The sequence below is a fragment of the Photobacterium leiognathi genome (assembly GCF_030685535.1).
GTDB classification, from domain to species: domain Bacteria; phylum Pseudomonadota; class Gammaproteobacteria; order Enterobacterales; family Vibrionaceae; genus Photobacterium; species Photobacterium leiognathi.
Window position 1 is genome coordinate 1,038,086 of the sequence record NZ_CP131599.1, and the last position, 57,671, is coordinate 1,095,756.

The following is a 57,671-nucleotide window of genomic DNA, read 5'->3' on the forward strand; positions in this document are numbered from 1 at the left end:
TCAAAACTACTCAATTGGAGCGATACCCGTACATCAAAAGACATTATTGTGCCTTTGCGTTAATCTTTTATACCGCTTGTAAAATATGCACACAGCATCACAGTTATATTTTTATTCTATAAAGGTATTTAACTATAATGTAACTCTAACAAGGAGATATACGCTTTTCTGCAATTACTTGAAAAGTTTGTGATTATATAAATGAGAATATTATGAAAAAGATTTTACCTTTAGTTAGTCTTGTTTTATTGACTTCAGCTTGTGCTACACAAACACCACCACCTGAACCTCAGGTGATCACTAAAGTAGTTAAACAAAATACAGCCCCAGTAGAGAAAAAAGGCTACGATGACGGCTGTAAAGATGCGATGAAAGCGCAGTTCTTACCAACGAAAGAAGTCGTTGATAGCTACGATAAAGTAAGCCAAGCCGCTTACCTAAAAGGTTGGGAAATGGGTTACCGTCGTTGTGTTATTGGTCTTGGCCCAGTAAAAATTAATAGCACAATGCCGACAGGTCAAAATCATTAATCCCTGCTTTAGGGGCGTTACCAATACGCCCCTTTTAGCCACTGTAGAAATACATTTTCTGCTGTTCAGCTTTTACCAAAGCCTGTATCTCTGAGAATTAATTATGATCCTTTGAACGTATTTTAATCGTTAACCAATCCGATTAGATGCTTCAAAAAATTCTCACTTTTGAGATTCGATAAAGATAAAAACTCATATTAATATACTAATTTGCTTTTTATCACTTACAAACAATACTTTAATTATTAATTTGACCAATAATCAGGGAGGGATCATGACTTCTCGGCAGGTACAACTGATTGATATTCTTTGCCTTCCAACTCTATTATTGACGCTCGATCATAAATCTCTATATCAAATCATCACAGAGGCAAGACATCTATCCTTGTTAGGGCAATTAAAGACAGCCTGCGAGCTTGATGGTATTTGGGATGAACTACCACTGTTTATGCAACAGCAATTACTCTCAGGGTTCCATAGCTTCGAGAAGCAAAAAAAAGCTTTAGTATTTGAACATGAAGAACTTAAAGCACAGTTTAAAGATGTACTGCCATCATGGCGTTATATTCGTGGTAGTGCTTTACAATTTTCTGAAGTAGAAATGTTTAAAGGTAGGATCAAGAATAATATTGATATTTTGATTTCAGAAAACCATGTTGATGCCGTACTAAATCAGTTACTCAATCATGGCTGGCGCTATAAAAACATCACCGATTACGAAGAAACTTTTTATTGTCGCTGGTCAAATCAAACAACCCCGTTAATACATAAAGAAAGGCGAACAGAGCTTGCTATTCATTTCCATTTATTGCCAAAAACGTTAAGACATAAGTTGGATGAAACACCGTTACTTCATCACCATACCTCACCTATTACAGCTCATCCTGCCACACTTCTTTCCCCCGAAGCTATGGTGACTCATCAAGCTATCATGTTTTTTAACCAAGTGAATTTTAAGTATGGGCTACGTGACCTGTATGACTTACACCTACAATTCAGCCATTTTGGCAAACAGCGTCTGTTCTGGCACAACCTGATCCAACTCCATCAGCAAATAGGTAAAGATAATAGCCTGTTTATGGCGCTTGGGTTTTGCCATGAACTATTTGCATTAAAGATCCCTGACAATATGATGCAGTTTTTAAATCAACATGCCTCACACCGTTTTATCTTCTGGTTATACAAAGAACGTTTTAGTGAAGTCATAAGAAACGCTTTTCCAAATTATCAAAATTCAGATTATCGTTTCGCTGTGAAATCGTTGCGTTTTCGAGGGCGACTAAAACGTATGCCGCTTTATGCTATTTTGCCTCATATCATTAAAAAAGAGATCATCAATTTAATGCCTCATGAAGAAGATGAAGAGATCATCTATTAGCCTTAGTACAGATATAAAAAACTCTTAAACACCTCATGCTATAACTAGCAAAAAGTATTTAAGAGGTTGAGTTCCCTACTGTTCAAATTAGAACTTTAGGTATTTCTTCATTGAACTAACGCTTTTCTCGCCAAGACCTGTTACTTTTTCTAGATCTTTCGCTGATTTGAATTTGACGTGTTTTTTACGGTAATCCACGATAGCTTTTGCTTTAGTTTCACCAATACCTGGTAATGATGCCGCAAGATCTGAAGCAGATGCGGTATTTACGTTAACTGCTTTTAATTGTTTCTTTACTGCAGTCTTGGTTTTGGTTGATGACTTTTTAACGTCTGCTTTTTTGCTATCAAGTTTTGAAGATGTTGCTTTTACATCTTTCTTCGCGTCTTTCTTTACATCGGCAACTTTAGTTGATGATGTCTTCTTCGCTTTCTCTACTTCTTTCTTTGTAGACTTGCTTGCTGATTTCTTCACCTTAGCAATACAGTCCATTTTCTTTTGCTTATCAGCTTTGTATTTAGTTTCACATTGCTTGATCAGTTTAGTGGGATCTGTTGTTGCAGCTTGAGATGCGAAAGGCAGAATAAACGCCAGTGTTAGTAACACCTTTTTAAACATTGGAAAAAACTCCTTCATAGATAATCCTTTGTAAATTAAAGACTATCTGACGCGAAAGATAAAATAAAACATCATAAAGTGTTTAAATCAGTGTTTTTTATTTTTCTTTCATTACGAAAAAACACTGAAAAGAGAGCTAGTAGCACTTTTTTAAACTTACTATCCTTCTGTTTTTCATATATAAATTAGCATCATCTAGAAGATCACATAAGACTGAACTCGCTTTACGCCAACACTTACAGGTTTTGCGACATTGTTGGAATAATTTCAAATATTCACGATGAAAATCCGACTTTACGACATAAGATGCACGTTTAGTGGTCAGGTGAGTCAGTTCATTTTGCCATGATATGATTACTGTACTGCGCGTAAACAAGGACGATAAATGCAAGACAACATGCTTTTTTACAAAACTTACCCCCATCCCAGTAGTAAAGAATGGGTGGTATTTGTCCATGGTGCAGGTGGTAGCTCAGCTATTTGGTTCAAACAGATTAAAGCCTATAAGCAGCACTTTAATTTGTTGTTATTAGATCTCCGTGGTCACGGTAAATCTAACAATATGTTTAAAGACATGATGGCGAACCCTTATACGTTTAAGAGCGTCACCAAAGACATCGTTCATGTACTCAATCACTTAAAGATCCAATCAGCGCACTTCGTGGGAGTTTCATTAGGCACTATCATTATTCGTAATTTAGCGGAAATTGCGCCTGATCGTGTCAAAAGCATGGTACTCGGTGGTGCTGTAACACGCTTAAATACTCGCTCTCAGATTCTGGTTAAACTCGGCAATTTGTGTAAGCACATCATTCCTTATATGTGGTTATATCGTTTGTTTGCCTATGTGGTTATGCCTCAAAAAAGTCAGCGTGAGTCTCGCCATTTATTTGTTCGTGAAGCTAAAAAACTATGTCAGAAAGAGTTTAAACGTTGGTTCAAACTAGCAACCGATGTAAACCCTGTCATGAAGTATTTCAAAGAAAAAGAGCTATCTATCCCTACACTTTACCTCATGGGTGCCAATGACTATATGTTCATAAAACCAGTGAAAGAGATGGTAGAGCGTCATCGATTAAGCTTTTTAACTGAATTAAAAGACTACGGACATGTATGTAATGTTGAAAAACCCGATGATTTTAACCAACACTCCATAGCGTTTATTCATCAACACAAAACTTACTACAGCGCATAAAAAACGGCATAACCTACTCAGTTTATTGAGTAAACGTTATGCCGTTTTTGTCTCTACCGTATTATTAATTAAGTGATACGGTTATTGACTCATTGAGCGCTTACTTCGCAATATGCTTGTCTAAAAAAGCCATCAATTGCTGAGTAACAAATTCAGGTTGCTCCAGATTACTAATATGACCAGCATCTGGGATCAATACGTACTCGCTACCATCAATCGCATCATGCATTAACTGGGCTTCTAATGGTGGTCGAGGTGAATCTTCCATACCAACCATGATCAATGTCGGCACAGTAAGTAATTCGATATCATCAAAGGTATCGCGTCGACCAAATACCATTTTACCAATTTGACCTACCGCTACAGCGTCTTCGCCCTTAATGCTCGCTAAATAGGTTTTAAAGTTATTCACTAACTCTGGCGTATGCTGCTCCGCTTGACGACGGAAAAACAATGGCGTAATTGCATCAATGATTTCTGTTGGGATCATTTTCTGCTCAATAATGGTATTGAGCATGGCAAAGTATTTAGCATGAAGCACTTCAGGTTCATAACCGATGAACGTATCCATCAATACTAATGCATTAACACGTTGCGGCACTTTTAACGCCAGCTCTGCGCCCCACATACCACCAACAGACAAACCAATCATCGAGAAGGTATCAACTTCAAGGTGATCAAGCAGTGCTATCACATCATCTGCATAATCACGTAAAGTACGTGTTTTTGTAGGAGCAGCATCCGCGTCACCATGCGCCCATAGCTCAGGCACGATGCAACGATAATGTTGGCTTAATACTTCGATTTGAGGCTGCCACATTTTGCTATCCCATAAATAGCTGTGACCAAATACCAATACAGGACCAGTACCTTGATCTAAGTAGGTTAACTTACGATCTTCAATTACATAACTTTGCATGAATATCCTTGTCATACGTGTTTTTACACGCTTATTTTACGTTATCAGTTTCACTTTGATATTTGCTATCAATGATTTTCAATCCTTGACGATAGAAAACCCACGCACAAATACCTGCTGCAATGTTACCTACCATCGCGCCAGTAAATAAGCCCGGCAGTCCAGCTAAATGCGAACCTAGCCATAAAATAGGTAGGAAGCAAATAAACAAACGCCATGCTGAAATAAACAGCGCACGCATCGGCATCGCCAAGGCATTACATATCGATACCATGATCATACACACACCTAACGCACCTAAACTAATAGGAACTCGAGTTAAGTGTAAGCTCAACACTTCTTGTACTTTTACATCAGTTGTTAATAACGTACTCAATGGCGTAGAAAGTAAGAATATAACGATAGCAATCACCAATTGCCATACTAGGACAAAACATACCGCGATATTGATGAGTGTCTTGATCCCTTGAAGATCACGACTTCCTATCCGCTTGCCCACCATAGGTGGCATCGACATGGTTAAAGCTAAAACCACAACAATAGAGAAAAACTCTATTCGAGAGCCTAATGCCCATGCAGCAACAGTGGCAGCACCAAAACCCGCAACTAATTTAGTGGCAAGCATGGAAGAAACAGGTGGTAACAATTGGCTCATCATTGCTGGCGCCATAATATGCCCCAACTCTTTGACCGATTTGACAATATCAAGCCCTTGCCATTGAAAGCTTAACCAACCTCTTTTTAATACCAATGGAAATACCACCAGCATACCTATAGTAAAAGAAGCAATGGTCGCCCATGCTGCACCATTAATGCCTAAGCCAAACTTAAAGATAAACAATGGATCAAACACGATGTTTAATAAGCTTGTTGCCATCATCATGATGCCGGGAAGCATAGTATTACCGTTAGCACGACATAAACTATAGGCAAAATACAGCATCGAGCCACACCATGCGCTGGCTAACCATACAGGCCAATATGTATCAATGATGGGTAATACGGTTTCAGGTGCATCTAACAAATGCATAATGACGTCACGGAGTAACCAGATCACGCCACAAAGCGCCGCAACACCGATACCACCAACCAATACCACGAGCCCACCAAGTTGTTGCGCTCGAACGTTATTATTTGAACCTAATACACGAGAAATTAATGCCGTTGTGGCGATCCCTAGTCCTACTTGCAAGCCGATGACAACCATTTGCATTGGAAGTGTAAAGCCCTGTGCGGCAAGAGGAAGCACACCCAACTGACCGATGAAAGCACTGTCTACAAGCTGAAAGCTCATTAAAGACAGCACGCCAAATAACATTGACCATGTCATTTTAAAAAGCTGTTGAGCTAACGCTCGGGTATAAGGAGATATTTTCATGGAACACTTTATATATGTGAAAAACAAAAAATCCCCGCATTTGCGAGGATAATTTAGCTAACAAGAGGCTTAGCGTATAACAAGTTTCACTAGATCAGCAGGACGATAGTATACGGATTTAAGTACTTTACCTTTACGGATAACTTTACCGTCAAGGTCAACATCTTGTGCACATTTCGCAATAATGTAATCCCCTTTCGTACTGGCTGTTAAAGCCACGCCTTGTTTTGCGTAAAACGCTTCAGTATCAGCGTATTCATCAGCGTTGCGGCATACTTTACTCATGTTGCTTGAATGGACTTCATTCCAACATGCCATAAAGTCGATACCTAAACGCGCTGACATTTGCAGCAGAATATCAATCAGGTAACTAATACCAATATTGTCTTCTACTTTCTTATCACCAAGGTGCACCAAACGCCCCATTAAAACATACACAGAATCGACAATTGCATCCGCTTGTTCAACCAGTGAATCTGCTTCTGCTAATTCCGTCATCTCTTCTACAGCAAGAGAGGTATGCAATGCGTCGGCTTGTTCGCCTAGTGTTTGTGGTGATTCAATATCAAGATCAAACGTGGAACGAAACTCTCGAATATCGCGGTAAAGATGATCGAAAAGAGGTTGGTCTAGCGCTGACAGTTTCATTCGTTTTTCCTTGTCTCAAATTGTAAAAGCCCGAAAATCAAAAACGCTCAATCAATGAGTTCGATAAAGGTTTTTAATCAGACAACGGCACAGAATACTAATCTAATCAGCCTTTAGATACAAAACCAATTGTCATTTCATTTTTTGATTGTTGGTAAATCCATCACTCACTGTGCGTACAAGTATACTAGAATAAGTTAATTTCAACGCCGCTACATAAACGAAACAAATCAACATCATGATATTGCGATATTAATACTTGATTGTTTGCTTAATTAGTCGAAAATCAACGTAAAATTTTACAACGTTAATGACTTTGGATACTTATATGATTGCAGGTCACCGCGGTGCAAGAGCCGTTGCACCAGAAAATACTTTGGTTTCTATGAAAGCTGCCGCTAATGCTGGCGCAAAATGGATTGAAACCGATACCCAACTGTGTGCCGATTTAATTCCTGTCATTATCCACGACAAAACAGTTCGTCGTTGTACCAATGGTTCTGGTAGCGTTCGCCATAAAACCTTAGATGAAATCAAACAACTTGATGCCGGAAGCTGGTTTTCACCTGAATTTGCTGGTGAAACTATCCCAACTTTACATGAACTATTAGCTGCTTGTGACGAATATGGGCTTAACTTAAACCTTGAGATCAAGGTGCACTACGAAGAAGAAGCAGCATTACAAGTACAGAAAACTATCGAAACCATTAAAGACTATGGCTTTGATCCAGATCGCCTCATCTTATCGAGTTTCTCTTATAATGCTGTTCAACAGTGTTTAGAACAGTGGCCTGAAGTGCGTCGTGGTTTGATCATTGAGGATTGGGTGCCTGATATCGACCGCTTAGATGAAAACCTCAAGCTTTACAGTATTCATCTTGATCATCATCTATTGAATGAAAAGCTTGCTAAAGAAATTACTGACGCAGGAAAAGTGCTGCAAATTTGGACAATGAATGATCCAAAGAAAATAGAAAAATTCTCAAATTGGGGCGTTTCGACCATTATTACCGATGATCCTGCTCTTTTAATTGCAGCAACCCATAAATAACAACTTATAAATAAAGCACTTATATAGGTGCTTTATTTTTCTTTGTTATTCACATCATCTTTTCCCCTCCTTGTATTAGACTAATAATACAAGTTATATTTGTGATTTTTTATATTCCAAAATAATACAAATAATTCGCAATACATCTGTATAGAATGTTTAAGATATTTATTAATCATTAATATTTTATGAACAAGATATATTCAGACCACAGGTTATTTAACCGTATCACTTGCATATATTCGCCATCGATATTGAATGATTAATGTATATTATTATTAAATGATAAACAGTATGGTTTAAATCCATCCTGATCTGGAGCGATGTTTTCATGTCAGTATATGACACTATATGTATTATGGCTGCAATTGCGGTCTTTATTTCCATCATTAACCATAAGATTGGTCGTTTTCAAACAACGATCGCTATCAATGGTTGGTCTATTGCTATCTCTTTAATTTTATTAGCATTAACACACTTAGGTTATATTCCTGTAAATAAAGAAAATGCCCTAATTGAGCTAATTCAGCATGTCAAATTTGAAGACTTCCTATTAAAAGGTGTCTTAGGCTTCTTATTATTTGCTGGCGCATTAAACATCGATCTTAACCATTTAAAAGATCAGAAGTTTGAAATTGCTTTTCTTGCATTAGCTAGCACCTTATTCTCGACCTTTTTTATCGGCACCGTACTTTGGTTAATTCTTAACCTTATTGGTATTGATTTAAGTTTTATTTATTGCTGTTTATTTGGTGCACTTATTTCGCCTACCGATCCAATCGCTGTACTTGCGATTGTGAAAAAGTTAAATGCACCACAACGTATTTCTACGCAAATCGAAGGTGAATCTCTATTTAACGATGGTGTTGGTCTGGTTATTTTCGTCACCATTTTTGAAGTCGCTTTTGGTAAAACAGCCCCTACCGTTTCTGGTACAGCAATGCTGTTTATCCGTGAAGCGCTTGGTGGTATTGCCTTTGGTGCGGTACTGGGCGGCATTTTCCATTACATGATCAAAAACTCACATGACAACATGTTACGCCTGATCTTAACCATGTTGATCCCAACCGCTGGCTATGTAATTGGTGAACATTTAGAAGTATCAGCACCACTCGCTATGGTGGTATCCGGTATTATCATTGGTAATATCACGCGTCAGTACATTTCAGAGCAATCTTCTGAGCAAATGGCACACCTTTGGGAATTGGTGGATGAAATTTTAAATGCCGTACTATTCCTACTGATTGGCTTTGTGATCATTACCTTTAGTTTCCACAGTATTGATATTATTGCGGTAGTTATTGCTATTCCATTAGTGCTTTTAAGTCGTTATCTCAGTGTACGACTATCATATGTTGGCTTCACGCGTTACCGCCAATACAACCCTGAATCAATTAAGATCTTAACTTGGGGTGGTTTACGTGGTGGTTTAGCCCTTGCAATGGCGATGGCGATCCCGACAGGTATTGTTATACCGTCACACCCAGATGTAGACGTGAAAGAAATTATCGTATTAATGACTTATGCCATTGTGATTTTCTCGATCCTTGTACAAGGCTCGACCATTACCCCTATGATTTTAAAAGCGAAAGAAGCGGACAATAAACCGTTCTAAGGAGAGACAATGTATTGGATCCATCATCATCACCTTTTAATTGCCTTTATTGGGTTAATTGCTGCATTTGGTGCTGGTTTGTTTGGGCTATATAAACAAAAATAGTGCCAAATACTGGTTAAAACATTTCCGCTCACTTTAACTAAAGAGATAAACAACATGGCTTGTTTATCTCTTTCTTTATCTAACATCAAACTACGCATAACAAGAATTTACGCCAACATTACATTAGATCATTTGTTTATTGAGCACGGTAATTTATGCTCTTATTCCCCTATCAGATTGTAGATACCATTAATGACCCACGATAAAGAGAGTTTAATTCCCTTGGGCGCGCGCTTTATGCTGCTATCAGCATTAGGCTTTGCCCTTATGTCATCAACCGTAAAATACGTCAGTCAGCTCGGTATTCCTGTATTTGAAATCGTTGCCGCCCGCGCTTTTGTTTCACTGATCATTAGTTATCTCGACATTAAGCGTAAGGGGATCTCTGTCTGGGGCAACAACAAACCTTTGCTGGTTGTACGTGGACTTGTCGGAACGATTGGGCTTTCTTGTGTCTACTACGCTGTCACTACACTGCCGTTAGCTGAAGCAACCATTTTGCAGTATATCAACCCAGTGTTTACTGCCATTCTCGCGGTGATATTCTTAAAAGAGCGAGTACAGTTCTCTACCCTAATATGTATTGTACTTAGTATCTTAGGCTTATTCTTTATCGTTAATCCAACCACGATAAATTCTGGTGGTTCTCATCTGCCAATGTTTAGTGTGATGATTGCGGTGATTGGTGCTTTTGTTAGTGCTATTTCTTACATTATCGTTAAGAAACTCAGCAACACTGAAGACAGCTCGGTGATCATTTTTTACTTTCCTTTGATCACACTGCCTCTCTCTATTTTGGTCGTCAGCCAAGATTTTGTGATGCCAGATCTCACAACAACATTCTTGCTTATCCTTGTTGGTATCTTTACTCAGGTAGGTCAACTTGGTTTAACCAAAGCCATGCAAACGCAAAGCGCAGGTAAAGCGACTGCTTATTCTTATGTGCAAATCGTGTTATCTGTCATTTTTGGCTTTATTGTATTTAATGAAGTGCCTTCAATATGGACCTATATTGGTGGTGGGCTAATCATCGCATATGCTTTAGTCAATCTGTTTGGTCATAACATTATGCAAAGCATCAAACGCAAAACATCTTAGAGCTACCACATAGTTTGAAACACAATAAATCATAGCCATTAACAATCCCTTAATGATAATCTCATTGAGGGATTTTTATGATCAAGGAAGGATCGTAATCAAATAAGTCATCTCACATCAGCAGGAAGTAATGATGATTGAATGCCATAAAAATCGGCTCTGGTATCAAGAGCAAGCCATCAAACAAGCTGGCATAACAAATAACCATAAAATGACGCTCATCAAACTGAGTGATGAGCGATTGTTCATTCATAGTCCTATTGAGCTAACAGCATCACTTAAATCAGAATTAGAACAATTAGGTACTATTGCCGCTATTGTGACACCGAATAAAAACCACCATCACTTTTTATCTGAATGGTGGCTTGCCTACCCTGATGCCTATTTTTTTGCTGCACCGGGATTACAGCAAACCCGTGGGGATCTCACCTTTGATGATGTACTACGTCAATACACTCCAACACTATGGCAAGGACAATTACTGCAAACCTTGATCAGAGGAAGCGATCATTTTGAAGAGATTGCCTTTTGTGATCCTGAATCTCAAACACTTATCCTTGGTGATACACTTGCTTGGATGATCGAACAAAAACATCCACTTAATTTAGGTTACGCGCTATTTAATGGCTGTTACTTCAGCCCCGCTATGCCCCTTTTATTACGCCTAAGTTATACCGAGAAAAAATACCTAAGACAATCAATTCAGGAGATCTTAACTTGGCCTTTTGAACGCATTATTTTTTCAAAAGGAAAGATAGTTGAGAACAACGGCAAGACGATATTTGCAGATGCATTTCGCTGGTTATTTCAGCAGTAATTAGTCACAAGCATAACTTAACGCGCGATATTCACAGCAAGCACAACGATTTGTCATAGCTATGAATTGTATTTATATAATCGCTCAACGTGATTAAAAATTCATCCACGAAAGATAAAGTGTGAGCTAGATCAATACAGATTCGCATTCTAAAGCGCATAGTATTCGGATAAAGATAATAAAACTTATCGAACTCATTCGATAGTAACTTTTGGAACCATACTATGAGCCCAGCTAAAATTTATTTGCGTGATCTTATCGGGCTAGCTGTTGTTGGTATGTTTATATTAACAGCGCTTGGCGTTATTTTTTCAATTGTTGGTGTTGTACACTACTTAACCAATGCCAATCATTTAGTTGCACAAGATATTCAACTTGCTATTACTCATCTTGTGTTTATTGTACCTGCCTTGCTATTAGGCTATGCCATTAGTCGTCCTCAATGGATTGCTGCAACGAAACAATACCGCATCGAAAAAGCGCGTAAAGAATCCGCATAAACATGCATTAGAGAAAAGAGCCTGACACTTAAGTGTCAACATTCATTGGTACTGTATCTTTCTTTACCTGTGTTTGTGAGGCTCTTTTGCTTAATGCTCAACGATACTCCATTACCAAACATCTACCTGAGTTTACTCAACTCGAAGCGTTAATTGATCGCTTACATCAATATCCATTCGCTACACCATTTAGCTATAAAGTTATAGCCAATATTCCCTCTCCGCTGCATTTCTCAGACTACACAGCAAAACACTTTCCACTTTATGCAATTCACTTAGGTACACGTTCACCCACTGCGCCGTTAATGCTTTTTGTTGGTGGTGTACACGGGCTAGAGCGTATTGGTAGCCAAGTATTGCTTTCGTACCTACATGCCATCACAGAGCGTTTAGTATGGGATCGCAGCTTACAACACACGTTACAACACATTCACCTCGTGTTTATTCCCCTCGTTAATCCTGTCGGCATGGCTAAGTGTTATCGCTCGAATGGCAATCATATTGATCTTATGCGCAATGCTCCTGTTGAATGCAGTGAAAAAGCAGCTTTGCTAGTGGGTGGACATCGTTTGTCGCCGCATATTCCTTGGTATCGTGGGCAAGAGGGACAACCGATGGAAATTGAAGCGGCGGCAGTTGCAAGTTATGTTATTGCGCAGACCCAGCATCGACCAGTGACGCTGTCACTCGACTGCCATTCGGGTTTTGGTGTAAAAGATAGGCTCTGGTTTCCCTATGCACATAGCGCCATTAGACCCTTTCCTTATATTGGTGACATCTACCATTTGAGAGATAAGTTTTTGTCCACTTACCCCAACCATAATTATGTATTTGAACCACAAGCACTACACTACTTATGCCATGGCGATTTGTGGGATCACATCAGTGAGCAATGTTTGATACAACAACAATCCATATTACCGCTAACATTAGAAATGGGATCATGGCGCTGGATAAAAAAGAATCCACTACAACTCAGACAATCACTTGGGATCTTCAACCCTATGCGCCCACAGCGTGTTCAACGAGTCTTACAAAAACATATCGTACTGATGGATTTTTTGATCAATGCCACTGCTAATTATGATGCGTGGTTTAAACATAAAGATAACCATCACTATCAACAACAAGCAATCATGCGTTGGTATTCATAGCCATATAAAACATTAGTGACGAATGACATGACAGAAAGACGTACAATCATCTTATTAAGAGGATTATTCCGTGATCAATTTCACTGGGGCGCGTTTGTTCATCGTTTAAAAGAAAACTTCCCCCACCATGATATTTTATGTCTTGATATTGCGGGGAATGGTATCCGTCATAGAGAAATGACGCCTGAGACTTTAGATGAGATAGCCAAAGATCTTCATCATCAATTTGTTGAATTACGACACACAGGTGATCATAGTGCTGATATTATTGCAATTTCTATGGGAGGTATGATCGCTCTAAGATGGATGGCGCTGTATCCTAACGATATAAATAAAGCTTTATTGATCAATACCAGTACCCAATCATTGTCCCCTTTTTACCAACGCTTACGCTGGCAACGTTATTTCGATTTACTTCATATCCTCGTACTACCCAATTACAAGCAAGAGGAAAAAGTCATCCGTCTAACATCAAACCGTTCATGGAGTATTGAAGAGCTAGCGGCTATCACACATCAATGGGCAAATTGGAAAGCTGAACACCCTATTTCATGTACTAATATGTACCGCCAAATCAATGCTTGTCGCCAATTTAGCCTGTGCAAACAACCGCAACACGCAATACATATACTCGCAAGCCGTTGCGATAAATTGGTTAACTATCAATGTAGCCTAAAACTTGCCAAACACTGGTCACTACCGATCACCATTCACCCGAGTGCGGGGCACGATATTCCTCTCGATGATCCTGAATGGGTCAGCTTACAAGCTAAGTATTTTTTCTAACCTTTTCTGATAGTTAAAACTTAACTAAATTTATAACGGTTAGAGAAATTATTGCGCAGTAATTCAATCATGGCGCGTGTTTTTTCAGGTATAAAATGCCGTGATGGATAAACCAAAGTCATCACAATATCTAGCTCAAATATATCATGCATAACAGGGATCAACTCACCACGTTCAACTTGCTCTTTAAACAGGACAATCGGAAGCAGCGCAATACCCCGCCCCGTTTCAGTTAGCAATTTGATTAAGCCAAAATCTTCTGACACTAAACGTAAATTCATACCATCAGGTAACAAGGCTGATGTGTATCTGCTTGATAATATTGGATGCTGATACAGCTCTTCCATTGTGGTCGGTAACGATGATGATTCAAGATACTTAGGTGAACAATACAAGCGATTGGACGATGAGAGTAATGTTTGTTGTACGTAGTCATCATTGATCACATCAACAACATTTGGCAGCAGTTGCAGATCGATATTTTCTCGCTTGAGATCCACACTCTCATGACGATGAACAATATCTAATGTCACATCAGGAAACTGTGCCGAGTAACTGTCTAATAAGTCAAGAAACACCGGAGATGCAACGACTGCTGCTGGTATCGCGATTTTCAGACGACCACTAAATGCATGCTGTTGATTCTCAAGTAAGCTGACCGCTTGCGTAACATCATTCAATGGTTGATTAATGTACTGATAAAACAAACGACCATTTTCCGTTAATTCAATTTGTCGCGTAGTACGAATTAACAACTGACAGCCTAAAGCTTGCTCTAATTCTTGAATCCGCCGACTGATTTTTGAACGCTGCATTGAGTGTGCTTTAGCCGCAGCACTTATCCCCCCATGCCTTACGGTTAACATGAATAGATAAATATCATCGAGTGACGCTTTCATAACTTACCATTGTCCTAAAAATGAATCACAAGTGTAATGTTTATCAATCTTTTTAATCAAATCTGTACTCAATATAATAATGTGATAAAGATCACTATAATGAGAAAAGTATGGCTAATACAGACACAACATTTCGCCGCTGGATGAAAAGCCTCATCATTTTATTCCTTATTTTCCTAGGCTATATCATTGTTGCAGATAGACACATTCCCCTTACAACGGAAAGCCGCGTTCGTGGCTATGTGGTGCAAATTGCACCAGAAGTATCAGGTAATATCACATCCGTTGAAATTAAAAATAATCAAAAAGTCACTAAAGGTGAGGTGCTGTTTACCATTGATCCAAGTAAATATGAATTAGCTGTTGATCGGGCAAAATTGGCATTACAACAAGCGAAAGAGCAAGAAACATCATTAGTTGCACAATCTAAAGCAGCGCAAGCGAATGTTGCTACAAGCAAAGCGAACTATGACAACGCCCATAGTGAATATAATCGTATTAACCAATTGGCGGCTAAGAAGTTAGTATCTATTTCTATGCGAGATAGCGCACTTACTAAAGATCGTAGCTCACTTTCAACATTACACGCCGCACAGCAACAATTGCTGAGTATTCAAGCAAAATTAGGTAAAAAGCCAGATGAAAGCACCATGGTGATGTCTGCTAAAAATGCGTTAGAGCAAGCAGAGCTAGATCTTGCCCATACCAAAATTACTGCACCTAGTGATGGCGTTATCACAAACTTACAGCTCGATGTTGGTACGATGGCAAGCGCTAACCACCCAATGCTGACTTTTATTCCAACCAACTCTATGTGGGTTTCTGCAGATTTTCGCGAAAAGTCTACTGCATTAATCAACAAAGACTCAGTTGCCTATGTTGCTTACGATGCATTACCGGGACAAGTGTTCAACTTCCACATTGCTAACCGTGATTTTGGTGTTGCTGCCGCACAGGAAACTCCGAATGGTCAGTTAAGTGCTGTTGAAGTGAATAACCGTTGGGTACGTGATGCACAGCGTGTTCGCGTTAACCTTAATAGTGATACACCACTGCCAAAGCAACTCTTTATTGGCTCTCGTGCCACAGTGGTCATTTACCCAGATAACAATCCTATATGGCAAACGCTAGCAAGTCTTCAAATTCATCTAGCAAGCTGGCTACACTACATCTACTAACCGCTACGCGATCACTTACGGAGTGATCGCCCTTTCTCATCTCTTTATTTAGGAGAATTACATGAAAACAATGCGGATTTGGTTCGGATGCGTATTAGGACTTGCGATCAGTATGATCTTTGGTTGGTCGTACGGTTTTTTCACCGCTTTACTTCCTATTATGGTGTTGATGAATACTAACCGATGGACACCTTCTATCATCATCCAGTTGATTGTTGGTATTGTCTGGACAACGTTACAAGTCACCGTAATTTCAGGATTTTTACAACCTTATCCATTACTCATGACAGTAGCTGTTGGGCTCATGCTGCTAGGTAAATGTATTGCGATGACCAATCCTAAAACCTATTTATTTGGTTTTTCAGGCTTATTAATTGGCTCAATCATGTTTAACTTTGGCAGTTACACCGGGTTTAATATTGAAGATTTTAGCATCACGTTATGGATGTGTGGATTAGTCACCGCCCCTATTACTGCACTGGCTTATTTTTTATTTCCAGAGCCAATATCAGAGCAACCTGCGCCACCAGCAGCGAGCAATACTCAGCGTGTTGATCGCATTGGTATGCTACGCCAAACCGCGTTAGGTTGGATTGTCGCCATGATTGCTTTCTTATTGTTCCAATTTGGTGACCTACAAGATTCACTATCAGCTCAAGCATCAATCTTTATAGTGCTCGCTCCAATGACGCTCATCGGCTCAATGGCAGTAGCGAAAATCCGTATTACGGGTACATTTCTTGGCTGTTTAGCAGGTATGATCATTCAGCTTGGCCTTTATACTTGGATCAATAATGGCCTCTTGTTTTTAATGGCATACGCCATTGCAGCTGGCTTTTTCTGTCGTTGGATTGCACAAGGTTCAATTAAATCAAGTATTGCATTTTCAGCAATGTCAGCCTTAACCGTACCGCTAACAACCGCTTTAGTCCCTGAAAAGAAAGATGCGTTCTTTTCAATTTTATATCGTTTTAGCTCGATCTTTGTTGCGGTTGTACTCACTTCTTTAGTGATTTGGATAACCCATCATTTCTTAGTACGTGTCATTAAAGCGCCTAACGAGCAATTTTGATTTTCCACAGTGATATCAAACCGCAATAACATATAAAATAATAAAAGAAACGAGTAAGGTGAGGTATTCTCGCCTCATCTCTTACAAACTTGAACACGTTGAGATTGAATAATCAAATATGGTTTTACATCACTTTAAGAGTTCATAAACATTTAAAAAGTCCAGATATAAACAAACGAAAATTATATAAAAAACGTTATCAGTGGCTTGAAGGCCTAGAAGTGGAATTTAATGATAACTTATCAAAAATAACCACAGCGAGTATTTAACTCCTTCGCTATACAATATATTAACCTCATAAATTACGTACAGTTAAACATAGGTAATTTATGAGGTTAGCTCCAACGATAAATTCCATAACAGAATTTCTCTTGTATTCTCTTTATCCATCTCAATAGATACCGTAACCCTGTAACATACGGTAGAATAAACAAATTACAGATGTAGACGTATAGAGATCAGCACAACATGAAACGTATTCCAACCAACATTATTACTGGCTTTTTAGGTGCTGGTAAAACGACTGCAATTCTTTCTCTTCTTGCTCGTAAACCTGAAAATGAAAAATGGGCAATTCTTATCAATGAGTTTGGTAATGTTGGCGTAGACGGCGCAATTCTCGAACAACAAGGTGCCATTATTAAAGAAGTCCCTGGCGGTTGTATGTGCTGTGTAGCCGGGTTACCTATGTCAGTGGGCATCAATGCCCTACTTGCACAAAAACCTGATCGCCTACTATTAGAGCCAACAGGTTTAGGTCACCCAAAAGAAGTGATCAAAAAACTGACGTCAGGTGTTTACGAAGATTATGTTGATTTACGTGCAACGATCACGCTTGTCGATCCTCGCCATTTTGCAGATAGCTTCTATACCAACAATGAAAACTTCCAAGATCAGCTTGCACTTGCTGATGTCGTAGTCGCTAATAAAATTGACCAATGTGACGATTATGATCTTTTCACTTTCCAATCTGCAGTTGAGCAAGCCGATCCAAAGAAAGCCTTAATTGGTGAAGTAGAACTGGGTAAATTAGAGCTAGAATGGCTCGATATTCCACGCATTGAGCGCCAAGCACAACATAGTCACCATCATCATCACGATGATCACCACCACGATATTGCCCCAGAGCCAGAAATTGAGCTTTTACCGGGCCAACAATTCATTCGCAAAGAAAACCACGGTCAAGGATTTCACAGTTGTGGTTGGTTCTTTGCAGCCGATCAACGCTTTGAGTTTTCCAAGCTGTTCAGCCTATTCTCAAGCCTGAATGCAAACCGTGTGAAAGCAGTGGTGAATACTGAAAATGGTTGTTTTGCCTTTAATGTTGTAAATCAAGTTGTTTCGGTTAACGAGCTATCACTAGACGGTTTTGAATCACGCATTGAAGTGATTGATAGTGAAGTTTTACCTTGGGATGAACTGGAACAAATTCTTCGCTCTATTATTTTGTCTTCAGAGGACAACAAGTAACGCAAGACAGTTACTCACTGATAACTCAGTATTTAATCGTTTATACCTATTACACCAATATAGGAAAAAACAATAAAAAACTGCTAGTTTATTAAATAGAGCTCATAAAAATATAAGGGAGCAAACATGCTAAACCCTAGCACTGCCAAAGCAGTCATCGATCATGCGCTATTTTTAGGTGCCGATTTTGCTGAACTCTTTGTTGAACATCACCAATCTAACTCTGTTCAGTTAATTTCAGGTGAGATCGATAAAATCAACTCAGGGATCGATTTCGGAATCGGTATTCGTTTATTTTTCGGATTTAAAGTCTTATACGGCTACACCAATAGTACCGATGAAGAAGAATTAAAACGTGTAACTAGCCTACTGGCAGCAAAAGACAAACGCGATCAAATCGTTAATGCTGGTAGCTTGAACTTAAATCGTTTTACCAATAAACACAGTTGCCAATTACCGTTAAGCCAAGATGCTAACATGGCAGCTAAAATTGCGTTTTTACGCCAAGCGGATGAAGCTGCACGTGCTGAAAATGAAAAGATCAGCCAGTTCATCGGTAATATTGGTCAGCGTGAACAACAAATAGAGATCTTCAACTCTGAAGGTTTACACATTGGCGATACCCGACACTACACTCGTATTTCTGCAAATGCCGTGGCACAAAACGGCAGTGAGCAATCAACAGGCTATGAAGCTCCGGGCGCATTTACTGGCTGGGAATTTAATAGCAAAGTCGATCCAAAACAATTAGGTCAAGATGTGGCAAAACAAGCCATGGTTAAACTGTTTGCAGATGCCTGCCCTTCAGGTGAAATGCCGGTGATCATTGGTAACGGTTTCGGTGGTGTTATTTTCCACGAAGCCTGTGGTCACTTGCTTGAAACGACATCGGTAGCGAAAAAAGCCTCTGTTTTCTACGATAAAATGGGGGAAACCATTGCCAATTCAGTCGTCAATGCTGTGGATGATGGCACCATGGTCAACGAATGGGGCTCTATCAATATTGATGATGAAGGCATGGAAACCCAGCGTACTCAGCTGATCAAAGACGGTAAACTGACTAGCTTTATGGTTGATCGCATGGGCGGGATGAAAACAGGCTTTGCCCCTACCGGCTCTGGTCGTCGTCAATCTTACAAGTTCGCCCCTACATCGCGTATGCGTAATACCTTTATTGAACCCGGTGATAGCAGCTTAGACGATATGCTAGCTGGTGTTGAGCGCGGTATTTATGCTAAGAAAATGGGTGGCGGCTCTGTTCAACCGGGAACAGGTGAATTCAACTTTGCAGTACAAGAAGCCTACCTTGTTGAAAACGGTAAAATCACTAAGCCATTAAAATCTGCAACTCTAATTAGTACTGGTCCTAAAGTATTAAAAGAAATCAGTATGGTTGGTAATGATTTTGCGCTTGCGGCAGGTATGTGTGGCTCTGTCAGTGGTTCAGTACCAACAACTGTGGGTCAAGCAGCATTGAAAGTTGATAATATTCTTGTGGGAGGTGGTAACTAATGGCTGATCAAAATAAATTACAGCAAGCCATCGACCATGTGCTTGAGCGTGTCACTCAAAAAGGCGCATCTGCCGATGTTATCGCTAATCGCAGCAATAACTTCTCACTAAAAGCCAATAACGGCGAGCTCGATGAATACAAGGTAACGTCAGGTCAAGTAATTGGCGTACGTGTGGTAAAAGATCAACGTGTCGCCACCAGCTATTCTGAGTCATTAGATCCAACTAGCCTTAATTTGATGGTTGATAACGCGCTGTTAAATGCTGAATATTCGCAACAAGATCCACATCAAACCATTAGCTGTATTGATAGCAAAATCAGCACTGATTTAAGCGAGATCTACCAAGATGATGACGGCGATGTTGATCAAAAAATCGCTCTTGCCCTATCGCTAGAGCAAGGTGTGGTAAGCAAACCTGACGCTAAAAGTGCGCCATATAATGGCTTTGCTGAATCAGATGCCCATGTGATTCTAGCCAATACTCAAGGTACACTTTGCCAGCATAGTGAACGTTCAACTTATTGTTATGCTTATAGCTTAATTGAAAAAGACGGTAAGCAAGCAATGCACGGTGGTATGTCATCGGGTCGTAAGTTCAGTGAGTTAGATGCTAACTACTGTATTAACTATGGCTATGATATGGCATCAGCATTACTTGATGGCTCACCCATTGCTACCAAGCAATACTCTGTTATTTTCACCCTAAGTTCACTTAGCAGTTTGTTTGGTGCCTTTGGTATGTTTACCTCAGGGCAAGCAGCCATGAAAGGTATTAACCCTTGGCGTGATGCGATTGGTAGTCAAGTGGCGAGCCCACTTATCACCATTACTGACAAAGCTTATATTGAAGGCGGTTTTTCTATTAAAGCCTTTGATAGCGAAGGTTTTGCTACCCGAGATACAATTCTGGTTGGTGAAGGTCAATTAAATAGCTTGCTACACAATAGCCACACTGCGAGTTACTTCGGTATCGAAAACACAGCCAATGCATCACGTTCAGCAAAAGGTGGATTAGGTGTTGGCTCTCGTCACACGGTTATTTCTGAAGGTGTGAACAGCATTGCTGATACCACTGCTGGTGAATATTTAGAGCTTGTTGAACTGCAAGGTGTTCACTCTGGCGCAGATGCTATCAGCGGTGATTTCTCATTTGGCGCAAGTGGTTTCTTATGTCGTGATGGTCAACGTATTCAAGCGGTACGTGGTATTACGGTCGCAGGTAACTTCTACCAAATGATCAAAGAAATTGATGCGGTAAGTAATGTGTTAGAACACGATTATAATCGCAGTTTCTATGCACCGAAAATTCGTTTTGCTCGCCTCAACATTGCAGGTAAGTAATCGTTTTAACTAGATAAAGCCTTACGTTTAGTCGCTAACAGTTAAGTTACTAGGCGTGAGGCTTTTGTTTATCCCCCCACTTCACCTTCTTTTGGAATTTATAAAACCAAACTCATCAAATAATCTTAACCTTCTGTTTATCAACTCTTTTTTTATTCCATTTTTCATATATTAGAAATACTAAATACAGAATTCATAATCAATTAATTTGCTCTATGTTAGTAAGCAGCTATCACAGAGAGATGACGAAAATGAAGGATTATTTTAATACCAATTATCCAGACGTTGAGTACCTACGTCGTAAAGCGAAATTTAACCTACCTAAGTTTGCCTTTGAATATGTTGATGGTGGCTGCAATATCGAGCTGGCGTTAAAGCGTAATACTCATGATATTCGCCAAATTGATCTTATTCCCTATTACCTACGTGACTACAACTCGATTTCTTTAAAAACCACTCTATTTGGTGAAACCTATGATGCCCCATTCGGGATCAGTCCGGTGGGTTTACAAGGGCTTATCTGGCCTAATGCGCCAGAGATCTTAGCCAAAGCCGCTTTTGAACAAAATATTCCATTTGTATTAAGTACGGTATCGACTTCTCCAATAGAAAAAATCGCAGAAATCACTGAAGGTAAAGCATGGTTCCAGCTCTACCATCCTGTTGATGAAGCCATTACTGACGATTTGCTTAAACGCTGTAAAGCAGCAGGCATCAAAACCTTGGTCTTGCTATCTGACGTACCTACTTTTGCCTATCGCCCTAAAGAAATACGTAATGGTTTAGCCATGCCGCCTAAAATGACATGGCGCAATATGGTAGAAATCATGCTCTCACCACACTGGGCATTAGCAACTTTGAAGAAAGGTCAACCACAATTTGAAACCTTAACCAAATACATGTCGGGTTCAATGGACATGCATCACCTTGCCCTGTTTATGGATAAAACCTTTAATGGGCGTTTAAGCGAAGATAAAGTCGCTCGCTTGCGTGATAAATGGAAAGGTAATTTAGTGCTTAAAGGGCTTTCTACCGTTGAAGATAGCCAAAAAGCGATTTCCCTTGGGCTTGATGGGATCATCATCTCTAACCATGGTGGTCGTCAGTTAGATGCGGGTCCTTCTACCATCAGTAAATCCATTGAGATCATGGAGAAATGCAAAGGTCAAATTACTATTATGATGGACAGTGGTATTCGTGACGGAGCTGATATTGCCCGTACTTTATCGACAGGTATTGAGTTTGCTTTCTTAGGTCGTAGCTTTATGTATGGCGTTGGTGCTTTAGGTGATCATGGCGGTCATCACACCATTAATATGTTGAAAAAACAGCTGCAACAAGTGATGGAACAATGTTGTTGTGAATCGGTTTATAGCCTTACTGATCATATCGCCAAACGTAATCCCTTCTGCATGAAATAAACAATGTTCTGCACTCATGGTAAATGAGTGCAGATTACTCACGATTTATACTCACGTCGTTGTAATCTATTGAACACTCTCTAAATTAACGTTTATGTAATCTATAAGAACATAATAAATACAAAAGGTTACTTCGCTTTTGCATTATGCCTTGCCAATAAACTGCGCTAAAATAGAGAAAACTATAATTTAAAATATTGCTATGAACCTGACAGCTATCTCAACTCTTCTTATTGAAAATAAAACCTTTGCTAATCCTCGTCGTATTGCATTACTCAATGCCATTGATAATACAGGATCGATCAGTCAGGGCGCTAAAGAAGCGGGGATCAGTTATAAAGCGGCTTTTGATGCTGTAAAAGATATGAACCATTTAGCAGGCGAGCCTTTAGTTTCAAGCGAAAAAGGCGGTAAAGGCGGCGGTGGCGCTGAACTTACTCGTTTTGGTAAACGACTAGTACAGATGTATCAATTGCTTAATCAAATCCAAGACATGGGATTGAAAGCTTTAAATGATGATAGTGCGCCACTGGATAGCCTATTAAGCGTTATGTCACGTTTTTCGCTACAAACCAGTGCGCGTAATCAGTTCTTTGGTCATATCAGTCATATTGAACGTCATGATTTGCATGATGTTGTAACCATTGCAATCACGCCTACTCATGCCATTCAAGCTAAAATCACTCACGGCAGTACAATAAAGCTTCAGCTAGAAGAGAATAAAGATGTGGTGGCACTGATCAAAGGCCCAGCAGTCACTGTGTGTAGTGAAGGTAATTTGATCCACGGTAAACGTGATCGTTTTGATAATCAGCTATTAGGAACAATCACAACGCTGGTACAAGATATGAAATCAACAGAAGTAACGATCTCATTAACAGAAAATATCGCTATTTGTGCACTTGTTGATAATCATGACTTAATAGAAGAGAACTTACGTGTAGGAATGGAAATTTATGCCCTATTTCATTCAAACCGCGTCACTATTGCGACCATGTGTTAATAAGACTCTTTATTCATTATTAGCTTATTGAATATCAGCAAAGCCGCTATGCTCATGGCGGTTATCTAAATGCTCTGAAAAGAAAAGATAATCTTGATATTGCTTAGCTATTAACATGCCACCGCTCAGTACCATTAGTAGCAATGCTGCGCGACTTAACCATATTTTTTCTTTTTGCATTGAGCGATAAAGTAATGCAATAGCGAAAATGAGCAGTATTAAGCACATGATCCCTATATGGAAAGTGAAGAAGTTGGACAATCTGTAATTCCTAGCAACATAAGTCAATGCAGTTTAATGCTTTTTATTTAGAAATCATTGAAATAATGCATACTCACCGCATATTTTACATTTCTCTGACAAAACACCGGATATGGCGTTAAAAAACTCGCAACCATTAAAGCTATATTCAGATTCGACATAATACTTCTCCCCTAGCTCTTGCTAAGGGAGAAAGTATGAATAATCGCTAAATTACAAGACCACCATCAATTTTCAGTGTTTGCCCAGTAATAAAGCTTGAGTTATCGCTGGCAAGGAATAGCACACCATTAGCAATATCTTTTGCTACTCCCATTCGTTTTAACGGTGTCTTCGTAACCATGTGGTCAATCACTTTTTCAGGAAGATCAACCGTCATCGGTGTTTCAATAAATCCTGGTGCTACACAGTTTGCACGTACTTTGGCACCTTTACGTGAGAACTCTTTCGACCATGACTTGGTCATCGCAATCACACCAGCTTTGGTCGCTGCATAATTGGTTTGACCAATGTTTCCGTCAGTCCCCACTACCGATGACATGGTAATGATTGAGCCTGAACCTGCTGCCATCATTAAAGGCGCAATGGCTTGTGTCATGTTAAACACGCCTTTTAAGTTCACATCAATAACCAGATCCCAATCGTTCTCTGTCATGTTCTCAATTAAGTTATCACGCGTGATACCCGCATTATTAACTAAGACATCAATCGTTCCGTACTTTTCTGCAATTTTGGTAATAGTTTCAGAAACATGCTTTCTATCGCAAACATTTAATTCAAGTGCTGTCACATTAGGAAATTGTTGTTCTAAATCTGCCATCGCACCTAAATTCATATCACAAACAAAAATATGCTTTGCATTCTGATTAGCGAAGGTTTCAACAATACAGCGACCAATTCCTTGAGCTCCATAGGTTACTAGACAAACCTTATCAGTTAGCATTTTACTACCCCTCTTAAAAACACATACTTGCTATATGTACTTATCGTTATCCCCAAATAAATAAGCGCTAATGTTTACGGCTTACTATAAGCGTAGATAACGCATTTAAACTCGTAGTTGCATAAAAGCAATTCACTCTTGCAGATATAATCAAATACCGTTCCAGAATTAAGAAAACGTCTAAATTTCCATATTTGCTATCTTTAAAACATGAGTCATCCCGTTATGATAAGTCGTAATATCAATAGGATGTTCTTTTAACTAAGCAAGGAATGCGAATGTTAGATAAAATCGTTTTTTTTCTTCATGTCGTACGCTGCCACTCTCTCACCGATGCTGCAAAGCAATATGGCATTTCTCCTTCGGCAGGCAGTCGTTGGATAACTGAGCTTGAAGAATGCATGGGGGTCAGTTTAGTTAAACGTACAACGCGTAAGATCACACCAACACAAGCAGGTGATTTACTGTTTAGGCAATTTAGTCACATTAACACTCAAATCACTGATGTAGTAAATGAAATCCAGAATCTCGGCAATGAAGATATTGGCACCATTAAAATTGCCAGTACCCCACTCTTTGCCAAGCACTTTCTCAGTCAAATCATTGGTGAATATCTCAGTGATAATCCCAACATTAGCTTTGTTGTTATTGAAACGGCGTTTGAAGTCGATAACGTCCATGAAGTTGATTTCGCTATACGAGCAAATGCGACTTATCGTGGTTTTCAAGATAAAGATAGCTTGTTGGTAAAGCGTTCTTTATTCAGTGAGCCCCTTAAAGCGTGTTGTTCGCCTCGCTATATTCAACGTTATGGTGAACCCATCGTTCCTAATGATCTTAAACAACATTTATGTTTATTTGCCACGACGTTAGTTGGCGGTAATAAGTGGATTTTTGAGCAAAACGGTGAATACAATTCGGTACAGATACCAAGAACGGTTGAAGCCGATGACAGTGAAATACTCAAAAATATCGCTTTGGCAGGCGGCGGTATTGCGTACCTTCCCTTAAGTTTGATCCATCAAGAATTAAAAGAAAATCGTTTGATATCGGTACTTAACAACTATGTTAGCAGCGACTTTGAATTAAGCCTCTATTATAAACCTCGCAAATACATGCCTGCTCGATGTGCCAATTTCAAAGATTATCTATTAATGCGTGTCGAAGAAATCAACAAAGAGCGTATAGTCAAGCAGGTACCTCTTTCAGTCTATTAACAAACAACAGCCTTGGAATTATCATTCATTATCTTCCATCACCGCTCGATATTTTGATATTGGTGCAACAAGGCGTAAGGAAATGCCGCTATACATTAAAAATAAAGATTGCGTCTTTGACTAAATCACTGCGATGAATCCTAAACAATCTCAGATGATATGAGATTTGTAAGTGATGAGTAATAATCCTTTTACGTATAGTCGTGTAAAATGTATTTCGTATTATTCCTTCGCATCACCCCCACTAAGGGTATGTTGATTTTATGTTTTTGCCAGTCGAGGTTTTCCTTAACAATAATCAACATCCAGAAATAAAAAAAACACCTATCCCAAGGAAAGATAGGCGCCAATGCCGAACATCTATAGTGAAAGTGCATTAATACTAATGCAGTCACTATGCCAAAATAGTAAATATCAAATAAAGCTTAACAAACAAATAGTTAATAAAAAAACATGAAATATTTAATTATCCCATGAGTACCAAAGCACCAAGAATAAGCTTACTTGCACAAAAATGAGTCAATTACACTTCAGGCCAAGTCATGTTATTTACCCGTTCATCAGCGATATAAAACAAACGCGTATCAGGAGAAATCGGTAGTGATAATGGCGGATTCACCTGAATACCGTGCCCACTATCACAAGCAATCAATATTGCATCATGTCGGTGTTTAAAATGCTCAAATAATGCTGAAAATGTCGTTTGTTGTTGTGTATATGGATAATCAATCGCATACTGCGTCATCCCTTTATCGGTACTCAATAATTCCTGATGCAAAAGACTTGAACCCGGATCAACAGCTGATTTGGCTAACATTTCAATAGCAACAGAGGGAATACATTCTGCATTAGGACAGTGTAATTTTAGTAATTGGCTTAGTCCTTCATCATCAAAATATGCCAGTAAATGGGCATTAGGGTTTTGCCCTGCAGCAAATAACGCAGCTGTTAGTGTGACATCATCATGTAATGCATCAACGATAATACAACTCGCCTTGTTAATATTCGCTCTCGCCATTTCTTCTACGTTGGTGTAACTGCTCACTCGTACAAACTCAATCTTATCTGGCATCGGGTTTTCAATTTCCGATCGTGAACACAACACAATGGAACGGCGTCCATGTTCTTCATGAAGCAACATACGTAACATGCTTAAAGTTCTGTTTCCATTCCAACCCAACAATAAGATGTGTTGTTCCATTTTAATACTCCTTTTACCGAGTAAACCTTTACGCCACACAGTGACAAACACTGTGGCAACTCTGCCAACAACAATAGCAAATAATCCTAATCCACCGGGGATAATAAACAGTGCTGCGACCCATTTTCCTAGTGTCGACTCAGGGGAATGATCGCCATACCCAACCGTTGAAGCCGTAACAACGATGTAATAGAAAAACGTCGAAAATGAATCACTGAGTTGATGCTCTCCTGAGACAAATAAGAGTAACCAACTTAAAGATATATATATTCCACTCAATACCACAATATTTTGACCTGTTAAACGTGAAAAATATTTAACAGTAAATCGCTGAAGAAATAACCACACTCCCAAAATGCACCTACACATTCTTCCATAGAACCATTGATTTAAGATTAGTTCACTGAGACAAAAGCATTTATATCATTCTCAATAATTGTTGATTTCACTCAACCACTCTTTAAACAGCGAAAGAAACATTTATGAATCATATGGTAAGCGTAAGAAGATGGTATTCATCGACACGAGTTTGTCATTTCTTTGTCAGACTAATAGCCAAATTGTTTAATGCTATTTACACTCCACCTTTCCTGCTTTAACTTTTCAATAAAACACCGATCAATTATGGTATTTATGAAAAAACATAAGATTATTATTACACTTTCGCTAGGGCTAGGAATGATTGGCGTAACCTATTTCACACCAACGATGGAGCCAACGCTCAATGTGGCGCAACTATCTAAAGCAGAGAAAAAACAGTTGTCAGAATTAGAATTGGACATCAACCAATCTATTCTGGAGCAAGCAATAAAATGTATAAATAAAACGCCGACAAGAAAGCACTTTCAGTGCTCTATCAATGTGAACACAAATACCACCCGCATTGATGGGAAATTGGTGATTGTTCGCACTGGGAATACCTACGACATAGAAACCGTTAATTTTGATTACTTTGATAAACCATCAGCTCAACACACTTATGTCAGCACTGAAGATAAGGGTTACTATCATATAAATGACAACCTACAAACCTTCAATTATCGAGTAGCATTACAGCAATCCAATGAAGATTGGCATAGCGTTTCCACTCAGCCATTTACTTTTAATTAATCGTCAAACAATAAAATTAATATTGTAAATGGCGCAGCAAGAAACTATGGTTGTAAAGATACATATTTTGATTGGCATTCAAATCTTAAAGGCATCATAGCCTAGAATAAAACAGCTCAAGTTTTCCCCTTCCTGAGTTTTTTCTTTATTCTCCTCCACACACTTTAAAGTGATTTAGGGGCGTGACTCAAATAAGTGGTTTTGTGTTAATATTGTTACCTTATTTCTGATTACTTTAACTCATGGCTACTATCCAAGTTCAATGTCGTTTCTGCAATCAAACTGACACTTCCGTTAACATGGGAATGAGAATTTAAGCTTTCCTCGCTTTATATATCTCTATTTAGAACAAGCTTAAACTCTATTACGTTTATGAAGCACGCAAGCAAAATGTAAGAGAAAAAATTGCAAATATTGCAATGAATCACTTGGGCGTTAGGGAGACTGCCTGAGTATTGGATTTGGTGTACAACACCATCTTGAACACTTTAAGAAATCTTACCAAAGCAACATTACGCTCACGAATAACGCGACTTGTTCTTGGAACGATAAGCTTTTCAATAAGAATATATGCTTGATGAAGCTATAGGGGCATTCATAGAGCGAGATTTTTATTGGTAATTCAGCTGATTTGAGTCACGACACAATTTGGGCCCCAATCAGTAATAAAGTAGGTCCATGGCGTATGACATTAGAAATGAATGGCAACATTATTGCAGATAAAACCTTCAATGTTTTTAATCATGATGAAGGGCAATTCTGGAAACGTCGCGGCTGTTAACTCACTTTTGAAACATAATAATTCCATTATTGAAATCTAACCTTGATTAACAGCGTCTATTTTTGAAACAAATTTGTCACATAGTCACATTAGTTTAGTGAGCAAATTACTAAGCAGCCTAAAGGACGCAACATGACTAAGTCACTTCTTACACTTTCATTAATTCTAAGCACTGTCGCAGTTTCAACCTCAGCGATAGCTGCAGAGCACATTGCTGTATCAGGTTCTACATCGGTAACGGATGTGATGGAAGTGCTAGGTGAAACTTATCACAAGAGTCACCCTGACGTATTTATCGATATCAATGGTACGGGCTCAAGTGCTGGTATTAAATCTTCAATTGAAGGTGTGAACGATCTAGGTATGGCATCACGTAACCTATCTGCAGAAGAGAAAAAAGCAGGTCTAATTGAAACTGAAATTGCACGTGATGGTATCGCTGTTGTTGTAAACCCGAAAAACCCGGTAAACAATTTATCAAAAGCACAAATTGAAAAACTATTTAAAGGCGAAATTACGCAGTGGTCAGCTGTGGGCGGTAACAGTGATCCTGTAGTAGTAACGACTCGTGAAAATGGTTCAGGTACGCGCGGTGCATTTGAAGAGTTAATGGAGCTAACCACCAAGATTAACGGCGTGAAAGTATCGACAATTAGCCAAAAAGCACAAGTGGCTAGCGGTAATGGTATTGAAAAGACCGTTGTTGCTAACAACAAAGATGCAATTGGCTTCGTTTCACTAGGCTCTATTGATGATACTTTAAAAGCTGTCAATGTTGATGGTCATAAAGCATCGGTTGAAGATGTAGTTAACAAGACTTACCCACTATCGCGTCCATTCTTAGTACTGAACCAACCAGGTAAACTAAAACCTGCTGCTAAAGAGTTTTTAGCATGGATCATGTCGCCTGAAGGACAAAAAATCATTAAAGATAAAGGCTATATTTCAATGTCTTAATCTTTAAGATTGCATCGCCACATGCCTTTCTGTGGCACGAATGAACTTTCACCCAAAGTATCTCGGTACTTTGGGTTGAAACATTTCTCTTCTCATGTTTTGTAACTGCTTTTCTCTATCACATCTCACTTTTTACCTAATGTTTACCTTAAGCTCTATCTCTTGATGTAATCTTGCATCTAGTGTAAAAAACACAATTCGATTAAAATCAAAAGCTACACGTAAATGAACTAATGTTTTAGTTATCAAGGATAAAAGGAATAACAAATGGGTCTTTTTAACGCGCTGTTAGGCAACGCAGGTGAAATGAGCATCGCTGACGCTACTGAGGAACTATCAACTATCCTTGGTCCAAACGAACAGATTGAATTAGCTTACAAGCTGGTTCGTGACATGATTGTTTTAACGGACTACCGTTTGATCCTTATTGATAAACAAGGTCTGACTGGTAAGAAAGTGGAATACCGTTCTATCCCTTACAAAGCAATCACTATGTATGCGGTGGAAACGAAAGGCCATTTCGATTTAGATGCAGAGCTAAAACTGTGGATTTCAGGTCAGCATGAACCAATGACACTGGAATTCAACGGCAAAACCAACGTTTACGCAATGCAAGGACTACTAGCTGCAAAAGTTGCAGGTAAATTACGCTTTATAGAGTAAACATTAAAAAAGCCTGTTTCTTCCTGCTTTCACTAGAAACGCACAGAAGAGACAGGCTTTGTTGTATTTAAAAGCGTTAGCGCGTCACACTTATCAACGCACCTGCTAAATGATCAATATGTTGTTCCTGAAGCCCTGCAATATTGATACGTCCGTCCCCTACTGCATAAATCCCATATTGTTCACGAAGTGCTAAGATCTGCTTAGGCGTTAACCCTGTTACCGAAAACATACCTTTGTGTTGTTCAATAAAATCAAACTGATCTGAACCACGCTGACGAATAGCTTGAGTTAGCCCTTTTCGCAAACGTAAAATACGACCATGCATTTGATCTAATTCATCTTTCCACGTTTGGGTTAACTGTTGGTCATTTAAAATTTCAGCCACTAAAGCTGCACCGTGATCAGGTGGCATAGTGTAGCTTGAACGTGCTAAAGTAAGAATACGACCTTTGGCTTTTTGCGCTTCTTGCTGGCTATCACTAATAATAATTGCAGCTCCTGTACGCTCACGATACAAACCAAAGTTCTTTGAACAAGAGGTAGCAACAACCATCTCTTCAACATTATCAGCCATGAACTTAAGACCTGCACCGTCTTGCTCTAAGCCATCACCAAAACCTAAATAAGCAATATCAACAAAAGGCATAAAACCGTTTTTATTCGCTAATGCTGTTATGGCTTGCCAATCTTCAAAGCTAATATCAGCGTCGGTCGGGTTATGACAACAGCCGTGCAGCAATACCACATCCTTAGGGCCTGCTTTCGCCAGTTCTGCTAACATTGCTTGGCTGTTAACTTGTTTAGTATCAGGATCAAAATACGGATAGAACTTTACTTTTAACCCAGACGCTTCCATCACTGGTTTATGGTTTACGTAACTTGGGTTTGTTAACCATACCGTTGTATCAGGCTGCGCGATATGAATAAGATCAGCCAACATACGAAGTGCGCCGCTAGCACCTGGGGTTTGTACTACCGCAGAGCGCGCATGTGCAGAGGAACCTGAAAGCAGTAAGTCCATCATCGATTGGTTAAATACTTCACTTCCAGCAAGTCCGACGTAAGATTTCGTCGTTTGTGTTTGCAACAGACGTTGCTCTGCTTGATAAATAGCTTGCATTATCGGAGTTTCGCCTTGGCTATTGCGATAAACACCAATACCTAAATCCATTTTGTTTTCACGAGGATCTTCTCGATATGCTATCGATAGGGAAAGAATAGGATCTAATTGAGCAGGAGAAAGCGATTTAAACATCAAATTAATTCCATTTATATAACAATAGAATTAAGTTATCACTTCATTTAATTAACGTCATCAGAAAAGCGACAGATAGTGCTCATTTAACAATAAATCACAAAACGAGCCTGTCATTCTGATAAATCATAGGAAATCGGCAAGCCACCACTTTTTGACTCAACAAAACGGAGAAGAACCTTATTTAATAAAACTCTATTAAAGTGGTAAGGTTAATCCAGAATTCATAAATTCAGTCTTCTGAATAACACATGCAAATAGTAAAGATAGAGTGATAACTTTATTCTCATCTGATATCAAAATTAGAAATTTAACTCGGTAAATACTCTTTTCCCCAATTAAGCCCAATAATTTTCCTTTCAATCATGTCAGTAATGGCATCATCGTTATACCCCAACATTTTGAGCACCTCTCGGGTTGAAGAGCCAAACCGTTCGGTCGGCGTTACTTTTTTAATGCTTGCTTCACTGGGGCGAATAGCATAATTGTCAATTTGAGTAACTGAGTGAGTACTTGGGTGATTTGGATCAAAAGAAAATGAGAAACTGCCTCGATCAATACCAGTGTTTCTATCAATAGGACGAGTGTATTTGGAGCGCAACTCTTCTATCGACCAAGGCGCAGCGGCGGCGATATTAACTATTTGGAAAGCTTTAGTCCAGTATTCACTCGATTGCTGTTTAAAAGCCTTCGTCAAAAACGTCGCTATTGATGTTTCGCTCTCAATGTTCTCTAAACCTTTTATATTAGACATCTTCGTCAATTCATCGGCTGTACTGTCGAGAAAAATCCAACCATCTTGAGTTTGATAAAATCGCGACAGTTCGTTACGACCTAAAAGATTTCGACCTGAGGGTTCGTCAATTGAAACGCGATCGTGATAATCAAGTGAAAAAGGCGTTTGAGCTAAATTGGTGATGGCAGAAAGAGAAGTACGGCAGCGGGATACTTTGCCCGTTTTGTGTTTGTGCAATAACGCTAAAGCGATTGAAAGCCCTGCTGCAAAGCCACAGTTCACGTCCAATGTGCCGATGTGAGCGTGCTCTTCAGGAGTTTTTGCACCGCCAAAACGCGTCATTATCCCGCTAGCAGCCTGAATAATATCATCGTACCCAATATAATCACTTTTCGGCCCAGAGTGAGGGCCACCGAAGCAATCTAAACGACAAAACAAAACATCAGGGTTGATGGTTTGTAAGCTTTTCTGATCTAACCCGAGAGGTTTTATTTGACGTTCAGGGGCGTTAATAACGATCAAATCCACTGAGCGTATCAGAGCATGCAAAATTGAACGGCCTTCATCCGTTATAATATCAACCAAGGTACTTTTTTTGCCGTTGCCCGCTAGAATAGCATAAACGATGCCAATCAAAGGGTCGTACATCGGCGTAACAGGATCCAGCTTGATCACTTCAGCACCAAACCGACTCAAGAACGCACAAGAGTGAGGGCCAGCAATGACATTGGTAAGGTCAAGCACACGCAATCCGTCAAGCCAGGCTTTATGGCTCGCCGTTTTGATCTCACTTCCACGTGGACGATGAGTAATTTCTTGTTCGGCGACCTGCTTTAAAAGGATAAGCGCATTGTCATATTCGATTGTTTGACGCGGTTTCGGTTGTAATAGAGATTCTGGGACATATTCAAACCACACCAGTGGGCCGGGTTGTAACATCTCTCCGTATTCAGGGTCATTAACCTTGACCATCAAACCTGATTGCGTCGTGTGCTCGTCATGGATCCATTCAAGGATATTTCGATGTGGAGCTCCGGGGATCCCACATTGGTAAAACAGTACCCCCCACTCTGCTGAAGTTCTAGTTAAAAACGCTTTTTTCATCCGTTCTGAAATGATGTGTGCCCATTTTTTAGGTAGAGGATAAACCCCAATGGACGTTTCCCCATCCCAATCAGCGATGGGTTGATAGAGATCTTCCACATCAGGTAACCCCATTTCGACTAGCTGATCATAGATCCCTAAAACTCTAAGACAGCGTTTAGCGTGATTACGATGTGAGGGACAAACGCAATAGAAGAAGCGAGCATCGGCACATTGATAGGTACGAAAAAACGGGTCTAGATACTCCTGCAGATCATCGTAACTGAGATCCATTGGTAATTGTTCTTGTTTTCGGCGTGCAATTTCAGCCTCGCGCATATTGATGTAGCGCAACGGCATGTTTTCAATGAGATAAGAGTTATAACTTAAACCTTCCATCAAAGCAGCGGCAATAGGCACCTCAATATGGTCGCCTCGACCAGTTTTTTCACGTTCCAATAATGCGAGCACAACCGAAGCTGCAGCCAATGAGGTAGCATAAGAAGAACCTAAAGGCAATGGAGAAAAGCTGGGGTTGATTCCCATTAATACACGGTTAAAGCCCATGTCATTGAACCCTCCACACGTTGCCGTGACAATCGCTTCTGTCGCTTTCCAACCTCGGCGAAGCGAGTCGCTACTGGCAAAGCCAGGGATAGATATGGTGATTAACTCTGGACGTTTGGCACGCAACTGCTCAAAGTCAATACCTAAATTAGCTAAAGTTCCGGGACGAAAGTTTTCTATCACCACATCAGCCCAATCAATCAATGCCTTGGCTTTCTCAAGACCGTCTGCTGTTTTAAGATTCAATTTTAAGCTTAATTTATTTCGATTTAGTACTGCATTAGCCGGATGTTTCCATTGAGGGCCTGATGGTGGATCGATATGGATAACAGTTGCTCCTTGATCTGCTAAAACCATCGCGACAGCAGGTCCCGCAATTTGTTGACCAAAATCAATGACTCGCACATGTCGAAGCGGCAATTCAGTGTTTTTATCCATTTAAACTTTCCTCACAGGTTGATTTGACCCAAGTCAATGCCGTAAGTAGGAAGCTTATGAAGAGAAAGACGAGCTCACTAGCAAAAAAAAATAGTACTGGTTAGCGATTAAATTTATGCCATCACCGATGAAGGGGATATTCTCAAATTTTAAACCTTTTAAAAACAACATCTAAACTTATTTGATGATATCAAAGCATCTCAAGCTATAAAAAATACCACCCCTTGCTCATGTTTTTTGTTTCTTTTATTGCACTTGCTATGCGCTAAAAATATTAAGTACTGAAATAGTGAAATCATTTGCCTACTGTGCCTATGAGCTCTGTCTGCTTGTCATGAAAGTGACCAATCAACTCAAGGAAAAGTAAAACCAGTAAAACTTCACTGGTTCAACCTAGCCGTTGTAGCTTGGCTGTGTCATTCATTAACACTGAAAAGGCGTTTTTATGAACAATCAGAGCGATATAAATAAATCAGCACTGTTTGCGGGTGCAAACCCAGTAATGATAATAGGGTCCGCCTTTTTGGTGGTGATATTTGTTTTGTTTACAGTACTGGCTCCAGAGTTAGCCAATAAATGGTACTCCGCAGCGAAAGATTACATAGCTTCTGATTGGGCTTGGTTCTACGTTGCCATCATGAGTGGCTTCTTGTTTTTTTCATTTTGGCTAATCATCAGTCGTTATGGAAATATCAAACTTGGTAAAGATAATGAGTCACCGGAGTTTAGTTTATTTGCCTGGTTTTCAATGCTGTTTGGCGCAGGTATTGGCATTGGTATATTGTTTTGGAGTATTGCCGAACCCATTTATCATTTCCAAAGCAATCCTTTTATAGAGGAAGGAAAGGCGCAAACGGTTGAGGCGGCTCAAGTCGCTATGAGGGTATCTATTTTTCATTGGGGCTTGCATGGTTGGGGGCTATTTGCTGTCATTGGTCTTGCCCTAGCGTATTTCTCTTACCGAAAAGGACTCCCACTTTCTATTCGTTCCAGTCTGTACCCCATTTTTGGTGATCGAATTTACGGACCAATCGGTCATGCTGCAGATTTGTTAGCGGTATTTGGTACTGTGTTTGGTATTGCTACCTCACTCGGGCTTGGAGCCCAGCAAATGAATGCTGGACTTAATCATCTTCTTGGCGTGGATATTTCGACAACCAATCAAATCATTTTGATAGTGGTGATATCTATTTTAGCAACCTTATCTGTATTATCTGGTGTTAATAAAGGTATTCGGATTTTGAGTGAATGGAACATGCGATTAACCATACTCATACTCGGCCTTTTTGTAATTTTCGGTCCAACCGCTTATGTATTGGGCGCAATTGTCACTAATACTGGTGATTACTTTGTAAATGCGATTGAACTTGGAATGTGGGTTAATCCAGACCCAGAAAATCAATGGCAAGGTTGGTGGACGGTCTTCTATTGGGGCTGGTGGATTGCATGGGCACCATTTTGTGGCGTATTCATAGCTCGTATCTCAAAAGGTCGAACAATCCGTGAATTTATCTTAGGTGTTCTCATTGCACCGACTATGCTAGCTATCATTTGGATTTCTATCTTTGGTAACACGGCAATGTACCTTGAACTTTATGGTTCAGGTGGAGTGGTCGAAGCTGTAAATAATGATTTGACTATGGCCTTGTTTAAAACAATTGAATTAATGAATGAAAACATATTTGTGACAAAAAGCATGACCATCATCTGTACATTCATGCTGGTAACCTATTTCATCACTTCAGCAGACTCTGCAACCTTAGTAGTGTGTACTCTTATTTCAATGGGTGATGAACACCCGCCGTCACGTTATCGAGTTTTCTGGGGAGCAGCAGTCGGTGCAGTGGCTGCAGTATTGTTATTTGCAGGCGGATTAAAAGCCTTGCAAACCGCTTCGATTGTTGCCGCGTTACCTTTTTCGTTTGTGGTGATCTTAGCTGCAATTGGTCTTTATAAATCGTTACGTTTAGAACCTTTACCAGCAGGTTCACAACATAAGGTTCAATCAAAACCCTTTAACCCAGAAGCAACTAAACAAGACTCATGAGGACAACTACACTTTTAATATGAGTAAAGATAAGTGTAATAGCTGCGGTAAGGTAAAGTAAAAAGTTAGGTGAACTGAATAAGTGAGTTGTCGTCATCAACTGTTCGCCCACTACACTGCAAATCTACTCTGAAAAAGAGGGAAATATGTCGACTTCAATCATTCTACCTAGGATTATGCAAATAGGAGAAGGTGCCAGTGATGACATCTCCAGTGTCGTACTAAGCCTTGGCTGTTATCATCCGTTGATTGTCACTGACAAGGTTATGGTGCAATTAGGCTACATTGCGACCATACAATCGAATCTGCGTGATAATGGGATTGAGTCTCAGGTATATGACGAAACCATTCCTGAGCCAACGACAGCATCTTTATTAGCTGGTGTTGACTTAGTTCGTCATGGTCATTTTGACAGCATTATTGCTGTAGGTGGCGGTAGCCCAATCGATAGCGCAAAAGCAATCAGCATTTTGGGTATACACGGCGGACAAATGCGAGACTACAAAGTACCGCGCATAGTGAATAAACAAGGTCTACCTGTGATTGCTATCCCCACAACAGCTGGCACAGGCTCAGAAGCGACCCGCTTTACGGTGATAACCGATGAGAAAACCGATGAGAAGATGCTTTGCATGGGAAATGGCTTTATGCCCACAGCTACGCTGTTGGATTTCAATCTCACTTTAAGCGCTCCCCCCCGTGTGACAGCAGATACCGGCATTGATGCCCTCACTCATGCGATCGAAGCATATGTAAGTCGAAAGGCTAATCAATACAGTGACTTTCAAGCGCTCACAGCCATGCGCCTTCTGACTGCCAACCTCAGGGCGGTGTTCCACGATGGATACAATAAGCCAGCTCGGAAATCTATGATGTTAGGAGCTCACCTTGCGGGTGTCGCGTTTTCCAATGCCTCAGTGGCCTTAGTTCACGGTATGAGCCGCCCAATTGGTGCTGCATTTCATGTGCCGCACGGTCTATCTAATGCCATGCTACTGCCAGCGGTAACAAGATTTTCCATTCCAGCTGCAACTGAACGCTATGCCGACTGTGCACGTGCCATGGGAATCGCCGAAGCGAGTGAAAGTGATAAAATAGCTAATGAAAAGCTAATTACAGAGTTAGAGTCACTCAACGAGGAATTAAAAGTGCCTTCGCTGGCAGAGTTTGGTGTTGAACGTAAGAAATTCTTTGAACTGATGCCGCTAATGGCAGAGCAAGCGTTAGCTTCAGGTTCACCTGATAATAACCCTGTGATACCAACTTCAGAGCAAATAATCGCGATCTATCAATCGCTTTGGGACGCCGTGTAAGCCTTAAATTATATTGAAACTCTTACCTCGGTAGGTAAGTTGGAAAATATCAATTACTTTAAAGGATAAAGCTATGAAAACCGTAGGTCACCTCATTAATGGTCAGCTTGTTGAACACGAAAGCTGTGTTCAAGATGTTTTCAATCCAGCAACGGGTGAGCCTTCTAAACAGGTTTCGCTTGCCACTAAGAGCACCGTTGAAGAGGCGATTTCTTGTGCGCAAGCGGCTTATCCAGCTTGGCGTAATACTCCCCCTATTAAGCGTGCGCGTATTATGTTCCGATTTAAATCTTTACTCGAAGAGCACGCAGAAAGAATCTGTAAACTGGTTGGAGAAGAGCATGGAAAAGTAAGACATGACGCCGCAGGTGAGTTGCAACGTGCGATAGAAAACGTTGAATTCGCTTGTGGAATTCCTGAACTCTTAAAAGGTGAACACACCAAAAACGTAGCTGAACAGATCGACTCATGGAGTGAATTTCATCCGCTGGGCGTGGTTGCGGGTATTACTCCTTTTAACTTTCCTGTAATGGTGCCTATGTGGATGTTTCCGCTGGCTATAGCCTGTGGTAACACGTTTATATTAAAACCGTCCGAACGCGTTCCTAGCGCAACGTTATACGTGGCTAACCTGCTTCATGAGGCAGGCTTACCGGACGGGGTATTAAATGTAGTAAATGGCGATAAAGAAACGGTCGATGTATTACTGAGCGACAAGCGTATAAAAGCAATCAGTTTTGTCGGTTCAACGCCTATAGCACAATCTATCTACACTGCTGCATGCTTGCACGGAAAACGTTGCCAAGCACTGGGCGGAGCAAAAAATCATGCGGTATTAATGCCTGATGCAGATATCGACAACGCCGTTAATCAATTGCTAGGCGCGGCATTTGGCTCATCGGGTGAACGATGCATGGCATTATCAGTTGTAGTAGCTGTTGGAGATAGCGTGGCCGATTCGCTAGTAAAAAAAATGTGCAATGAGATGCAAAAGCTCAAAGTAGGGGCCTATGACGATAATGGTAATGATTTTGGCCCGGTGATCTCCCAAGCGCATAAACAAAAAGTTCTCGGTTACATTGACAGTGCAGAAGCTGATGGGGCTACAGTGGTAGTAGATGGGCGAAACGTTTCAGTATCCGGTTATGAAAAAGGCTTCTTTGTTGGTGCTACTTTGCTGGATCATGTAACAACAGATATGCAAAGCTATCAAAAGGAGATTTTTGGGCCAGTAATGCAAGTCGTGCGTGTGCAAAGCATGGAAGACGCCATAACTTTGATTGATAATCACGAATACGGCAATGGGACTTGCGTTTTCACACGTGATGGTGAAGCAGCACGCTATTTTTCCGATAATATTGAAGTTGGCATGGTTGGAATTAATGTTCCGTTACCTGTGCCAGTGGCCTATCACAGTTTTGGCGGATGGAAGCACTCATTATTCGGTGACCTGCACGCCTATGGCCCCGATGGAGTAAAGTTTTACACTAAACGTAAAACTATTACTCAGCGCTTACCATCGAGTGGCGTCCGTGAAGGAGTGAGTTTTTCTTTCCCAAGTTAATTTGTTATCAATGATAACAGTCATTAATGTTGTACTAACTAAAATTAGGTCACATCACAGAAACTCTCCCCTGAATGTTACTTAGCTATACTAAAGATGGTAAACGGTTTATTGCTCAGAGCATGCTTAATATCATCTTTAATCTTTATAGAGGTGACTAGAGTTTAAGGGGGAGACTATGACTAGAAAAAGACTACCGCCACTCAATTGGCTGCGAGCGTTTGAAGTGTCAGCCAAACATTTGAACTTTACTCAAGCCTCTTACGAATTAAGCTTGACTCAAGCTGCCGTAAGTCATCAAGTAAAAGGGTTAGAAGCATATCTTGGCGTCCTTTTATTCAAAAGATTGCCGCGCGGTTTAGAGTTAACGCAAGAAGGTAAAGCCTATATTCCAGTAGTAAGTCAAGCTATAAATAAGCTTATTGGAGCTACAGATGAATTATTTGGCTCTAATAACTCTAAGCCTCTTATCATTAAAGTTAATCTTGTCTACTTTTTGAATTATTTAGCCCCGCGGTTGAACGATTTTATAACACAATACCCAGAGATAAATCTTAATATTGTCAGCAATATTTGGTCGGAGGATGGTGAAAAAGACTTCCACTTTGATATTCGCCATGGTGAAGGGTGTTGGACAGATGTGTATTTTGATAGGATTACTTGGGACAAACTACTCCCAGTATGCCATCCGATTTGCGTAAACGGTAAAGAACCTCCCTCATCCCCTAATCAATTGAACAACTATCAGCTATTGCATGTGATTGGCTATCGTTCTGGTTGGCAGCATTGGCTAGATCAAAGTGGGTTTCATCATATTGACGTTTCAGGCGGAATTAGATTAGATACGCTCGCTTCAGCAATGCGTTTGGCAGAGGTCGGAGTGGGAATAGCTTTAGGGAGGAGTTCATTGATCCATGAAGCGGTTAAAGAAGGCAGACTACTTATACCTTTCAAGCAAGAGATCGCAACAAATGAAGCATTCTACTTAATTAGCCGTCCTACGACTTTTGAGAATCCTGACGCGATTACTTTTCGTAATTGGATACTATCACAAGTCACTAATTCTGATTTGAAAGACCTGCAATGCTAATTATTGATGTGAGTGTCTGCGTATAATTATCGTCAATACTCAGCTGTGAAATAATTGCTAAACTGCTTTTTAGTACTGTGATGGGCGACTATTTAAACGAGAAAATATCCCCACTTTTCATATGGTTAGATAACAACATCTTCACAAGGTTTATTTATGAAATGAAGCGTGTCTGCACGGAACTAATGAAAATCAACAGTACCTGATCAATAGAGATATATTGACACTCAATCAAATCTATAAACATATCGAAAACAACCGAAGAAACGAATAGTGCTAATTTTGCTCTCTTGTGAAGTCTTAATTCATCTAGAAATACATCAATAACCCAAATCCTTCTTTTGACTTCATTACCAAGTACTTTGTCATGCTAACTGTAACATTGCTTTACGTAGTGGTGAGTCCCCTACTTTATAATACACCAGGTTTTATATAATAAGTGCAACGCTCATAGAAAGGCGGAGACGAGAAGGCAAACTGCTGAAAGTGGTACGCTCTTCTCGCCAATGAAACAAGCAGTACTACCATGAGTTATCAGCAATTCACCGAGGGGAGAAAATACAGATTTCTACCCTTTATAACTTGGAATTTCAATCTCTGACATTGCCCAAAAAGTGAAGTGCCACCGTACGAAGTTTTATAGTGAGTTGAAAAGAAACCGAGCAAGCGGCCAATATTGTCCCAAACACGTTCACGCATCTTCTGATAGCATGCTCATAAGTATCGAATACCCGTTGAGCGTATTAAATTTGTCCATCTATTGCTTAGCGTAGATTGGAGTCCTGAGGAGGTTGCGAATGTTCAGACAAAAGCAAGAGCATCAATCAGCCACGAATGGATTTATCACCATATCGGCCAAGACAAACGTCAGGGTGGTAAGCTCTATCGCCATTTAAGGCAATATGTGAAGAAAGGAAGGGACTTGAGAACGGTGACTGATGACGATATTCAGTTTGCTCAATCAAGGATTAACAACCATCCTAAAAAGTGTTTAGGGTTCAAGCAACCAGCCGTTATTTTCAAAGAAATGGCAATGGCCGCTTGATATTAGATAGTGTCGCACTTCGAAGCTGAATTCGGGTCTTAGTATCGTAAGTTACCTGAAATTGAGCTTAGGCATGTTGCTTGTTCAATACTGGTATATAAACGCTCTACATGCGCATACAGTAATTTACTTGCAAGATCAGCATCTCGTCGTAAAACAGCATTCATCACCGCTTCATGTTCACCATGATCATGATAACGATTCACAGGCGCGATATCTTTCCCCAATAAGAAATGACGATAACGATCTTGTTGATCGTAAATATGAGAAAGGATGTCTAACAGAAATTCAGATCCTTTACATTCAACAATGGCAAGGTGAAACTCTTTATGGCGTTTATCCCACTCATCCACATCAAAGTCTTCAGAGTCAGGATCTAAACGACTAAGTTTATGAAAAGCAGTAAGGATATTTAACTCCCATTGCTCATCGCCGACAGCCACTGCTTCTTTCAACGCTAAACGACCAATAGCAAAACGACTCTGAATAATATGCCTTAATTCATCAAGCGATACATCAGCAACCCAAAAACCTTTTTGTGGCTTCATCACCAAGTATTTTTGCCACGCTAATTGCACCATTGCTTCACGTAGTGGTGAGCCCCCTACTTTATAATGTGCTTTTAAATCATTAAGTACTAACTTCTGCCCAGGCTGATAAGTCCCATTGAGAATGTCTTTCTTAATAACAGAAATTAAACGATCACTGATCGTCGTAAATTCAACTTTCTCCATTACTATTTACTATTACCTATTTAAAACTGACTAAATTGTTATTCTTATTATTTGATGATATTCCAGTTTTCACTGACTGTGAAATGATGAAAGCGCTAACACCTTAATTTCACTTACAATTAACACATTTCAATCACAAACCTAGCAATGATAATATTAAGCTATTATGCAATTAAATACATTTGTATCGCTATAGCTGATTATTAATTTTTCAATTATCACTGTTAAAAGACAACGATAAGTTAATGATAAAAAACAAAGGTACAATTATTGTTAATAGTTTTCGCTATCAATGATAGTTAATTGTTTTAAATAAATCCATTACTCAAAACAATTAAGTTAAATTTATAATTAAATTGTTATTATATATAGACATTAACCTAACAAAATCCCCCCAAATAAATTAAGGTCATTTTATAATTAGTCCGAAGTAATAATATAATCCCATTTTATTCATATTTGAAAAATCGATTACTCAATATTGGAATATTATTCAACAACCAGCAAATGTAAGACCCGTTAAAACTCAGAAGTTCATAATATCACGGCAATAGTATACTACTGATTCTTCAACCAAACTAAGTTCGTTCAAACTCAACTATAGTTACGAGGCTTTTAGAATTAACTTTTAAAAACTTTGCTCTTAGACAAATAACGGCAATACTTTGGTCTTACAAGCTCGCTTTGCAGGATAAAAAAACAGCTTGTACCTAAATGACTTCAAATTAACGGATTCAGAACGTTGTCACACATCGAGTTTAAGGAAAGCAACGAAGTGTAATAATTGTCTATTTCCAAGTTGCGTGACACTGGAATCAGGGCTGTAACATGTTTCCAAAGGGTGAGTTTCTTTCCTTGACTTGGGTATAATTCTTTAACTATCGTCATATTAAGTATGGCTAAGCTAAATCATCTTTAGTGACATTCACACCCTTAATTTGGGCATAAACCTGCTCACCAATTTTCAAATCCAACTCATCTGCTGCCCATGCGGTAATATTTGCCCATAAGTGTGTTTCACCAACACGAAGTTTCACTTCAACACGCTCATCTTCAGCATAATGAATTTTATCGACTCTCGCCGCCAAAATATTACGGATACTGGTTTGTAATGGCATTTCGCGGGCAATAGAGACATCGTTAGAGAAAATACGTACTCTGACCCACTCACCACGTTGTTGATGTAAACGACTCACCCATAGGAAAGAGTTATGACTTAACATCACCTGCGTTAACGCATATTTAGGATGGTTGTAATTCACTCGAGCACTAAGCAGTGAGCTTTGTTCTTTTGCAGGTAACCATGGGCGCATTTCTGGTGAACTCCACACCGAGTTAACATGACCAGAAATCACTACTTTGCCTTGGTTTAGCATCACCATAGAATCAGCAAGACGCAAGATCTCATCAAGGCTATGAGTGACATAAATAATTGGGGTATTTACACTTTTTGCTAATCGCTCTAGATATGGCATTAATTCCTGTTTACGCGGCATATCCAGAGATGCTAATGGCTCATCCATTAACAACATATCAGGCTTTGTCAGTAATGCTCGACCAATGGCAACACGCTGTTTCTCGCCTCCAGAAAGTGACGAGGGGTAACGGTGTAATAAAGGCTCGATACCAAGCAGTTTTACGACATCATTAAAATGCGCTTCATCAGGCACTTTTACGCCGTAGTTTAAATTACCTTGTACGCTGTAATGAGGAAACAAACGCGCATCTTGGAATACATAGCCAATCTTTCGCTTATCCGGTGATAAGAAGATCTTCTTTGCGCTGTTATATAAGGTGTGATCACCAAGTTTGATCTCACCCTGATCGGGTTTAGTCAGCCCTGATAACACATTTACTAATGAGGTTTTACCTGCTCCAGAGCGTCCAAAAATCGCAGTGATCCCTTTCATCGGTACGTTTAAATCAACATCTAAAGCCAAATCACCAAGCTGTTGCTTAAACTGGATCTTTAATCGTTTACTTTCCGACATTACATCACTTCCAAGCGTTTTCTTGCCATACGAGTTAACCACTCAGAAGCAAACAATGAAGAAAGCGCAATCACAATCGCTACCACACATAAACGGGCTGCTTCACTTTCTGCACCCGGTGTTTCAATAAAGGAATACATGGCTAATGGGATCGTTTGGGTTTGTCCTGGAATATTCGACACAAAAGTAATAGTGGCACCAAACTCACCTAAGGCACGCGCAAAGGCTAAAATGGTCCCTGTCAGAATACCGGGGATCGTTAAAGGCAAGGTAATGGTCATGAATACCCGTAATGGTGATGCACCTAATGTACGCGCCGCTTGTTCTAGCTTTTTATCGACTCCTTCTAACGCTAAGCGGATCGAACGAACCATCAGCGGAAATGACACCACTGCAACAGCCAACGCCGCTCCACGCCAGCTAAAACTAAAGCTAAAACCAAACCAGTCATACAGCCACTTACCTATTACCCCTTGGCGTCCCATGGAGATCAATAGCAAATAACCAATAACGACAGGAGGTAACACTAATGGCAGGTGGATCATCCCATCAAGTAAGGATTTACCCCAAAAATTACGGCGTGCTAATAACCAAGCACAAGCAATGCCGAAAGGAAGGCTACATAGCACTGCCACACTTGAAATTTTTAAACTGAGCAGTAGCGCTTGTAATTCATAATCTGTTAGCAAAGCAAACAATCCTGTGTTTCAAACCACAAACCTATGCACTTTCAAGCACAGGGGTTTTAATCATAGCGGTAGCATAAGTAATCAGCTAACTAGAGTCAGTAACGATTTCCATAAAACATCGTAATTGCTCTTAAAATAAACAAAAAAGCACCGAAATATCTTATTCAGTGCTCTTCATTGCGTATTATTTTCGTCTTAAATGACATTAAGACAAATGTGATTATTTAACAGTACCAAAACCATACTGTTTGAAAATAGCTTTGGCTTCATCATGCTGTAAATATTGATAAAACGCCTTTGCCGCTGGCGTGTCATTGCCTTTTACTAATGCCATAGGGTAAGTGATTGGCTTATGAGAATCTTCTGGGAATGTCGCCACAATTTTTACTTTCTTGGAAATTTCCGCATCGGTTTTATATACGATACCCAATTTGGCTTCGCCACGCTCAACTAACACTAACGCAGAACGTACATTATTAGCACGTGCCAATAGTGGCTCCGCTTGCTTCCACAAATGCATAAATTCTAATGACTGTTTAGCATAGCGCCCTGCTGGTACATTGTCAGGATTGCCCACAGCCAAACGTGTACCATCTAATGCTTTGCTTAAATCCCAGCTAGCAGAAATTGAAATATTATTTTGAGGATAGTCCGTTGGTGCCACCATCACTAAGCTATTTTTCAACACATCAACACGACTGTTATCAATCACAGCGCCCTGCTGCTCGACATAGTCCATCCACTTTTCGTTAGCGGAAAGGTAAATATTCGCAGGTGCACCTAATGCCACTTGACGTGCTAACGCAGAAGAGGATGCGAAAGATAGCGTCGTTTTTACGCCTGTTTCTTGTTGGTATTTGGCGGCTATATCATTTAACGCATTGGTTAATGACGAAGCAGCAAAAACGGTAATATTGTTATCAGCAGCAGAAGCTGAAATTGAAAAAAGCGAGAAAACAGCTGCGGTAGCTAAAACCAATTTGCGTGACATAAAGTGCTCCTAGAAATTTCGATATATACTAAACCACATATCGAAAATAAAAAAGTATTATCTCTTTCAACGTGCGTTCATAAAATTAGGATCTTTACCAAGCCTCACATCACTTTTTTCTTGTTACTACAAAAGTTATTTATCATTAAATAGACCAAACGCAAACGATTACATTGTAATTTTATTCTAAAATAGTATTTTTATAATCAACAATAGCGATAAAGATCACAAATAATAGCAATAAATAAAATTCTTATTTTCAACAAAAAATTACTCGGTATTATCTGCGAAAAACCCCATCTCTTCGGTGATATTTGATGTTAAAGAAAACGTTATTAGCTGCCTCATTAGCTACTTTATCTCTTGCTAGCAGTTCTGCTTTTGCGATCGAAAATGTTGATATTTTGATCAAAAATGGGCAAATCCTAACCATGGATCGTGATCGCACTATTTTCGACCGTGGCTTAGTAGTAATTAAAGATAATAAAATCGTCGCTGTGACAGATGGTTCAAACATTGGTGAATATAAGCCTGCAAAAACCATTGATGTTGATGGTGATATTGTGATGCCAGGTTTGATCAATACCCATACTCACGCTTCTATGACGGTATTTCGCTCATTAGCTGATGATGTGCCAGATCGCCTTCACCGCTACATTTTCCCATTAGAGAAAAAGCTAGTATCTCGTGAAATGGTGCGTATTGGTGCACAACTAGGTAACGTTGAAATGGTGAAAGGTGGTGTGACTACTTACGCCGACATGCATCAACACTCTTTTTATAATAAATGTTAAAAAATAACTTTAAAACATGAGAATTTAACCTATAGTGTATATCTAATGGATTGCCTTATAGGATAAATTTTCACATGGTTAGATACGTTATCGAAACCTCCACACTTAAAAATTATCTGTATAGAAGACCTGTATTAGAAATTGATGCAAATGGCGAGGTCGTTTCTAGATATAGAGAAAATGATAAAGGTATTGTTATTAGACAAATAGCATTGCTTAACAAAGTTGGTTATGACGATAACGAAAAGTTGGTTTCTTTTGAGCCGATGAATTATGTAAATGAATTTCTACTCGCCCATCATATCGACAACGAAAAACTAAACAGTAACCAGTTATCAAACGCACTCGTACACTATTTTTCATTTATCATTCAGCACCAAGAAGCTTGGGATGAGGCTTATGATGAAGATTTGTATGATGAGCTATACGACAATCCACGCCCTGACTGGAATCACTTTCCTAAACGAAAATCTGACAAGTTAACTTATCTTTACCGTGACGCATTAAAAGATCTAGTTCTGAATCAAGAAAATCCAGCAGATGCAATGGCAAGAACAACAGCCAAAGCCTATATAAATGCAGTTGTTGCCTTTTACAAGCATCACTTGATATTAGGTTATCAATTTAATAATCCTCCATTTTTGCATGAAATTGTAAACATCAACTATCAAGCCAGTGGTACAAACATGCGGGCGTATATGACAAAAGCCATTCATACCACTGATTTACGCCTCAGTTTTCCAAAACCATCACGCAGCAGCGGAAGCCCGATAGAAAATTTTCGGCGTGACCTAAGACCATTTACCAACAAAGAGTGGCAATTGGCGCAGAACATCATAACTAAAACTAAAAGAGTTGTTCGTCACGGCAAGTCTGCAACAAAAATGGCTTCCTTACCTTATGAATTCAGTCTTCATTTTATGATTTGCCGCTTTGCAGGCTTGCGTCGAGAAGAAGCTGCAAGCCTGCATCTAGGTCAAATTGTTAAACCTGTGAAATTCGTGAACGAGGCAGGCAAAGAGGTTTACAAAAACGAAGTTCTAAAATTCGGTGTTGGCGACAAATACGGCTCTTTAACGAAAACAAAGGAAACTGGCAATAAAAATCGCGAAACTATTATGCCAGCCCGACTCATGGAAGAACTTTACGACTACACCCAATCCGAGCGTTATAAAAAGCGGCTAGCTAAGTTTAAGTCTTATTGCAAAGAGCAGGAAGAAAAAGGCAATACAGCAATATTCAGTGGTGATGATGCGATTGATAAAAACAAAGAATACTTGTTCATCACACAAACTGGTATGCCTATGTTTACTCGCCTACAAGACTTCACAAATCGATGGGTGGAGGTGCGCAATACTGTTAATCATAATCTTGATATACATCGGAAAATGGTTGGCTCACTCCATAATTTACGATCCACGTTTGCGGTCGATATTTTTAGGCGGTTATTGCGAAAAATCGACCCCGATAAGGCGCTGGATATTGTATCAAGCCTGTTAGGTCACGAAGATTACAACACAACACAACAGTATTTAAAAATTGCACAAGAACTACCTAGTGCAGATGAAATTTATGAAGATGTGCTTATTTACACGGGTGTTCTGGATGGTTTTTCAGATCAGCTAGAGGAAATATAATGGCTGGAAAACGCAAGGCAATTAAAGTCGTCACCAAACCTAAAACAGCCAGTGTTGAGCCGTTATCTATTGACGATATGTGTATCGACAATGGTAGAGGTCAAAAATATTGGCTTAAGCGACTTCGTTATCGCGGAGTGCCTACCTTAGCTAGGGGTGGCTGTAATCAAGGTGAATTCAAAACCCCTGACGAACTGGTGTTTGCCAATCGAGATGAATTCATCCGTGAGGTATATCGTCTAAAGCCAACAGGCTCTACCCTAACTCATCATAATAATATTTCGGTAGGACTGGCTGGCTATCTAAAATACCTTGATGAGTTTGAGCCTCAAGCCCTCCCTCTCACTAACGATAACATGGAAAGGTGCATTAAACATTTCAATAACTTGAGGTTAAATGGCGTTACCCCATCTTTACCATTGAGTATCCGAAGTGGGTTAGCATATATATTAAAGCAACTTGGTCGCGAATCAGATGCCAGAAACTTGCCAGAAGTTAGCAACCTTGAAGCCAGTGGCAAGCAAGGTGCGCTTGATATTGAGACAGAACTAAAACCAATCAGTCGCATTCTGACTAAAGGGTATCGAGCATTGATCCAGCACATTAAAAATGATACCCATCCAGACATTCATCCTTTTTTCGATGAGGCTTTGCTTAATGAAATGAACGCAAAGCAAGGTTGGAAAGGAAACAAGCTCAATGGTCAAAAGAGAGCATTTAAACTGGCAGTCCAACCAAGCTCAATAGCCAGAACAAAAAATCTTTTTGATGATAAAACATTAAAACGAGTGGCATTGTTAAATCAAGCCTCACGATGCGCCCTACAGCTATTTTTCATGCTAACAGGTATGAATGACTCTGTGCTGAAAGGCATGAAGCGCAGTGATGTAAAGTTTAAGGCTATTGGTTCAGGATATTATGTATTTGATGGGGTCAAAGGCAGAGCTGGACATAAACAAATTGATAACTCACTTGGCTTTTCTAAATACACCAAGCAGCTATTAGAAGATTGGCTAGAAGTGTCCAAGTCACACTTCGTTGTCGCAGGTGTTGATGACATTGATCACCAACCATTGATACCTTACCTCAACACAAACCATGAAGTTAAAGACTTTAATTTAAATGGTTCAAATCCAAGTTCTGTTAATAGCCTTATTGGTAAATTACTGGCTTGCCAGATTAATTCATCACGATTTCGAAAAACTAAATCTGATATTTTAATGCGAGTAACAGAAGATGTTTATTTAGTGTCGCAAGGGCTAAATGACACGCTGAATGTCGTCACACGCAGTTATTCGGGTGGTGTTGAGGCAGACCACAACCGCGACCTTTCTGCGATGATGGAAACACAGGCGCAAATCGGCAGAGGTGAATCAATTGCCGAGTCGATAAAAAACGCCAAAGTTCTTCATAGCGATATATTGTCTGATTACGACCACAATGAGCGATTTAAACGCCACGAAATTCCAACAACAACCATTGCGCCGCATGGTATTCGCTGTACTGGTGACTCAAATAAAAAAGACCAAATCACCAGAAAGCTTAAAAACTTAGCCATCGACCTCGTTAAGAATGAAAAAAAATGTACTGCCTTTTTAGAGTGTTTTGATTGTCCATATCACATACTGGTTGCATCCGAACAAGATATTTGGTTAATGCTATCCTTTTATGAGCAAGTGACTGAAATGAAAGACATTCCAGCACAGAACAGCATACCGAAGAAAAAGCTTTATGAGATTGAGGCAATTTTAAGCCGCACATTAACGCGATTTGAACAAAAAGCACCAGCGCAGTACGCAAGCGCCAAGCAAAAAATGGAGATTTCCTTGCACCCACTTTTTGCTAATTTGCGTGGGCTAGTCGATACATTGGAGGTATTTAATGTCTAATATTTTACTGAAACTGCAAGAAGAATTTGATGAGAATCCCTTTGTCTCATTTGACTCTACTGGTCAAGGTATCTCAAGGGTATACGATGGCGCATGGGATTATACAGCGCGAAATGAACATCTGAGAACTGTAAGTTTTACTGCTGTGCCTGAAAGCCACCGAGCTAATATACAACGATACGTTGGTAAATTACTTGAATACAACATGGCTAAATCTACCGACAATCATGTTTCTGTTAGTCAAATGGTGCGATGGAAAGATGTATTAACCCGCATCTCAAAATTTTGGGGAAAATCGGATTTTTCACTACTTTCTAATAACACTGAATATCGTAAATTTAAGTCATCCATAAAGGGGCGTTATGTTCAAAGCACAATGGATCACATAGCGACTACGATAAATACCCTCAACGCAGCAGGGCTTCTTGACCGTTACGTAAAATGTAGCGAATTACGTGTTTTAGCTAACGATAAAGGAAGTAAGCAGTACATAGCGATGCCATCCACAATCCACGCTAAGGTGCTACAACGGGTAATTGATACGGTTGAGACTTACCACCCTCACCGCTTAGAAATATCCGCTGTGATGAGTAAAGGCATAAAGCTTCGAGATTCTGAGTTAGCCAATGAACTGAGTAAGTTACATGTATCGAGCCTACCTAAGAAGAAAGTAAAAGTACTCAACCAAAGGGTTGCTAGACAAGCTCATAAACTGGGAGAAGCCATACCTGAATATAGATTTGACCAAACGGGCAAATGGGTTAATGGCATACTTAAAGATTGTTTGATGTGTGTTGCTTTGTTCTCTGGCGCTCGAAGAACTGAATTGCTGAGTTTTAACCATAATTCTTACCATGTCATTGCGGGTGTGCCTGTATTGCAGGGAAAAACCTACAAGGCTAACAAAGGGGTTGCTAAAACAGAAACGTGGGTGACACACCCAATCGCCCTAAAAGCCCTAGAGCTTGCGTATGATATGACTCAATATGCGCGAGATATTCACAAGGTGGTGTTAAATGATGCGTTCGACAACGGTGATATCACTATAGATGCTTACCAGCGCGGTATGAGACAGTTATCATCAGCATTCATTGGCACTCATATGGGGATGGAATATTATGGCAAGGTTCAAAGCGCATACCTCTTATTACTCAATAGCGGCTTAAATTTGGAGAAATTTGGTATTGTTGCAACCCCAGAAGAAGTGGATGAATTTAATTTTCTAAATCCAGATTGGTATAGCGAAATGGCGGTTGGTGGTTCGTTGCCAAAACTCTCGCTGCATGACCTACGACGTTCATTTGCTGTCTTTTTAGTACGTAACCGTCTAGGAAATGCTCAAACAATTAAATACCAATTCAAGCATAAAAATATAAACATGAGCCACTGGTATGCGAACTACGCCCAATTAGCACGTGCCGAAGACTTGCTCATGGATGAAAGTCTGATGATAGAGGCCAACGAAGCAATGGAGGAATTAGCAGTTGAGGCTTTTGATGATATCTATAACGGAAGTGAAAACCTAAGTGGTGGTGGCAGCAAAGATATCATGAAGGAGAAGGAAGAACGTCTTGGTCGCGGTGAAACTATTGTTATGAGCCGAGAGGAAATTAAGGTTTTAGTTAAGAATGGCTCTAAGTCAATTGTCCTGTTGCCTACGGGCGCATACTGTACAAACTCTGAGTGCGAAAGGCTTTGTAGCATCGAAAGCTTTGCGGCTGAAGATAAGCCCTGCTCTCATCTTGTTATCACCGACAAGAGCGCCAAAGAAATGGCAGCACAGCGTAAACGTCTAATTAAAGCATTTACCGCTATGAATGACATGGGCGATTACGCATACAGTCGTATCCTAGTCGGATATAAAGAGAAAATTTGCCACATTGAGCACACGCTTAAAAGTCATAAAATCCCCTTTGAACCATTTACACAGCAAATTAAGGTATTGGCATGAGTAGCAAGGAATTAACTGAAGGACGCTTGAGAGAGGCGCTAGAGCGCCTTCTAAATGGCACTCCGCGCAACGTTAAGGCTAAAGGAAAATTGACGCTTAATAAGGTCAATAATGAAGCGAAGCTCGGTAATAGCTATGTGCATAAATTCCCAGAATTTGTAGCTTATGCCAAGCCACTGATTGATGAATACAACCAGAATCGCGATAAAGCGATGACGAAAGGGCTAGACGTAGAAATTAGCGGTGTTGAATTAGATCAAGTTGATAAGTTAAAAGCTCAGTTAAAAAAGGCGTTAGAGCTAAAAGAACGCTACAGGCTTGAGCGTGACAATGCTGTTGAAGCAAGACAGCAATTAGAGCATAAATACTCCGAACTAATGTTTCACGCTCATGAATTACAAGAAGATTTGAATAATAGAAGCAACATAGTGATGCACCTTAAAAAATGATTGCGGTATAAGTTCAGGGGCTGTTGAACAAATTATCTCTAGTGAGAAAGGACTAGCGTCTTGGCGTAAACAATGTAGATTTGAATCGAGACGACGATGCCATCGTGTATGTATTATACGGTATCGCCAGAAATACCCCCTCACAATACGTAAGGAAATAAAAAAGAACTGTTATGCTAGTTTCATGTGGCTTTATAAGCACGATCATCAATGGCTCGAATGTAACCTTCCTCCACCTACGAAAGTGAAAAAAAATAACCGCAGTAAAGCTTAGAATGCCGAAGTTTTACTACGGTATTAATTTTAAATTCAATCCTCTACCTTCTCAGCATGAATCCCATATCGACCCATAGCCTTTAATAATCTTGGTAAATTTTTACCCCACTGATTAGAGATGGCGATAACCTCACCCGAATTCAAAGTGATTAAATCACTTTCAGACGAATGATAACGATCTAAACGGTTACTTGTGATTTGCTCAAAAATAGCAACTGCTCGTGGTAGGTTATAACCTTCAAGAGCTCGGCGAATTTCAGCTAAGTCCGTTGGTTTTTTAAAGTTAATCCAATGCGTTAAAATCGCTAATGCTAATTTACGTTTATTGTAAACCTGTCCGTTAAAACGATATTTTGAGTAATCACGCTGTGTTTTTTTACTCGTTCGTTGTTCTACCTGCTTCTCTCTGAACTTAACCTGATACTCTTCAATCTCAGGAACAGGAATGATTTGCTCTGCATTGATTAAAACATCGTCATTGTAACGATATGGCGTTAATCGCACACAACTTATATCAATCCCTTTATCACGTAACCAAAGCACTGATGTTGTCAGCTCTTTGCCAAAATCAGCCGAAGCTAAAACAATACGAACATCATTGCCAAAGTCATCTAAACTGCTTTCATCCAAATCAACAAAGTCGAGAATAGTTTGACGCGCATTCAGATCTAACTCTTCCTTTTCGATATATTCTTCAAAGTAAGAACACGCTTTATCAAACGTCATCGTCGATATCATGGCCGCATAACGTAAAGACTGAAGTTCCATATGAGCCCCAATTTCATCACGTTTTAATTCAATTACAACCAAGTTGGCACTTTTATCAATAGCGAGTAAATCAATACGCCGACGACTGTCTTCCCAATCTGAAAACTCCTCAGAAATAACTAAGCAGTCAGGTGCAATAGCACCAATACAACCTTTTAACGCTTCTTGTAAATCTTGACGTTCAAGTAATCCCTCAGTTGCAAAAGTAGTTTGCGTTAAAGCAGTTAGGCTTTTATTTGAAATATTGTAAAGGCTCATATCTGATACCAATTAAATAAACTATCTTAAAGAAGCAAATGACGAAAAACCCACCACCCGACTTCTTGTTCCTTGATTACACAAATCTAATTCTTGGCAAATAATTTTATATATTTCAGGAGGAAATCCACCTTCAAAATTCCATTCACGTTCGCCGTTACTCATACGAGCAATGCCAGAAATATTTGGATATTTATTCCCTAATTTATGCTTCACAATATAGTTTGATAGCTGCTTGCTACTAACAAAATTCATTGGGCGCATTTCACGTAAAAGTTCTTCAAACTCCATTGTCTCATCAGAGGATAATCCATACATCGATTGAGTTTTACTTGTCTTATTCGATGAAATCAGAGAAGTTTTTGAAGTGTGACGCTTACTAAACCCCTTTTTATCCTGAACAACTGAAGCGTATTCAGGGTTAAATAAACGACCATCCTGATACAGAGTATGTAAAAAGCTCAATTGAGTTTCAAACTGATCGGAAGATTGAGAATGCGTAAATAAATATGTACCTTTCGAGGTTTGCTCAACACTATCATAAAGCAAACCACGAATACTGAGAGTTTTTGTCTCTTTACCTAGAGTAGAAATTAAATCTGTTAGCAATTTCATTTTATTATTTCAGTAACATAAGCCAAAGTGCTAAGAATGCTATTTTTATAACAACCTAGTTCTTCAAAACATTAATCATCTCTTTTTCATGATTCTGTATGTTAATCATCCCTTTTCCTTCTGGTCCCCAATCGGCATAGCTCATCATAATGGCTTGTTTTAAACTCTCGGCACGATTGTTCTCTTGATAGAATTTCTTCTTATCTTGTGGGGAGTAATTACTCAGCCTTGAGTTACTGCTTGGAGAAATGAGGCAAAGGTTTCCAAAGCGATCAACGTCTTCCATCTTTCTTGCTCCAGATGGATCGGTTTGTGGGAAGTAATGCTCAACAGATGTTCGGAATGAAAACTGAAAATCGTCAAAATGCTTTCCAAGTTCTTTTTTACCGATACTATCAAACGATTCATTGTTCGATAAACGCTTCCATAGTAGGTAATCCAACCTGTTAAACACAAAGTTCTGAACGCCTGTGCCTTGATGCAATACCCCTGGCTCACTTTCACTAAACGCTAAACATTTATCGTTTATGATTTCTTCAAAATAACGATCACTTAGGCGTTCAAGCTCTGCTAAGTACACTTCGCCATCAACAACAAAATTCGATTGCAGCGCTGTATTCTTATTCAAAATACTTAACGCATCATTTAACCAACGTTTGTAAACTAAAGCAGGGTTCGAGACATGGAACATTGCCAATATCATGCGAATGTTTTCATTTAGCTTGCTATCTTCTTCTTTATCAAATGAATTTAAATAGCAATAACTCGAACTGCTTGAGGAGTTATCCAGTGTGAGCAAACTCCACTTACGCTTGTCATCGTGTTGATCAGGTTTTATGACGTAACGATCAAATAGAATACGATACTTAAGTAGCTCATAAACAAACGCTTTGGCACTCACCTTCAAGCCGTCATCTTTAGAGATAAACGCATCGATCAGCTTCTTATCATCTAACGAAACGCTCTCTTCCGTTTGCATTAGTTTTAACACATGAAGTAAAAAATTGGAGAAGTCGATAACCGTACCAAAACGCTCTTCCTTCTCTCGCTCTTCATCATCACTGTTTGAGCTTGATGCTTTATGTTTGATGATATCTCGCAACGTCATGGCATCTTGCTTTTGCTGTTTGCTCGTATGCTTTTCTAATATCGCATCAAAGCTAGCTGGCATCGTCTGCCAACCGTCACCGAATACATCTTTTCGTAGATCTGATTGAAAGCCCATCTGGGTATAACGCGCCATATTTGAACAAGCATCCCAGATAGTTGAAAAACAGCCCATTTCTTCATCATTATCCAGTCTCTCCATGAATTTCGCTTTTAATACTTCATGCTTTTCTAGCTGTTCACCACGGTTATTCATGATCTCAAAATAATGGTTAAGATCAGTTTGTGGCGGCACAACGACTCTCAGTATGGTGACACTTTTTAATAGGTAATCGACGAACTGCTTGGTTTTCGGCTCATCATCTAAACCCTTAGCTTTGAAGTAACGCTGAATAATGTTGAAGGCAGCGTGAATATTGGGCTCTTCTGACTCGCCATTGGTATTACCCGAATAAATATCATCTAACGCTCGGGAAGACTTTGGGCGACTGTCAAAGGTTAAGTTGATCGCTAACGCTTCAAGTTCATCGCAACCCAATACATTTCGATGCTTTAGGTACGCCAATAAGATAGAAAGCGTAGTATGCCTTTGCTGACCATCAATGGTTTCATACACCACATGTTGCTGCGAATGCGTTGTACGCTGATACACCACTAGGCTACCCAGATAATACTTATCTTGTTTGGCGGTAACGGTTTCATCTGCTTGGGTAATAAGCCCTGCGGCATCACTGATATCTTGAATAAGCTGTTCAATCTCTGTCGCGCCCCAAGCGTAGTTACGCTGATAAATAGGGATCACGTATTGCGTTTTGCTATCGAAAAGCGCTTTAACGGATAACTGCTCTACTTGATTAGTTTGACTCATTAAGACTTCCCGATTTCATTGCTTCAATAGATGCCTCTACGTCCTTAGCGTTGTTGAACTTAGGCTCTTTGATGTACGGCGGCTGAAAGTTCAACACTTGCTGAGGGTGAACCGCTTTGCTAATGGCTCTGAATAACCCATTACGCGCTTTAGCGTGATTGTCTACCGACTCCATACCAATGCGTTGCAGTTCAAGGCGTAAGAAGTAGCTCCAGCGATAACAAATCTGTGCCGCCTTCTCTAACTCCACATCTCCAAACTTGTCGTAGTAATACATCACGGCACACAAAAATAGGTTTCGCACGTAGTTATCCCCATCGCGGTTGCTGCCACGGTAATTAGTGTGTGTCTCAACGAATGAAAATAGCTTTGAATCTTTACCGACAAATAAGGTTGAGTGAATCGCCATGTAGTGCTGAATGTACTCAAAGAAGCGCTTCCCGTTGATCATCACCTGATCGACTTGGAATGGATAGCCCTTAGTTTGCTTGTCCCATTTACGCGCAGGATCGGCATTAAAGGTTTCAATCGCATAATCTAGCGCAAGCATGGAATCGACATAAGCGTACTGTGTGCTGTCTAGGTTAATACCTTTGAATACATCAATATTGTGACGACTAAACTGGATGCCGTAGTCACCATCAACCCAACGGCGCATACGGAACAAGAACTCCCCCATGATGGTATGCA

The 57,671-nt window shown here is 39.7% G+C and carries 50 protein-coding genes and 3 pseudogenes (2 of these 53 running past the window's edge); 35 read left to right on the forward strand and 18 right to left on the reverse strand.

Features of this window, described 5'->3' with window-relative positions; genetic code table 11:
* From Q7674_RS04845 to Q7674_RS04855, 3 genes are all read left to right on the forward strand, one after another.
* Positions 1-63: the final stretch of a hypothetical protein gene (locus Q7674_RS04845; RefSeq protein WP_045062534.1), read on the forward strand. Its footprint begins 216 nt before the window's first position; 63 of the gene's 279 nt are visible here — the last part of the coding sequence; its start codon lies off the left edge, out of view; its stop codon occupies positions 61-63.
* 149 nt (positions 64-212) lie between these two features.
* Positions 213-530, forward strand: coding sequence for a hypothetical protein (locus tag Q7674_RS04850; RefSeq protein WP_045062205.1), 318 nt, complete (start codon positions 213-215; stop codon positions 528-530).
* A gap of 274 nt (positions 531-804) precedes the next feature.
* Positions 805-1,908, forward strand: coding sequence for a nucleotidyltransferase family protein (locus tag Q7674_RS04855; protein WP_045062204.1), 1,104 nt, complete (start codon positions 805-807; stop codon positions 1,906-1,908).
* An 87-nt stretch (positions 1,909-1,995) separates the two neighbouring features.
* On the opposite strand, the gene Q7674_RS04860 is transcribed toward Q7674_RS04855, so the two are convergent.
* On the reverse strand, positions 1,996-2,544 hold the full coding sequence (locus tag Q7674_RS04860) for a ComEA family DNA-binding protein (RefSeq protein ID WP_237156700.1): 549 nt from the start codon (positions 2,542-2,544) through the stop codon (positions 1,996-1,998).
* Positions 2,545-2,911: 367 nt separating this feature from the next.
* Here Q7674_RS04860 and Q7674_RS04865 point away from each other — a divergent pair, with 367 nt between their 5' ends.
* On the forward strand, positions 2,912-3,721 hold the full coding sequence (locus Q7674_RS04865; RefSeq protein WP_305421899.1) for an alpha/beta fold hydrolase: 810 nt from the start codon (positions 2,912-2,914) through the stop codon (positions 3,719-3,721).
* 100 nt (positions 3,722-3,821) lie between these two features.
* On the opposite strand, the gene Q7674_RS04870 is transcribed toward Q7674_RS04865, so the two are convergent.
* From Q7674_RS04870 to Q7674_RS04880, 3 genes are all read right to left on the reverse strand, one after another.
* The gene (locus Q7674_RS04870) at positions 3,822-4,640 is read right to left on the reverse strand and encodes an alpha/beta fold hydrolase (RefSeq protein ID WP_045062200.1); all 819 of its coding nucleotides are present in this window, start codon (positions 4,638-4,640) and stop codon (positions 3,822-3,824) included.
* Between the two features lie 31 nt (positions 4,641-4,671).
* Entirely contained in the window at positions 4,672-6,018 is a 1,347-nt protein-coding gene (locus Q7674_RS04875) for an MATE family efflux transporter (protein ID WP_305421901.1), read from the reverse strand.
* 69 nt (positions 6,019-6,087) lie between these two features.
* Complete coding sequence (locus Q7674_RS04880) at positions 6,088-6,666, reverse strand: nucleoside triphosphate pyrophosphohydrolase family protein (RefSeq protein ID WP_045062197.1); 579 nt, start codon at positions 6,664-6,666, stop codon at positions 6,088-6,090.
* A gap of 328 nt (positions 6,667-6,994) precedes the next feature.
* Between Q7674_RS04880 and Q7674_RS04885 the strand changes: the two genes are divergently transcribed.
* The 7 genes from Q7674_RS04885 (at position 6,995) to Q7674_RS04915 (ending at position 13,792) form a co-directional block, all read left to right on the forward strand.
* Positions 6,995-7,717, forward strand: a complete 723-nt coding sequence (locus Q7674_RS04885; protein ID WP_008989197.1) for a glycerophosphodiester phosphodiesterase family protein — start codon at positions 6,995-6,997, stop codon at positions 7,715-7,717.
* A gap of 331 nt (positions 7,718-8,048) precedes the next feature.
* A complete protein-coding gene (locus Q7674_RS04890) occupies positions 8,049-9,332 on the forward strand; it encodes a cation:proton antiporter (protein WP_305421904.1) in 1,284 nt (427 codons plus the stop codon).
* Positions 9,333-9,629: 297 nt separating this feature from the next.
* Positions 9,630-10,535, forward strand: coding sequence for a DMT family transporter (locus tag Q7674_RS04895; RefSeq protein ID WP_305421906.1), 906 nt, complete (start codon positions 9,630-9,632; stop codon positions 10,533-10,535).
* A gap of 133 nt (positions 10,536-10,668) precedes the next feature.
* Complete coding sequence (locus Q7674_RS04900) at positions 10,669-11,352, forward strand: DUF4336 domain-containing protein (RefSeq protein WP_045062191.1); 684 nt, start codon at positions 10,669-10,671, stop codon at positions 11,350-11,352.
* Between the two features lie 224 nt (positions 11,353-11,576).
* Positions 11,577-11,852 (forward strand): hypothetical protein, encoded by a 276-nt coding sequence (locus tag Q7674_RS04905; RefSeq protein WP_008989192.1) that lies wholly within the window; start codon positions 11,577-11,579, stop codon positions 11,850-11,852.
* A 32-nt stretch (positions 11,853-11,884) separates the two neighbouring features.
* On the forward strand, positions 11,885-13,006 hold the full coding sequence (locus Q7674_RS04910) for a M14 family zinc carboxypeptidase (RefSeq protein WP_237156699.1): 1,122 nt from the start codon (positions 11,885-11,887) through the stop codon (positions 13,004-13,006).
* Positions 13,007-13,033: 27 nt separating this feature from the next.
* Positions 13,034-13,792 carry an alpha/beta fold hydrolase gene (locus Q7674_RS04915; RefSeq protein ID WP_008989190.1) on the forward strand — a complete coding sequence of 253 codons (759 nt, stop codon included), beginning with the start codon at positions 13,034-13,036 and terminating at the stop codon, positions 13,790-13,792.
* A 20-nt stretch (positions 13,793-13,812) separates the two neighbouring features.
* Here the strand turns inward: Q7674_RS04915 and Q7674_RS04920 are convergent, their stop codons facing one another.
* Positions 13,813-14,691, reverse strand: a complete 879-nt coding sequence (locus Q7674_RS04920; RefSeq protein ID WP_045062189.1) for a LysR family transcriptional regulator — start codon at positions 14,689-14,691, stop codon at positions 13,813-13,815.
* A gap of 110 nt (positions 14,692-14,801) precedes the next feature.
* Between Q7674_RS04920 and Q7674_RS04925 the strand changes: the two genes are divergently transcribed.
* The 7 genes from Q7674_RS04925 to Q7674_RS04955 all read left to right on the forward strand — a co-directional run bounded on the left by Q7674_RS04925 (position 14,802) and on the right by Q7674_RS04955 (position 23,690).
* Positions 14,802-15,869, forward strand: coding sequence for an HlyD family secretion protein (locus Q7674_RS04925; RefSeq protein ID WP_045062187.1), 1,068 nt, complete (start codon positions 14,802-14,804; stop codon positions 15,867-15,869).
* A gap of 61 nt (positions 15,870-15,930) precedes the next feature.
* The gene (locus Q7674_RS04930) at positions 15,931-16,941 is read left to right on the forward strand and encodes a DUF2955 domain-containing protein (protein ID WP_045062186.1); all 1,011 of its coding nucleotides are present in this window, start codon (positions 15,931-15,933) and stop codon (positions 16,939-16,941) included.
* 468 nt (positions 16,942-17,409) lie between these two features.
* Positions 17,410-18,411 carry a CobW family GTP-binding protein gene (locus Q7674_RS04935; RefSeq protein WP_045062184.1) on the forward strand — a complete coding sequence of 334 codons (1,002 nt, stop codon included), beginning with the start codon at positions 17,410-17,412 and terminating at the stop codon, positions 18,409-18,411.
* A 126-nt stretch (positions 18,412-18,537) separates the two neighbouring features.
* Positions 18,538-19,923, forward strand: coding sequence for a TldD/PmbA family protein (locus tag Q7674_RS04940; RefSeq protein ID WP_045062183.1), 1,386 nt, complete (start codon positions 18,538-18,540; stop codon positions 19,921-19,923).
* Entirely contained in the window at positions 19,923-21,266 is a 1,344-nt protein-coding gene (locus tag Q7674_RS04945) for a TldD/PmbA family protein (RefSeq protein ID WP_045062181.1), read from the forward strand. Before Q7674_RS04940 ends, Q7674_RS04945 begins: the two co-directional genes overlap by 1 nt.
* Positions 21,267-21,517: 251 nt before the next feature.
* Positions 21,518-22,687, forward strand: a complete 1,170-nt coding sequence (locus Q7674_RS04950) for an alpha-hydroxy acid oxidase (protein ID WP_045062179.1) — start codon at positions 21,518-21,520, stop codon at positions 22,685-22,687.
* A gap of 202 nt (positions 22,688-22,889) precedes the next feature.
* Positions 22,890-23,690 (forward strand): TOBE domain-containing protein, encoded by an 801-nt coding sequence (locus tag Q7674_RS04955; RefSeq protein WP_045062177.1) that lies wholly within the window; start codon positions 22,890-22,892, stop codon positions 23,688-23,690.
* A 24-nt stretch (positions 23,691-23,714) separates the two neighbouring features.
* Here Q7674_RS04955 and Q7674_RS04960 read toward each other — a convergent pair whose 3' ends face one another.
* Together Q7674_RS04960 and Q7674_RS04965 are read right to left on the reverse strand one after the other, a co-directional pair.
* Complete coding sequence (locus Q7674_RS04960) at positions 23,715-23,951, reverse strand: hypothetical protein (RefSeq protein WP_305421913.1); 237 nt, start codon at positions 23,949-23,951, stop codon at positions 23,715-23,717.
* Between the two features lie 208 nt (positions 23,952-24,159).
* Positions 24,160-24,894, reverse strand: a complete 735-nt coding sequence (locus Q7674_RS04965; protein WP_305421915.1) for a beta-ketoacyl-ACP reductase — start codon at positions 24,892-24,894, stop codon at positions 24,160-24,162.
* A 278-nt stretch (positions 24,895-25,172) separates the two neighbouring features.
* Between Q7674_RS04965 and Q7674_RS04970 the strand changes: the two genes are divergently transcribed.
* Entirely contained in the window at positions 25,173-26,111 is a 939-nt protein-coding gene (locus Q7674_RS04970; RefSeq protein ID WP_045062173.1) for a LysR family transcriptional regulator, read from the forward strand.
* 523 nt (positions 26,112-26,634) lie between these two features.
* On the opposite strand, the gene Q7674_RS04975 is transcribed toward Q7674_RS04970, so the two are convergent.
* A complete protein-coding gene (locus tag Q7674_RS04975; RefSeq protein WP_045062172.1) occupies positions 26,635-27,666 on the reverse strand; it encodes a potassium channel family protein in 1,032 nt (343 codons plus the stop codon).
* Between the two features lie 279 nt (positions 27,667-27,945).
* Here Q7674_RS04975 and Q7674_RS04980 point away from each other — a divergent pair, with 279 nt between their 5' ends.
* The 5 genes and pseudogenes from Q7674_RS04980 to Q7674_RS04995 all read left to right on the forward strand — a co-directional run bounded on the left by Q7674_RS04980 (position 27,946) and on the right by Q7674_RS04995 (position 30,823).
* Positions 27,946-28,422 carry a hypothetical protein gene (locus Q7674_RS04980; RefSeq protein ID WP_237156698.1) on the forward strand — a complete coding sequence of 159 codons (477 nt, stop codon included), beginning with the start codon at positions 27,946-27,948 and terminating at the stop codon, positions 28,420-28,422.
* A 377-nt stretch (positions 28,423-28,799) separates the two neighbouring features.
* Positions 28,800-28,874 (forward strand): annotated as a pseudogene (locus Q7674_RS21865) (hypothetical protein); the annotation flags it as partial.
* 155 nt (positions 28,875-29,029) lie between these two features.
* The gene (locus Q7674_RS04985; protein ID WP_272898471.1) at positions 29,030-29,203 is read left to right on the forward strand and encodes a DUF3859 domain-containing protein; all 174 of its coding nucleotides are present in this window, start codon (positions 29,030-29,032) and stop codon (positions 29,201-29,203) included.
* Between the two features lie 132 nt (positions 29,204-29,335).
* Positions 29,336-30,160: a phosphate ABC transporter substrate-binding protein gene (locus tag Q7674_RS04990; protein WP_045062171.1), complete on the forward strand. Its 825-nt coding sequence runs from the start codon at positions 29,336-29,338 to the stop codon at positions 30,158-30,160.
* A 267-nt stretch (positions 30,161-30,427) separates the two neighbouring features.
* Positions 30,428-30,823 carry a PH domain-containing protein gene (locus Q7674_RS04995; protein ID WP_045062170.1) on the forward strand — a complete coding sequence of 132 codons (396 nt, stop codon included), beginning with the start codon at positions 30,428-30,430 and terminating at the stop codon, positions 30,821-30,823.
* A gap of 76 nt (positions 30,824-30,899) precedes the next feature.
* On the opposite strand, the gene Q7674_RS05000 is transcribed toward Q7674_RS04995, so the two are convergent.
* Complete coding sequence (locus tag Q7674_RS05000) at positions 30,900-32,081, reverse strand: amino acid aminotransferase (RefSeq protein WP_305421919.1); 1,182 nt, start codon at positions 32,079-32,081, stop codon at positions 30,900-30,902.
* A gap of 310 nt (positions 32,082-32,391) precedes the next feature.
* Complete coding sequence (locus Q7674_RS05005; protein WP_305421921.1) at positions 32,392-34,905, reverse strand: CoA transferase; 2,514 nt, start codon at positions 34,903-34,905, stop codon at positions 32,392-32,394.
* 445 nt (positions 34,906-35,350) lie between these two features.
* On the opposite strand from Q7674_RS05005, the gene Q7674_RS05010 reads away from it, so the two are divergent.
* The 5 genes and pseudogenes from Q7674_RS05010 (at position 35,351) to Q7674_RS05030 (ending at position 41,964) form a co-directional block, all read left to right on the forward strand.
* Positions 35,351-36,952 carry a BCCT family transporter gene (locus tag Q7674_RS05010; RefSeq protein WP_305421922.1) on the forward strand — a complete coding sequence of 534 codons (1,602 nt, stop codon included), beginning with the start codon at positions 35,351-35,353 and terminating at the stop codon, positions 36,950-36,952.
* Positions 36,953-37,098: 146 nt separating this feature from the next.
* Entirely contained in the window at positions 37,099-38,265 is a 1,167-nt protein-coding gene (locus Q7674_RS05015; protein WP_045062167.1) for an iron-containing alcohol dehydrogenase, read from the forward strand.
* Between the two features lie 73 nt (positions 38,266-38,338).
* Complete coding sequence (locus Q7674_RS05020) at positions 38,339-39,829, forward strand: CoA-acylating methylmalonate-semialdehyde dehydrogenase (RefSeq protein WP_305421924.1); 1,491 nt, start codon at positions 38,339-38,341, stop codon at positions 39,827-39,829.
* A 178-nt stretch (positions 39,830-40,007) separates the two neighbouring features.
* The gene (locus tag Q7674_RS05025) at positions 40,008-40,919 is read left to right on the forward strand and encodes a LysR substrate-binding domain-containing protein (RefSeq protein WP_305421926.1); all 912 of its coding nucleotides are present in this window, start codon (positions 40,008-40,010) and stop codon (positions 40,917-40,919) included.
* A 526-nt stretch (positions 40,920-41,445) separates the two neighbouring features.
* Positions 41,446-41,964, forward strand: a pseudogene (locus tag Q7674_RS05030) (hypothetical protein).
* 38 nt (positions 41,965-42,002) lie between these two features.
* Here Q7674_RS05030 and Q7674_RS05035 read toward each other — a convergent pair.
* The 4 genes from Q7674_RS05035 to modA form a co-directional block, all read right to left on the reverse strand.
* Entirely contained in the window at positions 42,003-42,698 is a 696-nt protein-coding gene (locus Q7674_RS05035; RefSeq protein WP_052671769.1) for an FCD domain-containing protein, read from the reverse strand.
* 899 nt (positions 42,699-43,597) lie between these two features.
* Entirely contained in the window at positions 43,598-44,689 is a 1,092-nt protein-coding gene (gene modC, locus Q7674_RS05040) for a molybdenum ABC transporter ATP-binding protein ModC (protein WP_045062160.1), read from the reverse strand.
* Positions 44,689-45,378 carry a molybdate ABC transporter permease subunit gene (modB, locus tag Q7674_RS05045; RefSeq protein ID WP_045062158.1) on the reverse strand — a complete coding sequence of 230 codons (690 nt, stop codon included), beginning with the start codon at positions 45,376-45,378 and terminating at the stop codon, positions 44,689-44,691. The genes modC and modB overlap by 1 nt, the downstream gene beginning before the upstream one ends.
* Before the next feature lie 220 nt (positions 45,379-45,598).
* Positions 45,599-46,369 carry a molybdate ABC transporter substrate-binding protein gene (gene modA / locus Q7674_RS05050; protein ID WP_045062156.1) on the reverse strand — a complete coding sequence of 257 codons (771 nt, stop codon included), beginning with the start codon at positions 46,367-46,369 and terminating at the stop codon, positions 45,599-45,601.
* A gap of 314 nt (positions 46,370-46,683) precedes the next feature.
* Here modA and Q7674_RS05055 point away from each other — a divergent pair.
* The 6 genes and pseudogenes from Q7674_RS05055 to Q7674_RS21870 form a co-directional block, all read left to right on the forward strand.
* A pseudogene (locus tag Q7674_RS05055) lies at positions 46,684-47,136 on the forward strand (amidohydrolase family protein); the annotation flags it as partial.
* Between the two features lie 101 nt (positions 47,137-47,237).
* Positions 47,238-48,800: a site-specific integrase gene (locus tag Q7674_RS05060; protein ID WP_045062154.1), complete on the forward strand. Its 1,563-nt coding sequence runs from the start codon at positions 47,238-47,240 to the stop codon at positions 48,798-48,800.
* Positions 48,800-50,689, forward strand: a complete 1,890-nt coding sequence (locus Q7674_RS05065) for a hypothetical protein (protein ID WP_045062153.1) — start codon at positions 48,800-48,802, stop codon at positions 50,687-50,689. The genes Q7674_RS05060 and Q7674_RS05065 overlap by 1 nt, the downstream gene beginning before the upstream one ends.
* Complete coding sequence (locus Q7674_RS05070) at positions 50,682-52,640, forward strand: hypothetical protein (RefSeq protein ID WP_045062152.1); 1,959 nt, start codon at positions 50,682-50,684, stop codon at positions 52,638-52,640. Before Q7674_RS05065 ends, Q7674_RS05070 begins: the two co-directional genes overlap by 8 nt.
* Positions 52,637-53,089 carry a hypothetical protein gene (locus Q7674_RS05075; RefSeq protein WP_045062151.1) on the forward strand — a complete coding sequence of 151 codons (453 nt, stop codon included), beginning with the start codon at positions 52,637-52,639 and terminating at the stop codon, positions 53,087-53,089. Before Q7674_RS05070 ends, Q7674_RS05075 begins: the two co-directional genes overlap by 4 nt.
* Before the next feature lie 7 nt (positions 53,090-53,096).
* Entirely contained in the window at positions 53,097-53,363 is a 267-nt protein-coding gene (locus tag Q7674_RS21870) for a TnsD family Tn7-like transposition protein (RefSeq protein ID WP_080892161.1), read from the forward strand.
* Between the two features lie 35 nt (positions 53,364-53,398).
* Here Q7674_RS21870 and Q7674_RS05080 read toward each other — a convergent pair whose 3' ends face one another.
* The 4 genes in view from Q7674_RS05080 to Q7674_RS05095 are tightly spaced (at most 55 nt apart) and all read right to left on the reverse strand, a layout consistent with a single transcriptional unit that may run on beyond the window.
* Entirely contained in the window at positions 53,399-54,391 is a 993-nt protein-coding gene (locus Q7674_RS05080) for a PDDEXK family nuclease (RefSeq protein WP_045062150.1), read from the reverse strand.
* Between the two features lie 21 nt (positions 54,392-54,412).
* Complete coding sequence (locus Q7674_RS05085; RefSeq protein WP_052679844.1) at positions 54,413-55,006, reverse strand: hypothetical protein; 594 nt, start codon at positions 55,004-55,006, stop codon at positions 54,413-54,415.
* Between the two features lie 55 nt (positions 55,007-55,061).
* On the reverse strand, positions 55,062-56,981 hold the full coding sequence (locus Q7674_RS05090; RefSeq protein ID WP_045062149.1) for a DUF262 domain-containing protein: 1,920 nt from the start codon (positions 56,979-56,981) through the stop codon (positions 55,062-55,064).
* Positions 56,968-57,671, reverse strand: the 3' portion of a protein-coding gene (locus tag Q7674_RS05095; protein ID WP_045062147.1) for a DUF262 domain-containing protein. Its footprint extends 637 nt past the window's final position; the window shows 704 of its 1,341 coding nt (coding positions 638-1,341); its start codon lies beyond the right edge, outside the window — the gene reads right to left on this strand; its stop codon occupies positions 56,968-56,970. Before Q7674_RS05095 ends, Q7674_RS05090 begins: the two co-directional genes overlap by 14 nt.

Excerpts from the sequence above, each read along its gene's own strand:
- Q7674_RS04850 (WP_045062205.1), top strand. The coding sequence starts at position 213 with ATGAAAAAGATTTTACCTTTAGTTAGTCTTGTTTTATTGACTTCAGCT.
- Q7674_RS04855 (WP_045062204.1), top strand. The coding sequence starts at position 805 with ATGACTTCTCGGCAGGTACAACTGATTGATATTCTTTGCCTTCCAACT.
- Q7674_RS04860 (WP_237156700.1), bottom strand. The coding sequence starts at position 2,544 with ATGAAGGAGTTTTTTCCAATGTTTAAAAAGGTGTTACTAACACTGGCG.
- Q7674_RS04865 (WP_305421899.1), top strand. The coding sequence starts at position 2,912 with ATGCAAGACAACATGCTTTTTTACAAAACTTACCCCCATCCCAGTAGT.
- Q7674_RS04870 (WP_045062200.1), bottom strand. The coding sequence starts at position 4,640 with ATGCAAAGTTATGTAATTGAAGATCGTAAGTTAACCTACTTAGATCAA.
- Q7674_RS04875 (WP_305421901.1), bottom strand. The coding sequence starts at position 6,018 with ATGAAAATATCTCCTTATACCCGAGCGTTAGCTCAACAGCTTTTTAAA.
- Q7674_RS04880 (WP_045062197.1), bottom strand. The coding sequence starts at position 6,666 with ATGAAACTGTCAGCGCTAGACCAACCTCTTTTCGATCATCTTTACCGC.
- Q7674_RS04885 (WP_008989197.1), top strand. The coding sequence starts at position 6,995 with ATGATTGCAGGTCACCGCGGTGCAAGAGCCGTTGCACCAGAAAATACT.
- Q7674_RS04890 (WP_305421904.1), top strand. The coding sequence starts at position 8,049 with ATGTCAGTATATGACACTATATGTATTATGGCTGCAATTGCGGTCTTT.
- Q7674_RS04895 (WP_305421906.1), top strand. The coding sequence starts at position 9,630 with ATGACCCACGATAAAGAGAGTTTAATTCCCTTGGGCGCGCGCTTTATG.
- Q7674_RS04900 (WP_045062191.1), top strand. The coding sequence starts at position 10,669 with ATGATTGAATGCCATAAAAATCGGCTCTGGTATCAAGAGCAAGCCATC.
- Q7674_RS04905 (WP_008989192.1), top strand. The coding sequence starts at position 11,577 with ATGAGCCCAGCTAAAATTTATTTGCGTGATCTTATCGGGCTAGCTGTT.
- Q7674_RS04915 (WP_008989190.1), top strand. The coding sequence starts at position 13,034 with ATGACAGAAAGACGTACAATCATCTTATTAAGAGGATTATTCCGTGAT.
- Q7674_RS04920 (WP_045062189.1), bottom strand. The coding sequence starts at position 14,691 with ATGAAAGCGTCACTCGATGATATTTATCTATTCATGTTAACCGTAAGG.
- Q7674_RS04925 (WP_045062187.1), top strand. The coding sequence starts at position 14,802 with ATGGCTAATACAGACACAACATTTCGCCGCTGGATGAAAAGCCTCATC.
- Q7674_RS04930 (WP_045062186.1), top strand. The coding sequence starts at position 15,931 with ATGAAAACAATGCGGATTTGGTTCGGATGCGTATTAGGACTTGCGATC.
- Q7674_RS04935 (WP_045062184.1), top strand. The coding sequence starts at position 17,410 with ATGAAACGTATTCCAACCAACATTATTACTGGCTTTTTAGGTGCTGGT.
- Q7674_RS04940 (WP_045062183.1), top strand. The coding sequence starts at position 18,538 with ATGCTAAACCCTAGCACTGCCAAAGCAGTCATCGATCATGCGCTATTT.
- Q7674_RS04945 (WP_045062181.1), top strand. The coding sequence starts at position 19,923 with ATGGCTGATCAAAATAAATTACAGCAAGCCATCGACCATGTGCTTGAG.
- Q7674_RS04950 (WP_045062179.1), top strand. The coding sequence starts at position 21,518 with ATGAAGGATTATTTTAATACCAATTATCCAGACGTTGAGTACCTACGT.
- Q7674_RS04955 (WP_045062177.1), top strand. The coding sequence starts at position 22,890 with ATGAACCTGACAGCTATCTCAACTCTTCTTATTGAAAATAAAACCTTT.
- Q7674_RS04965 (WP_305421915.1), bottom strand. The coding sequence starts at position 24,894 with ATGCTAACTGATAAGGTTTGTCTAGTAACCTATGGAGCTCAAGGAATT.
- Q7674_RS04970 (WP_045062173.1), top strand. The coding sequence starts at position 25,173 with ATGTTAGATAAAATCGTTTTTTTTCTTCATGTCGTACGCTGCCACTCT.
- Q7674_RS04980 (WP_237156698.1), top strand. The coding sequence starts at position 27,946 with ATGAAAAAACATAAGATTATTATTACACTTTCGCTAGGGCTAGGAATG.
- Q7674_RS04990 (WP_045062171.1), top strand. The coding sequence starts at position 29,336 with ATGACTAAGTCACTTCTTACACTTTCATTAATTCTAAGCACTGTCGCA.
- Q7674_RS04995 (WP_045062170.1), top strand. The coding sequence starts at position 30,428 with ATGGGTCTTTTTAACGCGCTGTTAGGCAACGCAGGTGAAATGAGCATC.
- Q7674_RS05000 (WP_305421919.1), bottom strand. The coding sequence starts at position 32,081 with ATGTTTAAATCGCTTTCTCCTGCTCAATTAGATCCTATTCTTTCCCTA.
- Q7674_RS05005 (WP_305421921.1), bottom strand. The coding sequence starts at position 34,905 with ATGGATAAAAACACTGAATTGCCGCTTCGACATGTGCGAGTCATTGAT.
- Q7674_RS05010 (WP_305421922.1), top strand. The coding sequence starts at position 35,351 with ATGAACAATCAGAGCGATATAAATAAATCAGCACTGTTTGCGGGTGCA.
- Q7674_RS05015 (WP_045062167.1), top strand. The coding sequence starts at position 37,099 with ATGTCGACTTCAATCATTCTACCTAGGATTATGCAAATAGGAGAAGGT.
- Q7674_RS05020 (WP_305421924.1), top strand. The coding sequence starts at position 38,339 with ATGAAAACCGTAGGTCACCTCATTAATGGTCAGCTTGTTGAACACGAA.
- Q7674_RS05025 (WP_305421926.1), top strand. The coding sequence starts at position 40,008 with ATGACTAGAAAAAGACTACCGCCACTCAATTGGCTGCGAGCGTTTGAA.
- Q7674_RS05035 (WP_052671769.1), bottom strand. The coding sequence starts at position 42,698 with ATGGAGAAAGTTGAATTTACGACGATCAGTGATCGTTTAATTTCTGTT.
- modC (WP_045062160.1), bottom strand. The coding sequence starts at position 44,689 with ATGTCGGAAAGTAAACGATTAAAGATCCAGTTTAAGCAACAGCTTGGT.
- modA (WP_045062156.1), bottom strand. The coding sequence starts at position 46,369 with ATGTCACGCAAATTGGTTTTAGCTACCGCAGCTGTTTTCTCGCTTTTT.
- Q7674_RS05060 (WP_045062154.1), top strand. The coding sequence starts at position 47,238 with ATGGTTAGATACGTTATCGAAACCTCCACACTTAAAAATTATCTGTAT.
- Q7674_RS05065 (WP_045062153.1), top strand. The coding sequence starts at position 48,800 with ATGGCTGGAAAACGCAAGGCAATTAAAGTCGTCACCAAACCTAAAACA.
- Q7674_RS05070 (WP_045062152.1), top strand. The coding sequence starts at position 50,682 with ATGTCTAATATTTTACTGAAACTGCAAGAAGAATTTGATGAGAATCCC.
- Q7674_RS05075 (WP_045062151.1), top strand. The coding sequence starts at position 52,637 with ATGAGTAGCAAGGAATTAACTGAAGGACGCTTGAGAGAGGCGCTAGAG.
- Q7674_RS05080 (WP_045062150.1), bottom strand. The coding sequence starts at position 54,391 with ATGAGCCTTTACAATATTTCAAATAAAAGCCTAACTGCTTTAACGCAA.
- Q7674_RS05085 (WP_052679844.1), bottom strand. The coding sequence starts at position 55,006 with ATGAAATTGCTAACAGATTTAATTTCTACTCTAGGTAAAGAGACAAAA.
- Q7674_RS05090 (WP_045062149.1), bottom strand. The coding sequence starts at position 56,981 with ATGAGTCAAACTAATCAAGTAGAGCAGTTATCCGTTAAAGCGCTTTTC.